This is a genomic window from Streptomyces sp. NPDC003720 (assembly GCF_042875075.1).
Lineage (GTDB): Bacteria > Actinomycetota > Actinomycetes > Streptomycetales > Streptomycetaceae > Streptomyces.
Genome location: NZ_JBIANZ010000010.1, coordinates 226,452 through 281,638, shown reverse-complemented (window position 1 = coordinate 281,638; position 55,187 = coordinate 226,452). Strand labels below are relative to the sequence as shown.

The following is a 55,187-nucleotide window of genomic DNA, read 5'->3' as shown; positions in this document are numbered from 1 at the left end:
GTCGGAGGAGCCGGCGGAGCCCTTGTCGGAGCCGCAGGCGCTGAGCCCGAGGGTGAGGGCTCCGGCGGCGAGGACGGCGGTGGTGAGCTTGGCGGTGTTACGCACGAAAAGTGCCTTTCCTTGGGTGGTGCGACCCCGTGACAGGTGGACGGGGAGTTCTGGGGCGGTGGCGCTCAGGCGACTTCGGTGACGTCGGCGGCCGCCGGCTCCCTGGCCTTGAGCAGGCGCAGCCTGGGCGCGGGGCCGGAGCGGGCGCCGCGGTGGTGCAGGGCGCGGGCCGCGTAGTCGCCGGCGAACTGGATGAGGGAGATGACGACGGCGAGGATCGCCACGATCACCCACATCAGGCCGGTCTCGAAGCGCTGGTAGCCGTAGCGGACGGCGAGGTCGCCGAGACCGCCGGCGCCGACGGTGCCGGCCATGGCGGAGTAGCCGATGAGCGCGACGAGGGTGGTGGTGGCGGAGGCGATCAGCGACGGCAGGGCCTCCGGCACGAGGACCTTGCGGACGATGGTGAAGGTGTTGCCGCCCATCGACTGCACGGCTTCGACGAGCCCGCCGTCCACTTCGCGGACGGCCGTCTCGACGAGGCGCGCGAAGAACGGGATGGCGCCGATGGCCAGCGGCACGATGGCGGCGTCCCGGCCGATGCTGGTCCCGGTGACCCACCGGGTGAAGCTGGTCAGCGCGAGCATGAGGATGATGAACGGCATGGAGCGGGCGATGTTCACGACCTGCCCGAGGACCTTGTTCACCACGACGTTCTGCAGCAGGCCGCCGCGCTCGCTGAGCACGAGCAGGAGGCCGAGCGGCAGACCGCCGGCGACGGCGATGAGCGTGGACCAGCCGACCATGTAGGCGGTGTTCCAGCACTCCGGTTCCAGCAGCGGCCACATCTCGGACCAGGTCACTTCGCGCCCTCCTTGACCAGTACGGGCTCCTGGCCCTCGTGTTCGACGACGTCGATCTGCAGACCCTGCTCGCGCAGGAACCCGACCGGCACCACGTTGTCCTCGTAGCGGCCGGGCAGCTCGATGCGCATGCGGCCGATCTGGAGCCCGCCGACGGTGTCGATGGCGGCGCCGAGGATCGAGATGTCGATGTTGTAGGTGCGCGAGAGCTGGGAGATGACCGGCTGGGTGGCGGCCTCGCCGTGGAAGGTGACGTCCAGGACGGTCCGGTCGGCGCCGGTGGCCTCGCCGCCGACCGGGAAGAGTGCGGAGGCGAGCTCGGAGCCCGGGGTGGCCAGCAGCTCGCTGACCGTGCCGGACTCCACGATCCGCCCCTTGTCCATGAGGGCCGCGGAGTCGCAGATCGACTTCACCACGTCCATCTCGTGGGTGATGAGCAGGACGGTCAGGCCGAGCTGCCGGTTCAGGTCGCGCAGCAACTGCAGGATCGAGCGCGTGGTCTCCGGGTCCAGGGCGCTGGTGGCCTCGTCGGAGAGCAGCACCTTGGGGTCGCCGGCCAGGGCGCGGGCGATGCCGACGCGCTGCTTCTGGCCGCCGGAGAGCTGGGCGGGGTGGGCCTTCGCCTTGTCCGCGAGGCCGACCAGGTCCAGCAGCTCCAGGGCCTTGCGGGAGCGCTCCTTGCCGGACTTGCCGAGGATCTCCAGCGGGAGTTCGACGTTGTCCTGCACGGTCCGGGTGGAGAGCAGGTTGAAGTGCTGGAAGACCATGCCGATCCGGCTGCGCGCCCGGCGCAGTTCCCGGCCGGCCCGGGAGCCGTGGCCGACGAGGGCGGTGAGGTCCTCCCCGGCGACGGTCACCGTGCCGGAGGTGGGCCGCTCCAGCAGGTTGACGCAGCGGATGAGCGACGACTTGCCGGCGCCGGACTGGCCGATGACGCCGTAGACCTCGCCCTCGCGGACGTGGAGATCGACGCCGTCGAGGGCGGTGACCTCGCGGCCGCGGGAGCGGTAGACCTTGGTCAGGCCCGATGTGGTGATCACAGGATTTCCGTCACTGTCGAGTGCGGGGGCGTGGGTGTGCCCGGGCACGGGTGCGTTGCATTCGGTCAGGGACGCGGCACGGTTCTCGCTGTGGCGATGGAACCGGGGAGAACATCGTGTGCGCGGTGGGGGTCACCCCATGCCCATCGGGCAGTGGGGGCGGCGTCCGTCCCGGGTGCCGCTGCGGCGGCGGGGACAGGCCGCGGCTCTCGCTTCGGGGCGCGAGGCTCAGGTGGTGCGGGGGCCCTCTAGAAGGCGCACATTCGACACATACAGCGAGCACCGGGCGGCATGGTCGCCTCGGTCGCAGGGGTGCGGCTGCTCGTCGTGGTCATGCGATCAGTAAACCAGACCGACGGTGCTGACCGGCGCGCACTGTCCGCATAGTGGACAGCGATGGACAGCGGTGGGGGACGCTCAGCCGCGGACGGAGATCTCCACTCCTTCGTCGGTGACCAGTGCGGACAGGGCCGAGAGGTCCCCGACCACCAGGTCGGCCCGCAGTTCCGCGGCCCGGTGGGTTGTGGCCAACGCCACGGTGGTCATGCCGGCCGCGCGTCCGGCCCGGAGCCCCGCGGGGGCGTCCTCGAAGACCACGCAGCGGGCCGGGTCCACGCCGAGCTGCCGGGCCGCCAGCAGGTAGGGCTCGGGGTCGGGCTTGCCCCGCGTGACGTCGTCGGCGGCGACGAACGTCTTGGGCAGGATGCCCACCGCGTTCAGCCGGGCTTCCGCCAGCCGCCTGGTGGCGGAGGTCACGACGGCCCAGCGGTCGGCGGGCAGCGAGTCCAGGAAGTCCCGCGTCCCGGGCAGCAGCCGCACCCCTCCGCGGGGCACGTCCTCCACCTCGAGCTGTTCGACCCGCGCGACCGCCTCCGGGACCAGACGGGCGGGCAGCAGGTCGGCGACTATCTCCGCCGCGGTCCGTCCGTGCAGTTCCACCCGCCCGAACTCCTCGGCCGTGATCCCGTACTCCCGCGCCCAGCGCGTCCAGCATCGCTCGACGGATTCGAGGGAGGAGACCAGGGTGCCGTCGTTGTCGAACAGGAGGGCTTGTGCGTGGATCGTCATGGTCTAGACCCTACGGCGTACGACGGGGTCGGCGGCGGCGGTCCGTTTCCGCCGTAATAGGGTCACGGCATGCTCAATGCCCTGACGCTGGTGACCGGGCTCACCGCGCTGCTGCTCGCCGCCTGGTGCGGCTGGGCCGCCTACCGGGACCAGCCGACCAAGGACTGGCACTTCATCGGCATGGGCGTGGTGTCGCTGCTGGCCGCGGTCCAGCTGGTCGTCGGCATCGTGCAGCTGGCGCGGGGCGAGAAGCCGGAGCAGGGCACGGCGATCTTCCTGGCCTATCTGCTGGGCGCGTTCGCCTGCGTGCCGGCGGCCGGTTTCATGTCGCTGGCCGAGCGGACCCGGTGGGGCTCGGTGACGGTGGCCGCCGGCGGTGTGGTCCTCGCCGTGCTGGAGGTGCGGCTCTATGACATCTGGGGAGCCTGAGATGACGGCGGTGCGGGAGAAGCCGGCCCGGCTGATCAGCGGGCCGGGCATGCTGCTCGTCTGGTTCTACGGCGTGATGGTGGTCGGGGCGGTGTCGCGCTCGGTGTACCAGATCGCGACGGACTTCGGCCGGGCGCCGCTGGCCTACTCGCTGTCGGCGGTGGCCGGCGTGGTGTACGGGTTCATCACGTACTCGCTGGTCCGGGGCGGGGAGAAGGCCCGCAGGGCGGCACTGGTGTGCTGTGCCGCCGAGCTCGCGGGCGTGCTGATCGTGGGTACCTGGACCCTGGTCGATCCGTCCGCCTTCCCGGACGCGACCGTCTGGTCCGACTACGGCATGGGGTACGTCTTCATCCCGGTGCTGCTGCCGCTGTCGGCGATGTACTGGCTGCGCAGGTCGCGCGAGCGCGTCACGCGGTAGCCGCGTACGTGCCCGCCCGCTTCTCCAGGACGATCAGCTCCACGCCGTCGGCGCCCGTGGACCGGCCCACCGTCTCGTAGCCGACCCGGCGGTACAGCCGGAGGTTGCCCTCGCTGCGGTGGCCGGTGTGGAGGCGGAACCGGGTGGCGCCGCGCTGCTCGGACAGCGCCGTCTCGGCCGCGCGCAGCAGCCGCGCGCCGATGCCGTGGCCCTGGAGCCGCGGGTGGACGCAGAGCTTGCCGATGGCGGCCGCGCCGTCCTCGGTCACCTTGCCGCGCACCGAGCCGACCACCTCCTCGCCGAGTCGTGCGACGAACACGCAGTCCTGGGCGACCTCCTGACGGACGGACTCCAGGCTCTGCACGAGCGGATCGATGCGGTAGTTGCCGTACAGCGCCGCCTCGCCCTGGAAGCACAGGTACTGGAGCCTGAAGATCTGCTCCGCGTCCTGCTCGGTCGCCACCGAGATGGTCACGCTCATGCCCATGTGCGCATGCCTCCCGCTCACCTGATCACCGGTCGTCCCCCACTCCTATCCCCGCGCTCCGCGGGCCGCAACCTCCGGCGCGAGTACTCGTCGCAGACATCCGAGACATCTGGAGCGTTCCGGTCCGAGACTGCCCTGTGAGATACCCAACTCCCCGGCGATTTCCCGGTATGTCGGATCCTCGGGCGAGAGGAGCGCCGCCAGCAGCCGGGGGCAGCGCCCGGGCAGCCCGCGGACCGCCTCGCGCAGCGCGCGGTGCCGGGCGGCGGTGAGAGCGAGCTGCTCCGGACCGGGGCGCGCGTCGTCGGCCGGTTCGGCTTCGTACGGCCGCTCGTGCCGGGTGGTACGGCGGCCGCGGCGGGCCTCGGCGCGCACGGCGCCGCGCAGCCAGCCCTGCGGGTCCGCCGGCGGCCCGCCGGCCGCGAGCCGCTCCAGCAGCCGCAGCCAGACGGCCTGTTCCAGGTCGGCCGGCTCGCTCCCGGCCGCCTGCGCCTCGGCCGACGCCTCGGCGGTGAGCAGGGGGCCGAGGGCGGCCACCAGGTCGTGCGTCATGTGCGGAACGACGCGCCGCCCCGGTGCCGGGTTCCGGGACGGCGCGCGTTCACCCCGAAAGGGTGCGTGTCCCGCCGGGCGTTGACGTGGGCCGCGGGTCAGCGGGCCAGGAAGTCGGCCCGGGCGAGCAGACCGGTGTCGGCGTTGTCGGTGAAGACGCCGTCGATGCCGGTGGCGAAGTACGTGGCGAATGCGGCGAAGGCGTCGCCGTAGGCGTCCGCCGCGCTGCCCTTGCGGTACTCGGCCGGGAGGAAGGGGTTCTCGTTGCGCATGGTGTAGGGGTGCAGGATCAGCCCGACCTTGTGCGCGTCGGCGACCAGCGTGCTCGGCTCGGCGAGGGTGCCGTCCGCCTTCTTCGGGATGACCAGGTCCAGGGTCGGGCCGATGCCCTGGGCGTAACCGGCGATCTCCCGCAGGCCCTTGGGCGTGACGAGGTCGGCGACCGTGCGCGGGTCGCCGCTGTCGACGAAGTCGTAGGGGCGGCTGTTCGCCGAGGAGAGCAGCACGACCAGCGGGTTGTCGACGAGCCGGTTCAGCCGCTGGATGCTGGTCGGCTCGAAGGACTGCAGGATCACCGGCGCGTTCCGGCCGTCCTTTCCGTGCTTGCGCAGCAGCTTCGCCACCCGCTCCTCCAGGCCGAGGCCCAGCTTGCGGAAGTAGGTGGGGTGCTTGGTCTCCGGGTAGATCCAGACCTGCCGGCCCCGCTTGCGGGTCTGCTCGTCCTGCCACTTCAGGACCTCTTCGAAGGTGGGGATCTCGAAGCGCCCGTCGTAGAGGGTGTTGTGCGGCCGGTTGGCCGGGATGCGCTCGACGGCGCGCAGCGTCTTCAGCTCGGCGAGGGTGAAGTCCTCGGTGAACCAGCCGGTGGTGGACACGCCGTCCAGCGTCTTGGTGGTTCTGCGGCCGGCGAACTCGGGGTGCGAGGCGACGTCCGTGGTGCCGCCGATCTCGGGCTCGTGCCGGCAGACGAGGTGGCCGTCCCTGGTGGGCACCAGGTCGCCGGCCTCCACGATGTCCGCGCCGAAGTCCAGGGCCAGCTCGTAGGAGCCGAAGGTGTGCTCGGGGCGATAGCCGCTGGCGCCCCGGTGCCCGATGATCGTCGGCACCGGCAGGCTCTTCAGCCCGCGCCCGCCGGGTCCGGCCTTACCGGCGCCGGCCGCCCGGGCGGCGCCGGGCAGCCCGAGGACCGCCCCGCCCGCGCCGAGCACCGCCGCGCCGAGCACGGCCCGCCGTCCGGTGGCCCGCTGTCCCTCGTCCGCCCGGTCGCCGTCCATCCGGTCCATGCGCCCTCCTGCCGTTCGCCGCCTGTCGGTCCCCGGCGTCCCCGTTCCGGGGCGCCGGTGCGCGCCGATCGTAGGGGTGTCCGGGTGACGGACGGGAGACCCCCGTCGGAACAGGCGGGTGACGCCGGATGTCCGCCGGGAGGCGGAATGTGACGGTGCGTCGGGCGTTCCGGGACGCGGAGCGGGTAGCCGGACGGTACGGGGCTCCGCGCGATGTCCGTCACATCGCCCACCCGGACGCCACACCCGGGTTCCGGCGCTTCACCGCAGGTAAACCAGTGTCAACAGTGCGTAAGACCTCGGTGAACCGGGCCTCCCCGATGTGCGCTTCCCCCGGAGCCGCGAGTAATGTCCTCACCTGCACAGACACATATCGTTCACCTCGACATCGGAGGACCCGTTGTCCCGCTTCGCGCTCATCAAGGCCGTGCTCGGACCGATCATGCGTCTGATGTTCCGCCCTCAGGTGGAGGGCGTGGAGCACATCCCGGGGGACGGGCCGGTCATCCTGGCCGGTAATCACCTGACCTTCATCGACTCGATGATCCTGCCCCTGGTCTGCGACCGCCAGGTCGTCTTCATCGGCAAGGACGAGTACGTCACCGGCAAGAGCCTCAAGGGCCGGCTCATGGCGTGGTTCTTCACCGGCGTCGGCATGGTCCCGGTGGACCGCGACGGCGGCCGCGGCGGTGTCGCGGCCCTGATGACCGGACGCCGGGTCCTCGACGAGGGCAGGATCTTCGGCATCTACCCGGAGGGCACCCGCTCCCCCGACGGCCGCCTCTACCGCGGCCGCACCGGCATCGCCCGGCTCACCCTGATGACGGGCGCCCCGGTGGTCCCCTTCGCGATGATCGGCACGGACAAGCTGCAGCCGGGCGGGTCCGGCTTCCCGCGGCCCGGCAGGGTGACCGTCCGCTTCGGCGAGGCGATGGAGTTCTCCCGGTACGAGGGGATGGACCGGGACCGCTACGTGCTGCGGGCGGTGACCGACTCGGTGATGGCCGAGGTCATGCGGCTGTCGGGGCAGGAGTACGTGGACATGTACGCCACCAAGGCGAAGGCGGCGTAAGCCTCCGGCGGTTGGGCGCCTCACCGCCGTGGGGGTGCTGCTTCGTCGCGCCCGCAGGTGCTTCCTGGCTGGTCGCGCAGTTCCCCGCCCCCCCTTTCGGGGCACCTTGCTCACTCCGGGTTCTCCAGGTTCTGGTTCTTCAGGAGGAACCAGGCCGCCGCCGCTGTGGCCAGCAGGACTGCGGCTCCGGCGCCCGAGGCCAGGTGGAGGCCGTGGACGAAGGAGTCGCGGGCGGCGTCCAGCATGTGCTGGGCCGGGAGCGCCGGCATGTCCTTCGCCGCCTCCACCGCGCCGCCCAGTGACTCGTGGGCGCGGGCCGGGGTGCCCGCCGGGCCGGCGAAGCCGCGGTACGCGCCCGTCACGATGGAGCCCAGCAGGGCGATGCCGAGGGCCGCGCCGAGTTCGTACGCCGTCTCCGAGACCGCGGACGCCGCGCCCGCCTCGTCCTTGGGGACGCCGGCGAGGATGACGTCGGCGGTCACCGTGAAGGAGAAGCCGGCGCCCACGCCCACGACGAGCAGCGCGGCGCCGAGCAGCGGGTAGCCCGTGGACCGGCTCAGCGTCGTCAGCACCGCCAGGGCCGCGCCGACCGCCGCCAGGCCGCCGGAGACCACCACCCGCACCGAGAAGCGGCGGGCCGCGCGGCCCGCGACCAGGCCGGCCGCCACCGCGCCGGCGGCCGCGGGCAGTTCGGCCAGGCCCGCCTCGAACGGGCGCCTGCCCTGGACGAGTTGCAGGTACTGGGAGAGGAAGAAGACCAGGCCGGACATGCCCAGCACGGTCAGCAGGTCGGCGAGGACCGCCCCGCTGAAGCCCCGGCGCCGGAACAGGCGCATGTCCAGCAGCGGGACCGGCATGGTGAGCTGGCGGCGCACGAAGCCGTACAGGGCGGCGGCGCCCAGCAGGCCCGCGGCCGCCGCGACCGGGGTCGGGCCGTGCGCGGCCGCCTCCTTGACCGCGTACACGATGCCGATCATGCCGACGAGGGACAGCACCACACTGCTCAGGTCCCAGGGCCCGGGGCGCGGGTTGCGGGACTCGGGCAGCGTGCGGATGCCGACCAGCACCAGCACCGCCATGACCGGCAGGTTGATCAGGAACACCGAGCCCCACCAGAAGTGCTCCAGCAGGAAGCCGCCCGCGATGGGGCCGACGGCCGTGCCGGCGGAGGCGGTGGCGCCCCAGATGCCGATGGCGAGGCTGCGCTCGCGCGGGTCGTGGAAGAGGTTGCGGATCAGGGCGAGGGTGGCGGGCATCAGGGTGGCGCCGGCGACGCCGAGCAGCGCCCGCGCGAGGATCATCATCTCGGGGGTGGCCGCGTAGGCGTTCAGGACGGAGACCGCGCCGAACGCGGTCGCGCCGACGAGCAGGATGCGCTTGCGGCCGATGCGGTCGCCCAGGCTGCCCATGGAGACCAGCAGTCCGGCGATGACGAAGGAGTAGACGTCGCCGATCCACAGCAGCTGGGTGCCGGAGGGGCGCAGGTCCTCGCTGATGTAGGGGGTGGCGAGACCGAGGACGGTGGCGTCGACGGCCACCAGCAGCACGGCCAGGACGAGGACGGAGAGCGCGAGCCAGCGGCCCGGGCGCCTCACCGCCCCGGTCGTGCCGGCCGGCTGCAGGGTGCTGGTCATGATTCCTCTCTTTGCGGTGCGTTCGCACGTCGTGCGCCGCCGAGCAGCAGCTCGACGACCATGTGGCTGAAGTCCTTGCCGGCGACCCGGCCCTCGGCGACCGCCCAGGCGCCGGAGGCCAGCAGGCCGTACAGGGCCTCGGTGAGCCAGGCCGGGGTCAGGTCGATGCGGAACTCGCCGCTCTCCTGGCCGCGCCGGAACAGGCCGGTGAGGCGTTCGTCGAGGCGGGTCCAGCCCTCGTTCTGCTCCTCGCCCTCGAAGAGCTGGTTCTCGGTGTAGAGGAAGGCGAGCAGGCCGGCCGCGGGCTCGATGACGCGGACCAGGCGGCGGACCGCCTCGCCCGCCGGGCCGTCGTCCAGGCGGGCGGCGTCCAGGGCGGCCTCGCACTCCGCGATGCCGAGCGCCTCCAGGGCCCGGACGAGGGCGTCGCGGCCCGCGAAGTGGCGGTGCAGGGTGGCCCGGCTGATGCCGGCGGCCCTGGCCACCTCGTCCATGGTCGCGGTGGACTTGCGGGTCAGCAGGGCGGCCGCGCTGCGCAGCACCTGGTCACGATCGAGCGCCATGAGACAAGGATAGCCCAAGTGAGACATTGATGTCTCACTATGGGCATGCGTGACTCATGACCGCTGGTCGGAGCCGGTTCGAGCGGGTGACGGTCAGTGCCAGGGGAGCTGTCCGCGCCGCTCCCAGTAGGCGCGCGGGTCCTCCACCAGCGTGGCGAGCCGGGTGAGCTGGTCCACGTCGAGGTCCACGACGGCCGCGTGCAGGTTGGAGGCGAGCTGGTCGAGCGTCGCGGCGCCCGAGAGGACGACACCGGCCCATGGCTGCCGCAGAACCAGGGCGAGGGCCACGGCGTCGCAGCCGAGCCCGGTCTCCTCGGCCACCGACCTCAGCGTGTCCGGGGCGTGCGGCGCGGCGAGCCGGCCGTTGGCCATGCCCTCCTTGACGATCACGGTCAGCCCGGCGTCGTGCGCCTCGGCCAGCGCGGGTCCGGCCGACGTCTCCAGGGCGTTGTACGTCGACTGGACGGTGCGGAAGAGCGGCTCGCCCTCGACCGTCACCGCGAGCGCGGCGCGGATGGCGTCGGCCTGGGCGGGTCCGCTGGTGGAGAAGCCGACGGTGAGTCCGCCGGCGGCCGCCTCGGCGAGTCGGGCGTGGAGTTCCTTGTCGGTGAGGGCCGGGCTGTCCGGGGTCACCGAGTGGATCTGGTAGAGGTCGAGCCGGTCGCCGAGCAGTTCCCCGGTCTCCGCGCGCTGCCGCTCGTACGTCGCCAGGCCGTGGTCCTTCACCTCGTGCCGTTCGGCGTCGGTGGACCAGCCGGCGGTGTAGGTGTAGCCCCACTTGCTGCCGACGACCACGTCGTCGACGTCCGGACGGGCGGCCAGCCAGTCGGCGAGGAACTCCTCGGAGCGGCCGTAGGAGCGGGCCACGTCGAAGTAGCGCACGCCCTGCGCGTAGGCGGCGTCGAGGAGTTCGTGAGTACGCGCGCGCAGGGCCTCGATGCTCCGGTCCTCGCCGAGGTCCTGCTCGCGGCCGAGGTTGATGTAGCCGGGGCGGCCCACCGCGGCCAGGCCGAGGCCGATGTGGCTCGTCGGCGTGGTCGCTGTCGCGAGGCGGGCGAAAGGCATCGCAGGCTCCGTTCGGTCGGCTCCGGTACGGCTTCGACGACCAACGTAACCCGCGACGCCTTCGGGATCCGCCCGACGACTCGGCCGGACCGCCGCATCGGCGAGGGCGGGCGCCCTACGCGTCGCCGCGCGGACCCGCGTACGCCTTGCGGGGCGCGGTGGCCCACGCGTGCTGGGCCGCCACGTCCGCCTTGACCTCGGCGAGCTGGACGGCGACCGCGCTCGGCGCCGTGCCGCCGCGGCCGCTGCGGGAGGCGAGCGCGCCGGGCACGTCGAGGACCGAGCGGACCTCCGGGGTGAGGTGGGCGGAGATCTTCGCGAACTGCTCGTCCGTGAGCTCGTCCAGCTCCTTGCCCTCGGCCTCGGCGACCTTCACGCACTCCCCCGCGACCTCGTGGGCCACGCGGAACGGCACGCCCTGCTTCACCAGCCACTCGGCGATGTCGGTGGCGAGCGAGAAACCGGCCGGGGCCAGCTCCTCCATGCGCTCGCGGTTGACCGTGAGGGTGGCCATCATGCCGGTGAAGGCCGGGAGCAGGACCTCGAGCTGGTCGCAGGAGTCGAAGACCGGCTCCTTGTCCTCCTGGAGGTCTCGGTTGTACGCGAGGGGCAGGGCCTTCAGCGTCGCCATGAGACCGGTCAGGTTGCCGATCAGCCGGCCCGACTTGCCGCGCGCCAGCTCGGCGATGTCCGGGTTCTTCTTCTGCGGCATGATCGACGAGCCGGTGGAGAACGCGTCGTGCAGGGTCACGAAGGAGAACTCCTTCGTGTTCCAGATGATGATCTCCTCGGCGATCCGGGACAGGTTGACCCCGATCATCGCGGTGACGAAGGCGAACTCCGCCACGAAGTCGCGGGACGCCGTGCCGTCGATGGAGTTGCCGGCGCTGCCGTGCTCGAAGCCGAGGTCCTTCGCCACCGCCTCCGGGTCCAGGCCCAGCGAGGAGCCGGCCAGGGCGCCGGAGCCGTACGGCGAGACGGCCGTGCGCGCGTCCCACTGGCGCAGCCGCTCGGCGTCCCGGGACAGGGACTGCACGTGCGCGAGCACGTGGTGGGCGAAGAGCACCGGCTGGGCGTGCTGCAGGTGGGTGCGGCCGGGCATCGCCACGTCGGGGTGGGCCTCGGCGAGGCCGATCAGGGCGTCCTGGAGTTCCGCGATCAGACCGCCGATGATCCGGGCGTGGTCCCGCAGGTACATCCGGAAGAGCGTCGCGACCTGGTCGTTCCTGGAGCGGCCGGCACGCAGCTTGCCGCCGAGGTCGGGGCCGAGGCGCTCCAGCAGGCCGCGCTCCAGGGCGGTGTGGACGTCCTCGTCGGCGATGGTGCCGACGAAGGAGCCGTCCGCCACGTCCGCCTCCAGCCGGTCGAGCCCGGCGATCATGCGCGTCAGCTCGTCCTCGGTGAGGAGCCCCGCCTTGTGCAGGACGCGGGCGTGGGCGCGGGAGCCCGCGATGTCGTAGGGCGCGAGCCGCCAGTCGAAGTGGACGGACGCGGACAGCTTCGCCAGGGCCTCGGCGGGACCGTCGGCGAAACGGCCGCCCCAGAGCCGTACGTCACCGCTGTTGCTGCTCACTTGCGTTGCTCCTCGAGAAGTCGTCTCTGTGCGGCCGCCTCCCCACCCTTGCAGGCGGGGAGGCGGCTGTCAGGCGATGCGTGCGAGGTGACCCGTACGGGGTCGCCCCGGCTCAGCCCAGGTCGCGCTTGGCGGCAATCTTCGACGACAGGCTGTAGATGTCGATGAAGCCCTTGGCCGCGGCCTGGTCGAAGGTGTCGCCGGTGTCGTAGGTGGCGAGGTTGAAGTCGTACAGCGACGACTCCGAGCGCCGGCCGGTGACGACGGCGCGGCCGCCGTGCAGGGTCATCCGGATGTCGCCGGAGACGTGCTGGTTGGCCTCGTTGACGAAGCCGTCCAGGGCGCGCTTGAGCGGGGAGAACCACTGGCCGTCGTAGACCAGCTCGCCCCAGCGCTGCTCGACCTGCCGCTTGTAGCGGGCCAGCTCGCGCTCGACGGTGACGTTCTCCAGCTCCTGGTGGGCGGTGATCAGGGCGATCGCGCCGGGGGCCTCGTACACCTCGCGGGACTTGATGCCGACCAGGCGGTCCTCGACCATGTCGATCCGGCCGATGCCCTGGGCGCCGGCCCGCTCGTTGAGCTGCTGGATGGCCTGCAGCACGCTGACGGGCTTGCCGTCGATCGCGACCGGGACGCCCTCCTTGAAGGTGATGACCACCTCGTCGGCCTCACGCTGGACGGCCGGGTTGGAGGTGTACTCGTAGATGTCCTCGATCGGCGCGTTCCAGATGTCCTCCAGGAAGCCCGTCTCGACGGCGCGCCCGAAGACGTTCTGGTCGATGGAGTACGGGGACTTCTTGGTGGTGGCGATCGGGAGCTGCTTGGCCTCGCAGAAGGCGATCGCCTTGTCCCGGGTCATCGCGTAGTCGCGGACCGGGGCGATGCACTTCAGGTCCGGGGCGAGGGCGACGATGCCGGCCTCGAAGCGGACCTGGTCGTTGCCCTTGCCGGTGCAGCCGTGGGCGACCGTGGTGGCGCCGTGCTTCTGGGCGGCGGCGACCAGGTGCTTGACGATCGTCGGCCGGGACAGGGCGGAGACCAGCGGGTAGCGGTCCATGTAGAGGGCGTTGGCCTTGATCGCCGGGAGGCAGTACTCCTCGGCGAACTCGTCCTTGGCGTCGGCGACCTCGGCCTCGACGGCGCCGCACGCGAGGGCGCGCTTGCGGATGACGTCCAGGTCCTCGCCGCCCTGGCCGACGTCGACCGCAACGGCGATGACCTCGGCGCCCGTCTCCTCGGCGATCCAGCCGATGGCGACGGAGGTGTCCAGACCGCCTGAATAGGCGAGTACGACGCGCTCGGTCACGGGTTTCTCCTCACAGTGCATTCGCTGACATGCATGAGTATGCAGAACTCCGCATGATTCGTCAATCGCCGCTCCGGTGAGCCGGGGTCTCCGGGGAGTTCCGGCGTCCGGTTGAACGGATGAAATCGCTTTCCCGTAATCACCTCCGAACGCAGGCGCCGCGTTGCCCGACCCGAACCGCTTCCGTATCCCCGACCCGAGTGAGGCTTCCGCATGTCCAGGGCTCTTCCGAAGTACGACAGGCGTCGCGTGGCGGTCATCGGCGGCGCCGCCGCCGTGGTGCTGTCCGGCGCGGTGGTCGCCGGTTCCGCGCTCGCCGGGACGCCCGGCGGGAACGGCGGCGCGGCGAACGCCCGCACGCTCGCCGCCCCCGGCACCATCAGCTGCCCCGACGTCGCCTCCCGGCTGCCCGCCGTACCGGCGTCCGCCAAGGCCGAGGTCGACCGCAACCTCACCCTGCTCCAGACCCAGATCCAGGAAGCGAACACGCGGCTCGCCAGAACCGTCGGCCAGGGCGGACCCGACTTCGTGAACAACGCCATCCTCGGCCCCCTCAAGGACAAGCGCGCCTCCACCATCGACCGCATCGCCATCGCCATCGGCCGCACCTCCACCAAGCCCACCGGCCTCGACACCCTCGCCGCCTGCACGCTGAACACCGGCGGAGCCGCGGACAACGGCTCGGGCGCCGGCAACGGCAACGGCAACGGCAACAACGGTCAGGCGGGCGGCGCCACCGCGGCGGGCACCATCAGCTGCCCCGACGTCGCCTCCCGGCTGCCCGCCGTACCGGCGTCCGCCAAGGCCGAGGTCGACCGCAACCTCACCCTGCTCCAGACCCAGATCCAGGAAGCGAACACGCGGCTCGCCAGAACCGTCGGCCAGGGCGGACCCGACTTCGTGAACAACGCCATCCTCGGCCCCCTCAAGGACAAGCGCGCCTCCACCATCGACCGCATCGCCATCGCCATCGGCCGCACCTCCACCAGGCCCACCGGCCTCGACACCCTCGCCGCCTGCACGCTCACGAAGTGAGGTGACAGGAGGGCGCGGCCACCCCGCAGACGCCGGCCGGGGTGGCCGCGACCGAACGAATGCCCGTACAGCGCACGGCAATTACTTAGACAGGCGAAGGAATCCGGTCGATAATCGCCGGACATGGGAAAGACTCACGCACGCTTGGACGGCAGGCTCCGGACGTTCATCGAGGAGCAGCCCCTCTTCTTCACGGCCACCGCTCCCCTCTCCGGCGACGGCACGGTCAACCTCTCCCCCAAGGGACTGCGCGGCTCGTTCGCGGTGCTGGACGAACTCACCGTGGCCTACCTGGACTTCGCCGGTTCCGGCGCGGAGACGATCGCGCACCTGCGGGAGAACGGCCGCATCACCCTCATGTGGTGCGCCTTCCAGGGGCCGCCGAACATCGTCCGGGTGCACGGCCGGGGTGAGCCGGTCTTCCGCGACGACCCGCGCTTCGCCGGTCTGCTCGCCCGCTTCCCGGACATCGACCCGAGCCTCCACGGGCTGCGCGCCGTCGTCGTCGTGCACGCCGAGCTGATCCGCGACAGCTGCGGTTACGCCGTCCCCCTCATGGCGTACGAGGAGGACCGCGACCTGCACGGGAGGCGGTTCGCGCGGGAGGACGACGCCTCGCTGAGCGCCTACTTCGCCAAGAAGGAGCACGTGGCGACGAGCCTGGACGGACTACCCGGGCTGCCGTTGCCGCTCCCCCCGTCTAGCGTCTGAGCCATGCGCCAAGGTGTCGTCCTCGCCCTCGTGTCCGCGTCCGTCTGCGTGCTCGGTCTCTCCCCCGGGCACGACGCGGAGCCGCTGCCCGCGCGTATGGCGGACACCGGGGGCGGCACCCAGCTGATCACCGCGTCGGCGCCGGGCGCCGGCTCGACGTCGGGGACGGTGACCTGGTGGGACCTGCGGGACGGGAAGTGGACCGAGACGGGCTCCGCGCCCGCCCGGTTCGGGGCGAACGGGCTGGTGGAAGGCGGTGCGCGCGTGCAGGGCACGAACACGACGCCGACCGGCCTGTACGACATCCCGTTCGGCTTCGGCATCAGGGCCGCCCCGGCCGAGACCCGCGTCGAGTACCGGCCGGTGACGACCGCCTCCTGGTGGTGCCAGGACAACGACTCCACGTCGTACAACCGCTGGACCGAGCCGCTGCCCGCCGACTGCCGGGCCGCGCAGTCCGAGAAGCTGAGCTCCTACGACCCCCAGTACGGGTACGCGCTCGTCATCGGCTTCAACTACGACCGGCCCGTGCGCGGGCGCGGCGCCGGGATCTTCCTGCACGTGAACGGCGAGGGCGCGACGGCCGGCTGCGTGTCCGTGCCCGAGGACGCCATGCGGAAGATCATGAGCTGGGCGGATCCGGCCCGCGGGCCGCACGTCGCGATCGGTACCGCGGACGGCGCCACGGCGGTCACGCGGTACTGAGCCGCACCGTGAAGGTCGTCGATCCCGGCTTGCTCTCCAGCTCGACGCCGCCGTCGTGCGCCTCCACCACGGCCGCCACGATCGACAGGCCGAGTCCCGCGCCGCCGCCGGAGGCGTCCGCGCGGCGGCGGTGCTCGGCGCGGGTGAACCGTTCGAAGACGCCCGGCCGCACGTCCTCGGGGACGCCGGGGCCGTCGTCGTGGACCGAGAGGCGGGCCGTGCCGTCCCCGGCCGCCAGGGTCACCGTCACCTCGGTGCCGTCGGGGGTGTGCAGCCGGGCGTTGGCCAGCAGGTTGGCCAGCACCTGGTGAAGCCGGTGGGCGTCGCCCGTCACCGTCACCGGCTCCTCCGGCAGGTCCAGCGTCCAGCGGTGGCCGGGGCCCGCGGCCCGCGCGTCCGTCACCGCGTCCAGCACCAGCCGGGTCAGGTCGACCGGGCGGCGCTCCAGGGGACGGCCGGCGTCCAGGCGGGCCAGCAGGAGGAGGTCGTCGACCATCTCGCCCATGCGGGAGGACTCGGCGGCGATGCGCTCCAGGGCGCGGTGCACCTCCGGCGGCACCGGGCCGGGGTGCAGGAGGGCGAGTTCGGCGTGGCCGCGGACCGAGGCGACGGGGGTGCGCAGCTCGTGGCTGGCGTCGGCGGCGAAGCGGCGCAGCCGCTCCTCGCTGGCGTGCCGTTTGGTCAGGGCGCCCTCGACATGGCCGAGCATGCGGTCGAAGGCGGCCGCCACCTGGCCCACCTCGCTGCGCGGCTCGGACACCGGGGCGCGGGGCGGCAGGGCGATCTCGCCGCTGGCGAGCGGCAGCTCGCTGACCCGGGTGGCGGTGGCGGCGACCCGGCTCAGCGGGCGCAGCGACCAGCGGACCCAGAGCGCCCCGGCCACGCCGGTGACCACGAGCGCGAGGCCGAAGACGACGCCGGCCACCCGTTCCAGGCGGTGCACGGTGGCCTCGACCGGCTCCAGCGGAAGGCCGACGATCAGGACGTCCCCGTCCCGGCCCGGGGAGGCGATGACCCGGTAGTCGTGCAGGGCGGACAGCTCGATGGTGTGGGGGCGGCCGTCAGCCGGGAGCCGGGCGAGCCGCCGCTGGTCCCCGGCCGTCAGGTCGACGTTCAGGTCGGCGGAGGGGTCGCCGGAGCGGATGAGGCCCTTGTGGGTGACCCGGCCGTCCAGCAGGCGCGCGCCGAAGGTGCCGGTGGCCTGGCGGCGGGTGTCGAGGGGCTCGTCGCCGTCGTGGTCCGTGCGCGGCGCGGCGTGCTCCATGCTCTCCGGGAACCGGGTGCCGACCTGGACGAGCTGTTCGTCCAGGCGCTGGGTCAGGAAGCCGTTCAGCTCGACGACCGCGGCGAGTCCCACGGCCGCGCAGCTCACCGCGAGCAGGACCACGAGGCCGACGGTGAGCCGGGCGCGCAGGGTGCGGGGGCGGGGCAGCCGGGGTGCGCTCCTCACCGCGTCACCGGCTTCAGTACGTAGCCCGCCCCGCGCACCGTGTGGATCATGGGCTCGCGGCCCGCGTCCACCTTCTTGCGCAGATAGGAGATGTACAGCTCGACCACATGGGCCCGGCCGCCGAAGTCGTAGGACCAGACCCGGTCGAGGATCTGGGCCTTGCTGAGCACCCGGCGCGGGTTGCGCATAAGAAAGCGCAGCAGCTCGAACTCGGTCGGTGACAGTTCGATCAGCTCACCGGACCGGGTCACCTCGCGGGCCTCCTCGTCCATGACCAGGTCCCCCACGACCAGCCGGGGCCCGTCCTCCTGCTGGCGGGCCATGCCGGCCCGGCGCAGCAGGCCGCGCAGCCGGGCGACGACCTCCTCAAGGCTGAAGGGCTTGGTGACGTAGTCGTCGCCGCCCGCGGTGATGCCGGCGATGCGGTCCTCGACCGCGTCCCGGGCGGTGAGGAACAGCACGCAGACCTCGGGCTTGACCTCGTGCAGCCGCCGCAGCACGGCGAAGCCGTCGGTGTCGGGCAGCATCACGTCGAGGACGACGGCGTCGGGCAGCAGCTCGCGCGCGGCGCTGACCGCGGCGGCGCCGTCGCCGGCCGCGCGCACCTCCCAGCCCTCGTAGCGCAGGGCGCCGGTCAGCACCTCCGCGAGGTCGGGGTCGTCGTCGACGACCAGGACGCGCAGCGGGGTGCCGTCGGGTCGGGTGAGGGCCGGGCGGCCGGAGCGAGTGGTGTTCATGGCGCCTACCAGCATCGCCCCTGACGGGGCCGGCCGTCCGCCCGCCCCCCTCTGAGTTTCCTCTGAGCGTGCGGGCGGCTGTCTGAGATGTCTCTGAGAAAGCCCCCCGGGACCCCGCCCAAGCCGGTTTTTCAGAGGTGCCTCAGAACTTGCGCCCGCACAGTGGCATGGCTGACGGACGAAGGGAACGGCACTGATGACCACCGTGTATACGAGGCGGGCGGCCCCGCCCCTGCCTGGGGCGGCGCGGCGTGCCCCGGCGGGCTGGGTGCTGGCCGCGCTGTGGGCGGGGGCGGCGGCCGTGGTCGCGCTCTGGTGGACGGACACCGGGTCCGTGGTCGGCACGGCCGGCTGGCTGACCGGGGCCGGGCGGATCGCCGGCCTGCTGTGCGGGTACGCCTGCGCGGTGCTGGTCGGGCTCATGGCCCGGGTGCCGCTGCTGGAGGTGCGGATCGGCTCGGACCGGGTGGCGCGCTGGCACGCGATGGCCGGCCGCTACACGATCTGCCTGCTGCTCGCGCACGTGGTGCTCATCCTCGCCGGGTACGCGGCGCAGGACGGGGCCTCGCTGTGGCACGAGGCGGTGACGGTGGTCCTGGACTACCCGGACATGCTGAAGGCGACCGCCGGCACGGTGATCCTGTTCGCGGTCGGCATCACCTCGGCCCGGGCCGCGCGGCGCCGCACCAGCTACGAGTTCTGGTACTACGTCCACCTGCTGACGTACGCGGCCGTGTTCCTGGCCTTCTTCCACCAGCTCACGCTGGGCGACCAGTTCAACGGCAGGCCGGTGGCCACCGCCCTCTGGTACGCGCTGTACCTCGGGGTGGCGGCCCTGGCGGTGTGGTTCCGGATCCTCGCGCCCGTGCGGCTCAACCGGCGGCACCGGCTGCGGGTGGACTCGGTGCACAAGGAGGCGCCGGGCGTGTACTCGGTCGTCGTGCGCGGCCGGCACCTGGACGAGCTGGGGGCGCGGCCGGGGCAGTTCTTCCGCTGGCGGTTCCTGGGCGAGGGCATGGGCTGGACGTCCACGCCGTACTCGCTGTCGGCGCCGCCGCGCCCGGACCTGCTGCGGATCACGGTGAAGGCGCTCGGCGACCACAGCGCGGCGGTGCCGCTGCTGCGGCCGGGCACCCGGGTGTGGGCGGAGGGCCCGTACGGCTCCCTGACCGCGGACCGGGCCACCTCGCACCGCTCCCTGCTGATCGCGGCCGGCGTCGGGATCACCCCGCTGCGGGCGCTGTTCGAGACGCTGCCCGGCGAGGTCACCCTGCTGTACCGGGCCCGCAACGCCGAGGACCTGGCGCTGGGCGGCGAGCTGGAGGCGATCGCCCGCCGGCGCGGCGGCCGGGTGCTGTACGCGCTCAACGGGCCGCACGGGCAGCGGCCGGACTTCAGCGCCGAGTCGCTCCGGGCGAACTTCCCGGACCTGGCCGGGCACGACGTCTACCTATGCGGCCCGCACGGTTTCGCGCAGGACGTGTACCAGGCGCTGCGGGCGGCCCGGGTGCCGGACCGCCGTATCCACCACGAGTCCTTCGAGCTGTGAGGTCGCCTTCCGTGCACGCGCTGAACAAGAACCGCCCCTTCCGCCGCATCGTGCTGGCGAGCGCGGCCACCGTCTCCGGGATGGTGCTGCTGCTGTCGCTCAAGCCGCACACCGGTCCCGGGCTCGCCGCCGGCACCCCCGCGCCCGCGCCCACGAGCAGCGGCGCCGGCGCCACCCCGGGTACCACCAAGGCGCCCGCCACCGGGACCCGGACGGCCACCGGCGACACCGTCCAGACCCGCTGGGGCCCGGTCCAGGTGCGGGTGACGATCAAGAGCGGCAGGCTCACCGACGTCACGGCGGTCACCTACCCGACGGAGAACCCGCGCGACCAGGAGATCAACAGCTACGCCATCCCGCAGTTGCGGCGCGAGGCGCTGGACGCGCAGAGCGCGCAGATCGACTCGGTCTCGGGAGCCACGTACACCAGCGACGGCTACCGCCGGTCGCTCCAGTCCGCGCTGGACTCGGCGGGCCTCTGAACACTCCGCGCGCACGGCGCGTATCTCAGGGCCAAGGGTCAAGTCCCCACGGAGGAACCGTGACCACCACGCTCGCAGGCGGACGTGCCGCCCGCCGCCAGACGATGCGCCGCATCCGCCCGCGCCGCTCCCCGGCCGTTCCGCTGCTGATCGCGGTCTGGGCGGGCGCGGCGGCCGTGCTGTGGCTCTGGTGGCACAACACCCCGGCCATCGCGGACAACAACGGCAGGATCCTGAACGCGGGCCGGATCACCGGTCTGCTGGCGGGCTATCTGATGGCGCTGGTCGTGCTGCAGATGGCGCGGGTACCGGCGCTGGAGCGGCGGGTCGGCTCCGACCGGGTGGCCCGCTGGCACGCGATGAGCGGCCGTTACACGCTCTGCCTGATCGTCGCGCACGTCTTCCTCACCATGTGGGGCTACGCGCTGCAGGCGGGCAGGTCGCTCGGTGACGTGGTCCAGCAGACCGTCGACTCCGTCGAACAGCTTCCGGACATGGGCAAGGCCGCCATCGGCACGGGTCTGTTCGTGCTGATCGGGGTCAGCTCGGTGGGCGGGATCCGCCGCCGGCTGCCGTACGACGCCTGGTACCACGTGCACCTGCTGACGTACGCGGCGGTGTTCCTGACGTTCTGGCACCAGATCACCACCGGCAACGACTTCGCGGTCGAGCCGGTGGCCAAGACCTTCTGGTACGGGCTGTACGGCGCCGTCACGGCGCTGGTGCTCTGGTACCGGATCATCACCCCGGTCCGGCTGAACGTCCGTCACCGGATGCGCGTCGAGGCGGTGATCGAGGAGACGCCGGGCATCGTGTCGGTGCTGATCGGCGGGCGGCGGCTGCACCGGATGGGCGCGGAGGCGGGGCAGTTCTTCCGCTGGCGGTTCCTCGCCCCCGGGATGCGGTTCAGCTCGCACCCGTACTCGCTGTCCGCGGCGCCCCGGCCGGACATGCTGCGGATCACGGTGAAGGCGATCGGCGACCACAGCTCCCGGCTGCGCGAACTGGAGCCCGGCACCCGGGTGTGGGCGGAGGGCCCGTACGGGGCGCTCACCGCGCAGCGGCGCAGCCGGGGCAAGGTGCTGCTGGTGGCGGGCGGCGTCGGCATCACGCCGATGCGGGCGCTGTTCGAGACGCTGCCCGGGGCGGCCGGTGACATCACCCTGCTCTACCGGGCCAACACCACCCAGGACCTGGCACTGTGGGACGAGCTGGCCGCGATCGCCGAGGAACGCGGCGCCCGCCTGATGTACGCGGTCAACAGCCCGGACGGCGAGCGGCCGGACATCTCCGCGGAGAACCTCCAGCGGAAGATCCCGGACGTCGACCGCCACGACGTGTTCATGTGCGGGCCGCCCGGATTCGCGCAGTCCGTGTACGAGGCACTGCGCGGCGCGGGGGTCCCCGCGCGCCGTATCCACCACGAGTCGTTCGAGATGTGAGCGGGAGCTGCTGAGCGATGAGGAAGAGCCACCCCATTCGGCGCGTCGTGCTGGCCACCGCGGCCACCGTGTCCGGAGTCGTGCTGCTGCTGTCGCTGAAGCCCGCGTCGGACCCGGCGGCGGCGCCGGCGGCCGGCGCCGCGCCGCAGCCGGGCGCGGCCGCGCAGCAGGCGCCGCAGGGCGGGAAGCAGGGCGGTGGCGCGGCGGCGGGCACCGTCACCGGTGACGCGGCGCAGACCCAGTACGGGGCCGTGCAGGTGCGGCTGACCGTCGCGGACGGGAAGATCACAAAGGCCGAGGCGGTGCAGGCGCCCAAGGGCGGGGTCAGCGACCAGAAGACCGCGCTCGCCGTGCCGAAGCTCAACCAGGAGGCCGTGGCCGCGGGGAACGCCGACATCGACGCGGTGTCCGGGGCGACGTACACCAGCGTGGGGTACAAGAAGTCGCTGCAGTCGGCGCTGGACAAGGTGAAGGCGTCCTCCGGGTCCGGCGCCGGTTCCGGATCGGGCGCCGGTTCCGGTTCCGGCGGCTCCGGATCGGGCGCCGGTGCCTCGGGGGCCGCTCGGACCCGGACCGTGACCGGCCGGGTCGCGCAGACGCAGTACGGCCCGGTGCAGGTCAGGATCACGGTCAGCGGGGGCAGGATCACCCAGGCGGCGGCCGTGCAGGCGCCGAAGGGCGGGGTCAGCGGCCAGAAGACCGCGCTCGCCGTGCCGAAGCTGAACCAGGAGGCCGTGGCCGCGGGGAACGCCGGCATCGATGCGGTGTCCGGGGCGACGTACACCAGCACCGGCTACCAGCAGTCGCTGCAGTCCGCGCTCGACCAGGCCGGTGGGTGATCCGATGACCGGACCGGCCGGCGCCCCAGCGGCGGTGCGGCACGCGGAGGAGGTCATGGGGACCGTCTTCTCCTTCGACGTGCGCGGCGGGCGGCCCGACGCGGTGCGTGAGGCGCTGGCCGGGGCGGTCGCCGGACTCCACCGGGCCGACGCGCTGTTCTCCACCTACCGCGAGGACAGCGAGCTGTCCCGGCTGGCCCGGGGCGAGCTGACCGAGGAGCGGTGCGCGCCCGAGGTGGCCGAGGTGCTGGAGCTGGCGGCCGAGGCGGAGCGGGTCAGCGACGGCTGGTTCAGCCCCCGGTACCTGGGCTCTCTCGACCCGACGGGAATCGTGAAGGGCTGGGCGGCGGAACGGGCCGCCCGGCTGCTGGCGGCGGTGGACGGGGTGTGCGGGGTCAGCGTGAACGGCGGCGGCGACGTCCAGATGCTGGGCGCGCCGGAGCCGCAGCGGCCGTGGCGGGTGGGGGTGGCCGACCCCGTTCGGCCGGGCGGGCTGGCCGCGGTGATCTCGGCGGCGGGCGCGGACGAGCTGTCCGTGGCCACGTCCGGCACGGCGGAGCGGGGCACGCACATCGTGGATCCGCGCACCGGCCGCCCGGCGGTCACCGACCTGGTCTCGGTGACGGTGGTCGGACCGCGGCTGACATGGGTGGACTGCTGGGCCACGGCCGCGTTCGCGATGGGCTCGCGGGCCGGTCTCGCCTGGCTGGAGTCGCTGCCCGGCGTGGAGGGTCTGCTGATCACGGCCGGGGACGAGGTGCGGTGCACCGGGGGGCTGGCAGCGCGGCTGGGCTGAGCAGACTGGAGGAAGTTCGGACTTTTCGCCCGAATCGCCATCTATCTTCCGCCTCGGGACGTATCCAAAGTGGAGCAAGTTTCAGGAGGAACGAACATGGCCATCTTCAGCAGCCTGATGCCTGCCAACCGCCGGGACCATGGCGGCGGCTCCGGACACGGCGACGGGTCGGGATTCGGGCACAACAACAGCGGTCGCGGTAACAACAGCTTCGGAGGCTTCAACCACGGTGACCGCCACGGGCACGGCGGGCACGGCGGCCACGGCGGCCATGGCGGACACGGCGGCCACGGCGGTTACTGATCATCACCCGCAGCAGAGCGGACCGGATCCGGACGGACCCGGTCCGCTCTGCGGGTAGCTGAGGACTGCGTGACATGGCAAAGGTCTGGCGGCGTCTGATGGCGCTCGGTGAGTCCTCGGACGCCGTCGTCGAGGCCGCGCCCCCGGTGCCCCCGCGCGAGGTCTTCCGGAGATTCTGGCCCTACACCCGGGGCGGCCGGCGCTGGCTGATCCCCATCGTCGTCTTCAGCCTGGTCGGTCCCGCCGTCGACGCGGCGGAGATCTGGCTCTTCAAGATCGTCATCGACGACGTGCTGGTCCCCCGCGACCTGGGGCCGTTCCTGTGGATCGCCCCGACCTACCTGGGCCTCATCCTCTTCTCCGGCATCCTCGCGTTCGCCGACGACGTGACCTCGACCTGGGTCGGGGAGCGCTTCCTGCTCTCGCTGCGCTCCGACGTCTTCCGGCACGTCCAGGGGCTGTCGCTCGGCTTCTTCGAGCGCCGGCGGCTCGGGGACGTGCTGTCCCGGGTGACCGGCGACGTGGACGCGGTCGAGACGTTCCTGCTGTCCGGTGTGGCGGACGCCCTGTACTACGTGGTCCGCCTCGGTGTCTTCCTCGGCCTGCTGTTCTCCCTCGCCTGGGACCTGACCCTGCTGGCCCTGGTCATCGTGCCGGTGTTCTGGGCCGCCGCCCGGCACTTCTCCCGGCTCAGCAAGGAGGCGGCCCGGGAGCGCAGGCGGCGCAGCGGCTCGCTGAGCGCGATCGCCGAGGAGTCGCTGGGCAACGTCGCGCTGGTGCAGGCGTACAACCGCCAGGGCTGGGAGGAACACCGCTTCCACCGGGAGAACCTCGGCAGGTTCCGGGCGGTGATGGCCTCGACGCGGATCCGCGCCGTCTACCGTCCCATCGTGGAACTCATCGAGGTGTCCGGCGGCCTGGCGGTCATGGGCCTCGGCACCTGGAAGCTCGCCCAGGGGCAGCTCACGCTGGGCGGTCTCATGGTCTTCCTCGCCCTGATCAGCAAGCTCTACAGCCCGGTGCGCGGCCTGTCCCAGCTCGGGACCACGTTCTACGCGGCCTCCGCCTCCGCCGAGCGGATCATCGAACTGCTGGACCAGCGGCCGCAGGTGGCCGAGGCTCCGCAGGCCAGGCGGACCGGGCGGGCCCGCGGGGACGTGCGGTTCGACGGCGTCTGGTTCCGCTACCCCGGCGCCCCGGCCTGGGCGCTGTCGGGGGTGTCCTTCCACGCGGCGCCCGGGGAGACGCTGGCACTGGTGGGAGCCAGCGGGGCCGGCAAGTCGACGGTCGCGAAACTGCAGCTGCGCTTCTACGACCCCGAGCGGGGTGCCGTACTCCTGGACGGGACCGACCTGCGGGAGCTGCGGCTGGCCGACGTGCGCGAGAGCGTGTCCGTGGTGCTGCAGGAGACCCTCGTCTTCCACGGCACCGTGCGGGAGAACATCGCCTACGGCCGGCCGGACGCCTCGGAGGCGGACATCGTGGCCGCGGCGCGCGCCGCGCAGGCGCACGAGTTCGTCGAACGGCTCCCGGAGGGCTACGACACGCTGGTCGGCCAGCGCGGCCGGACCCTGTCCGGCGGGCAGTGCCAGCGGCTCGCGATCGCCCGCGCCATGATCAGGGACGCCCCGGTACTGCTGCTGGACGAGCCGACCACCGGGCTCGACGCCCGGTCGGGGCGGCGGATCATGGACCCGTTGCGCCGGCTCATGACGGGACGGACGACCATCGTCATCTCCCACAACCTGCTGACCGTCCGCGACGCCACCCGCATCGTGGTGCTCGACCACGGCCGGGTCGTGGAGGACGGCTCCCACGACGAACTGATCGGGCGCGACGGGGCGTACGCCCGCCAGTACCGGCTCAACGCGGCGTCCGGGCTCCCGGCCGAAGGGAAGGTGCTGTCGTGACCGTCTCCACCGCCGAGGCGCCGCCCCTCGCGCCGGGCGCGGCGCCGGCCCCGGGCTACGAGGTGCTGGCGCACCTGGCGCGCACCGGCTGGCTCGACGTCTACGACGCCTGGAGCGAGGAACGGGCCTGCCGCTGCGTGGTCAAGGCGCTGCGTCCGGACCAGCGGGGCGAGGAGGGGCTGGCGGAGCGGCTGCTGCGGGAGGGCAGGTGGCTGAGCCGCTTCACCCACCCGCACCTGGTGCGCGGCTACGAGACCCTGGAGGCGCCCGAACCGCTGGTCGTCCTGGAGACCCTGACCGGCGAGACGCTGGACCACCTCGTGCACCGTCTGCGGCGCCGGCCGGCCGCCACCGACGTGGCGCTGCTCGGCACCCAGTTGTGCTCCGCGGTGCACTATCTGCACCGGCAGGGTCTGCTGCACCTGGACATCAAGCCGTCCAACGTGGTGGTCGAGCGCGGGCACACGAAGGTGCTGGACCTGAGCCTCGCGCGGCCGCCCGGTCCGGCGCCCACCGGGATCGGCACCTGCTGCTACCTCGCGCCGGAACAGGCCCGCGGCGAGCCGCTCACGGCCGCCGCCGACGTGTGGGGCATCGGCATCACCCTGTTCGAGGCCGCCTGCGGCGAACTTCCCTCCGGCGAGCACGAGCCGGGCGGCGCCTCGGACGACCGGTACCCCCGGGCGCAGGAGAGCGTCCCGCCGGTCGCCTCCCGCCGGCGTCTGCCGGCGGCCCTCGCCGCCGCCGTCGACGCCTGTCTGCGTCCCGCGCCGGAAGCCCGGCTCACGCTCCCCGAACTGGCCGCCGCGCTCGGTTCGGTCCTGCCGGGCCCGCAGGGCCCGCGCGACTGAGGCGGGACGGGGGCCCGGCTTCAGGCCGCTTCGGCGCGGACCTGCCCGGCCTGCAGCGGGGCCGTGGCGAGGACGGTGCCGTCCGGGGCGGTCAGGCGGGCGCCCGACACCGCGCCGGCGTCGACGGGAGCCGCCACGCCCCAGGCGCCGCGGCCGTCGTGCATCGCGAACTCGCCGAGCCGGACCGTCGTGCCGTCGGAACGCTCCAGGAGACAGGTGACCTTGCCCTCGTACGCGCTGCCGGAGCCCGTCAGGTCGACCGACATGAACACCCACCCCGGGCTGCCGGGGTGGGCGTAGACCTCTCCCGCGGGGCGGGCCCCGTCCCCGGCCGAGGTCAGATCACCGACCAGCATGGTCTCGGTCCCGGCGGGCGCCGCGGGCGCGGCCGTGACATCCTGGATGGCGGTGCCGATCCCCCAGCCGGCGAAGCCGAAGGCGACGGCGAACGCGACCGCCACCGAGGCGAGCCGCAGGCGGACCCGCCGGGCGCGGCCGCGCAGTCCCGCACGCAGCGGCTCACGTGCCCGCGGGCGCCGTTCGTCCGTGGCGTCCTCGGTCAGTGCGCGCGCCACCCGGGTCTCGAAGCCCAGCGGCGGTTCCCGGCAGGGCAGCAGGCCGATCAGCCGGTCGCCGACGAGGGTCAGGTGCTCGACGTACTCGCGGCACTCCGCGCAGCGGTCCAGATGCTCGACGGCCGCGGCGCGCTCGCGGCCGTCGAGGACGCCCAGCGCCAACTCGGCGCCGAGCTCCCGCAGTCGCCCACAGGTCACCTCACTGGACATTGTTGCCTCGCTTCGGAGCCGCGAGGGTGGTCCGCAGTTTGCCCATGGCCGCCCTGATCCGCGTCTTGGCGGTGCCCAGCGGGATCTTCTCCCATTCCGCTATCTGCTGGGCCGTCATTCCGTAGACACCCGCCATCACCAGGGCACGCGCCTGTTCCCGCGGCAGCCTCGCCAGGGCGGCCCGGAGCTGGGACGAGGCCTCGTCGGCCAGCGCCCACCGCTCGGGGGTCTCGGTGACGACGCCCAGGAGAGCCTCGAGGTCCTCGGGCGCCACCGCCTGCGTCCGCCGGGCGCGGACGGCGTCGATCGCGAGGTTGTGCGCGATGGTCGTCAGCCAGGTCGTGACCGACCCGCGGCGCGAGTCGTAGATCTGCGCGTGACGCCACGCGCGCTCGAACGTCTGCTGGGCGATGTCCTCGGCGAGCTGCGGATCACCGGTGACGGCCATGGCCACACCGAAGACCCTGTGCTGGAACCTCCGTACGAAGGCGACGGCGAGTTCCTGGTCACCGGTGGAGAGCCCGGACAAAAGCGCCTCGTCCGGAAGGCGGTCCACCGGCGTCCCGTAACCCGACACACCTCTGTATACGGTCGGCCGACGCCTGGGGATTGCGCCCCGGCTCCGGAAGATCACACAGCCATTGTCCGCCGGTCGGCCGGGCCCCGCACGCGGGTCACTGTCCGTTCTGGGCCAGCCGCAGCAGGTGATCCGCGAGCGCCTGCCCGCCGTCGGGATCGCGGCTGATCAGCAGCAGCGTGTCGTCGCCGGCGATGGTGCCGAGGATGTCGTGCAGTTCGGCCTGGTCGATCGCGGAGGCGAGGAACTGGGCCGCGCCCGGCGGGGTGCGCAGCACCACGAGGTTGGCGGAGGCCTCGGCGGCGATCAGCAGCTCCTGGGAGAGCCGGCGCATCCGCTCCTCCTTCGCCGACTCCCCGAGCGGGGCGCGCGGGGTGCGGAAACCGCCCTCACTGGGTACCGCGTAGATCAGGTCGCCGTCGTTGTTGCGGATCTTCACCGCGTTCAGCTCGTCCAGGTCCCTGGAGAGCGTCGCCTGGGTGACGGTCAGCCCGTCGTCGGCGAGCAGCTTCGCGAGCTGGCTCTGGGACCGCACCGGCTGCCGGTTGAGGATGTCCACGATCCGGCGGTGGCGGGCGGTGCGGGTCTGCGGGACGGCGGGTCCGGCACCCGCCGCCTGCTCGTGGTCCTGCGCCTGGCTCATCGTCGTCTCATTCCCCGGATCGTCCGTCCCCGTCGGCTGCGTCGAGGATGCCGGGCAGTGCCCGCAGCAAGGCGCCTGTCTCGTCGTCGCGCAGGTTCAGCGGCGGCATGAGCCGTACGACGTCGGGAGCGGGCGCGTTCACCAGGAACCCGGCCTCCTGGGCCGCCTGCTGCACCCGCGGTGCGTGCGGCCCGGTGAGCACGATACCCAGGAGCAGGCCCGCGCCCCGGACATGGGCGATCATCGGGTGGCCGAGCGCCTCGATTCCGTCGCGCAGCCGCTCGCTCTGCCGCTTGACGTTCTCCAGCAGCCCCTCGTCCGCGATGGTGTCCAGGACGGCGAGTCCGGCGGCGCAGGCGACCGGGTTGCCGCCGAAGGTGGTGCCGTGCTGGCCGGGCCGGAGCAGCTCGGCGGCGCGCCCGAAGGCGACGGTGGCGCCGAGCGGCAGCCCGCCGCCGAGCCCCTTGGCGAGCGTGACGACGTCCGGCAGGACGCCTTCGTGGGCCTGGTACTCGAACCAGTTGCCGGTCCGCCCGACGCCGGTCTGCACCTCGTCCAGCACCAGCAGGGCGCCGGTGGCGGCGGTGATGGCGCGGGCCGCCTTGAGATAGCCCGCCGGGGGCACCACGACGCCGTTCTCGCCCTGGATCGGCTCGATGATCACGAGGGCCGTCTCCTGCGTCACCGCGGCGGCCAGCGCCTGCGCGTCGCCGTACGGGACGTGGGTGACGTCGCCGGGCAGCGGCAGGAAGGGCTGCTGCTTCGCGGGCTGGCCGGTGAGCGCCAGGGCGCCCATCGTCCGGCCGTGGAAGCCGCCCTGGGTGGCCACCATGTGGGTCCGCCCGGTCAGCCGGCCGATCTTGAAGGCGCCCTCGTTGGCCTCGGCCCCCGAGTTGCAGAAGTAGACCTTGCCGTCCCGCCCGAAGAGCTGCAGCAGCCGCTCGGCGAGGGCCACGGGCGGCTCGGCGACGAACAGGTTGGAGACATGGCCGAGGGAGCCGATCTGCCGGCTGACGGCCTCCACGACGGCCGGATGGGCGTGGCCGAGCGCGTTGACCGCGATGCCGCCGACGAAGTCGAGGTACTCCTTGCCGTCGGCGTCCCACAGCCGGGCGCCCGCGCCGCGGACGAGGGGCAGCCGGGGGGTGCCGTAGTTGTTCATGAGCGCGCCCTGCCAGCGCGCGGTCAGCTCCTGGTTGCCCGTCACGACTGCTCCCCCTCGGTCTCGTCGGGCACGACCATCGTGCCGATGCCCTCGTCGGTGAAGATCTCCAGCAGGATCGAGTGCTGCACCCGGCCGTCGATGACGCGGGCGGTGCGCACGCCACCGCGCACGGCGTGCAGGCAGCCCTCCATCTTCGGGACCATGCCGGCGGACAGCTCCGGCAGCAGTTTCTCCAGCTGGGAGGCGGTGAGGCGGCTGATCACCTCGTCGGAGTGCGGCCAGTCCTCGTAGAGGCCCTCGACGTCGGTGAGGACCATGAGGGTTTCGGCGCCCAGTGCCGCAGCGAGTGCCGCAGCCGCCGTATCAGCATTGACGTTGTAGACATGTCCGTCGTCCTGTGACCTGGCGATCGAGGACACGACCGGGATGCGGCCGTCGGCGAGCAGTGCCTCGATGGCGCCGGTGTCGATCTCGGTGATCTCGCCGACCCGCCCGATGTCGACCAGCTCGCCGTCGATCTCGGGCTGGTGTCGCGTGGCGGTGATGGTGTGGGCGTCCTCGCCGGTCAGACCGACGGCGAGGGGGCCGTGCTGGTTGAGCAGGCCGACCAGCTCGCGCTGCACCTGCCCGGCGAGCACCATCCGTACGACGTCCATGGCCTCCTCGGTGGTGACCCGGAGGCCGGCCTTGAACTCGCTGACGATGCCGTGCCGGTCGAGGGCGGCGCTGATCTGCGGGCCGCCGCCGTGCACCACGACCGGCTTGAGACCGGCGTGCCGCAGGAAGACGACGTCCTGGGCGAAGGCGGCCTTCAGGTCCTCGTCGACCATGGCGTTGCCGCCGAACTTGATGACGACCGTCTTGCCGTGGTGCCGGGTCAGCCAGGGCAGGGCCTCGATGAGGATCTGGGCCTTGGGCAGTGCCGTGTGTTTCCGCGTCGTGGTCATGAGGAGTAGGCGCTGTTCTCGTGGACGTAGTCGGCGGTCAGGTCGTTGGTCCAGATGGTGGCGCTCTCGCCGCCCGCGGCGAGGTCGGCGACGATGTGCACCTCGCGGTAGCGCATGTCGACCAGCTCGCGGTCCTCGCCCACGGAGCCGTCCTTGCATACCCAGACGCCGTTGATGGCGACGTTCAGCCGGTCCGGTTCGAAGGCGGCCTTCGTGGTGCCGATGGCGGACAGGACGCGGCCCCAGTTGGGGTCCTCGCCGTGGATCGCGCACTTGAGCAGGTTGTTGCGGGCGATGGAGCGGCCGACCTCGACGGCGTCGTCCTCCGTCTCGGCGTTGATCACCTCGACCTTGATGTCCTTGGCCGCGCCCTCGGCGTCGCCGATGAGCTGCCGGCCGAGGTCGTCGCAGACCTGCCGGACGGCCTCGGCGAACTCGTCGTACCCGGGGGTGACGCCGGAGGCGCCGGAGGAGAGCAGCAGCACGGTGTCGTTGGTGGACATGCAGCCGTCGGAGTCGACGCGGTCGAAGGTGACCCGGGTCGCGGCGCGCAGGGCCTTGTCCAGCACCTCGCCGTCGACGTCGGCGTCGGTGGTGAGGACGACCAGCATGGTGGCGAGGCCCGGCGCGAGCATGCCGGCGCCCTTGGCCATGCCGCCGACGGTCCACCCGTCCTTGCCGACCACGGACGTCTTGTGCACGGTGTCGGTGGTCTTGATGGCGATGGCGGCCTTCTCGCCGCCGTGCTCGCTGAGGGCGCCGGCGGCCGTCTCCACACCCTTCAGGAGCTTGTCCATCGGGAGCAGCACGCCGATGAGCCCGGTGGAGCAGACGGCGACCTCGATGGCGCCCCGGCCCAGCACCTCGGCCGCCTTCTCGGCGGTGGCGTGGGCGTCCTGGAAGCCCTTGGGGCCCGTGCACGCGTTGGCGCCGCCGGAGTTCAGCACCACGGCCGACACCTGGCCGCTCCTGAGGACCTGCTCGGACCACAGCACCGGGGCGGCCTTCACACGGTTGGAGGTGAAGACGCCGGCGGCGGCACGGCGGGGCCCGTCGTTGACCACGAGGGCCAGGTCCGGGTTGCCGTTCTCCTTGATCCCGGCGGCGATGCCCGCCGCCGTGAATCCCTTGGCTGCCGTGACGCTCACGGTGCGACTCCGATCGTGGAAAGTCCCGTGGTCTCGGGGAGACCCAGGGCGATGTTCATGCTCTGCAGGGCACCGCCCGCGGTGCCCTTGGTCAGGTTGTCGATGGCGCTGATCGCGATGACGCGGCCCGCGGCGGCGTCGTACGCGACCTGCACCTGCGCGGCGTTGGAGCCGTACACGGACGCCGTCGCCGGCCACTGCCCCTCGGGGAGCAGGTGGACGAAGGGCTCGTCGGCGTAGGCCTTCTCGTAGGCGGCGCGGACGGACTCCGCCGTCACCCCGGGAGCGGCCTTCGCGCTGCACGTGGCCAGGATGCCGCGCGGCATCGGCGCGAGGGTGGGAGTGAAGGAGACCGAGACCGGCTCCCCCGCCACCGTGCTGAGGTTCTGGATCATCTCGGGGGTGTGCCGGTGGCCGCCGCCGACGCCGTACGGCGTCATGGAGCCCATCACCTCGCTGCCGAGCAGGTGCGGCTTGGGCGCCTTACCCGCGCCGGACGTCCCGGACGCGGCGACGACGACCGCCTCGGGCCCGGCGAGGTGGGCCGCGTAGGCCGGGTAGAGGGCGAGGGAGACGGCGGTCGGGTAGCAACCGGGTACCGCGATGCGCCTGGACCCCTCCAGCGCGGCGCGGGCACCCGGCAGTTCGGGGAGGCCGTAGGGCCAGGTGCCGGCGTGCGGGGAGCCGTAGAACCGCTCCCAGTCGGCCGGGTCCTTCAGCCGGAAGTCGGCGCCCATGTCGACCACCAGGACGTCCGGGCCGAGCCGCTCGGCGACGGCGGCGGACTGCCCGTGGGGCAGCGCCAGGAAGACGACGTCGTGCCCGGCGAGGTTCTCCGGCGTGGTCTCGGCCAGCACCCGGTCGGCCAGCGGCAGCAGGTGCGGCTGGAGCGCGCCGAGCCGCCGGCCGGCGTTGGAGCTCGCCGTCAGGGCGCCGATCTCGATCTCGGGGTGCGCGAGGAGCAGCCGCAGGACCTCACCGCCCGCGTATCCGCTCGCTCCGGCCACCGCCGCACGTACCGCCATGTCCACCCTCCTCTGGATGGCATGACTATACGTATCGCTGCACGTTTATGCAATCGTCCCCGATCTGCCGACGCTTTTTGGCTTGCCGAAGCGCCGTGGGGACCCGGCCCCCGGGAGTAGCGTTGACCGCAGGGATCTTCGGGGCACGGGGGAGTCGTCATGGGATCTGAAGCGGCGCCGTCCGGGTGCGGCAGCGTCCGGGTGCGCGATGTGGTGCGCGACGTGGTGGCTGAGACCGCCCCCGAGGAACTGCCGGTCGTCGCGGGGCTGGCCCAACTCGACGACGCGGCCGTCCTGCGGCGCCTGGAGCGCGGGGGCCGCGGACGCCCGGATCCGCTCGGTTTCGGCCTGGGCGAGATCACCGTGCTGGTGGCACCGGTGGTGTGGCTGGTGGTGGACCAGGCGGCCCGGCAGCTCGGGAGCGCCGCCGCGGAGAGCACGACGGCCGGCCTGAAGTCGCTGCTGCGCGGGAGGTTCCGGCGCGGGAGTTCCGCGGTGACGGTCCCGCCGCTGACACCCGGCCAGCTCGCCGAGGTGCACCGCCGGATCACGGAGACGGCCGGGCGGCGCGGGCTGGCGCAGGAGCGCGCGGAATCGCTCGCGGACGCGGTGGTCGCGAGACTGGCGCTGATCGCGCCGGAGGAGCGGACGGACCCGCCCGCGCCCCCGGCCGCGCCGCGAGAGCCGGCGGACGCGCGCAGAACCCTGACCGCTCCGGCCGGGGACGCCGACCAGCCTCAGGGCTAGCCGGCGGTGGCAGCGAGCCCTGAGACGGCTTCCGGGGACACGCGGCCGGTCGGTGACGGCACGACCGTGCGGTTCGCCGTTCTGGTGATCCTGATCATGGCGACCAGCGGCCTGATGCTGATGTACGTCGCCATCTGGTGGGTCTCGCACGCCGACTCCTCGGGCTGCGGCCTCGCCGCGGGGCTCGACCCCAGCCACCCCTCCGATCTGCAGGCCGCCGTCAGCCAGATCAACCAGGGTATGGCGTACGCGAACTGCCAGCGCCGTTTCGCCCAGCCGCCGCCATGGTGGGTGCCCGTCTCCTGGCTGGCCCTGCTGGCCGCCGCCGCCGTCGCGCTGTTCGGCTGGCTGCCGGTGTGGAAGGCCCGGCGGAGCCGGGTCGTCCCGCTGGCCGCGGTCGACGGGGACGGGGAGATCCGGCGCGTCCTGGAGGAGGCCGCCTCAGTGGCCGGGGTGGCCCGGATGCCGCGTGTCGTGGTGGACCCGGCGGCCGCCTCCGTCGGGGCGCTGGTGTTCGGCCGCACCGGGAAGCCGGTCCTGAGCCTGCACGGCGGCCTGCTCGCCCGCCGGGTCCGCGATCCCGAGGGCTTCCGCGCGGTCCTGCTGCACGAGTTCGCCCACATACGCAACGGGGACATCACCCTCACCTACGCGACGGTCGCCCTTTGGCGGGTCTTCCTGGTCCTGGTCGCTCCGCCGTACCTGGCGGGTCTGGCCGTGATCCTCTTCGACGGGCTGCGGTCCGGCAGCCGGTTGCTGGCGGCCCCCTCGCGCAGTGTCCTGCTGATGGCCTTCCTCACCGCCCTGGTGTACCTCGCGCGGTCGGACGTCCTGCGCAGCCGGGAGTTCCACGCCGATCGCGCCGCGGCACGCTGGGGCGCCGACCCCCGCGGCTGGCACGGCACGGCGCCGGCCAAGAGGGGCGGCGTGCTGACGCGCGAACTGGCCACCTTCGCGGGTCTGTGGCGCCCCCATCCCCGGTGGGACCTGCGCCATGACGCCCTGACGGACGCCGGTCCGGTGTACGGCGTCTTCGCCCTGCCGATGTTCCTGACCGGCGCCGGCGCCGTTCTGATCAACACCCAGCTCCTGGCCGCCCCGATGCCGTACGTCCAGTACACGGTCGGCCAGCTCGTCGGGCAGGCGGCGGCGCTGGTGGCGGCGGGCACGGTCGCGGGTGTCGTCGGGACCGCCCTGTGGCGGGCGGTGATCCACGCGGTGCTGACCGGGCGCCGCCCTCCCTCCGGCATCCGGGCGGGGCTGTGGCTCGGGGCCGGCATGACCGTGGGCAACCTGATCAGCGGTCAGGGCACGATCGCGCAGTTCTTCCCGAGCCGGAGCACGCTGCTGCTGCAGTTCCTGCTCGGCGGCCCCGCCTTCACCTGGTGGACCGCGCAGTGCGCCCAGCTGTGGGTGAGGACGTGGCGGGGGCGCACGCTCCGGCCGGCCCTGGTCGTGAGCCTGGTGGCGGGCGGACTGGCACTGGCGCAGTGGTTCACCTGGTGGCACGGCTACGGGGTGCGGCTCGCGACCGGATGGTGGTACGACCCCGCGGGGTTCCGGCAGTGGCTGGAGCAGGTGTACCCCGGCCCGGCCGCGGACCACCGGACGATGCTGTCGGCGATCGCCCTCGTCTCCCCGTTCATGCTGAATCTGGCGCAGGGGGTGCCGCTCGTCGGCCTCGCGCTCGCGGCCCTGTGGGTCGTGCCGCTGGCGGCCTGGGCGCTCCGCCCGCTTCCCGGCGTGCCGCCCTGGACGCGCGGCGCCGCACGCGACATCGAGGGCGCCGCGGAGCCGCCCGCCGAGGCGCTGCCCGGGATGCGCCGGGTGATGCTGCCGAGCCTGCTGTGCGGGGTCGGGTGCTGGGCCGTCGTGGTGGCGGTGCTGTTGATCCCGCAGGCCGGTGTCTTCGGAGCCGATCCGCGGCGGGCCGGCATCCCGGGGCTGCTCTTCCTCGCCTGGACCTTCGTCGCGCTGACCGCGGCGGCCCTGACGGCCGCCGTGGTCGCCGCCGTGCGGGCGGACCGCTACCGGCTGCTCGTCACCCTCGCCGCCGCCCAGACCACCGTGCTGGTGGGCCTGGCCGCCCCGGTGGCGCTGCTGTCCTTCGACGGCTGCTTCGACCGGCTGAGCCTCTTCGAGTCGTCCTGCGGATGGCGGCCCGCCAGGCTCGCCGGCTGGACGGACTCCCACACCGTCCTGGACTTCGCGGTGATGACCGTGACCGTCGCGGCCTTCGTGGTGGCCGCGGCGGTGTCGGCCGTCCGCAGGGCGCCCGGGTCCCGGCGGCGGCCTGCCACCCCGGCGCCGCAGGGGAGGGAGGGTCCGCGCGTGCGGCGCGTCCTGCCGGCGGCGTTGTGCGTCCTGGCGCTGACGGTCTCCGCGGCCCGGGCGGCGCACCAGGAGGAGGTGGTCGCGGTCAACTCCGACGTCCGCCACTGGCAGGAGTTCACCCTGCGCGACTGGCAGGAGCAGGCCCGGAAGGTGCAGCCCAGGATCAGGACCGGGCCGGTCTCCCCGCGGATCAGGGCGATGCAGGTGAACGCCTGGAGCCGGCTCGGCGGGGAGGAACTCCTGCACCGTGTCCGCCGCGAGCGGGACGGCATCGCTGCGATCGGGCGGGTGTTCGTCGCGGGGAAGAAGCCGCCTGCCTACCTCAATCGCATACGCCCCCACTGTGAGCGCATCGGCCTGACGGCCGTCGACGCGGCCTCGTACTTCGACGTGCCCGACCCCCAGGCGCAGAAGCTCTGGCAGCGGTTCATGCTCAACGCCGCCTACTCCACCATGAACTGCCGGAAGGCCCTCGCCCACCTGAACGCCAACCGCTCGAAGGAAGCGCACGACGCCCTCGGCACGTCGTTCCGCGAGATCCGCGCGGCCTGCCTCCTCAGCGAGGCGATCGACTCCCGGATCGAAGCGGTCGAACGCGCCGGCGGCATGTAGTCCGGGCCGGCACGCTGTCCGGGCCCGGACAGGGGCCCGGTGGCCGCGGGGCCGTAGCCCGCCGGCTTGGCAGCTCTGCCGGCCGGGCGGGTTGGGCCCGCCGACTCGGGCGCGGCCGTCAGGTCACCCGCCACCCGGGGCCGCCCGGGGCGGGACGCAGCGCCAGGCGAGGGCCGCCGCGGTCAGGTAGGCGAGGGCGCCGGCGGTCATGGCGGTGCGCAGCCCGGTGCCGTAGTCGGTGCTGGTGGCCAGCAGGCTGCCGCCCAGGGCGACGCCGGTGGCGCTGCCGATCTGGCGGGTGGTGTTGAACAGGGCGGAGGCGGCGCCCGCGTACGCCGGGGGCGCGGCGCCCATCACGGTGGCCGTCGAGCCGGTGAGCGCGAAGGACGTGCCGAAGCCGGTGGCCATCATCGGGGCCACCAGCAGCGGGTACGCGGGGTCGGGTCCCGCCGCGGCCCAGCCGGCCAGTCCCAGGGCGCCCAGGAGCATGCCGGTGACCACCAGCGGGCGGTCACCGGTGCGGCGGCTCAGCCTGCCGGACAGCACGGAGGCGAACATCGTCATCGCCACCGCCGGGAAGAGGGCCAGTCCGGTCCTGAGGGCGCTGAAGCCGCGCTGGTGCTGGAAGTACAGGCTGGCGGTGAAGACCATGCCGTAGAAGCCGAAGTTGAACAGCAGCCCGATGACGGCGCCGCCGCTCATCGCGCGGGAGCGCAGCAGTCCCAGCGGCAGGGCGGGAGACCGGGCGAACCGCTCCCGCAGGACGAACGCGGCGACGGCGAGCACGGCCAGGGCCAGGCCGGCGAGCACGGCGGGGTCGGTCCAGCCGCGCCGTCCCGCCTCGTTCAGCGCGGCGGTGAGCAGGGCCACCGCCGCCACCACGGCGCACTGGGCGGGCCAGTCGAGGGCCCGGTCCCGGTGCCGAGGCGAGGGCGCGACGAACCGCGACGTCAGCGCCAGGCAGACCGCGCCGACCGGCAGGTTGATCAGGAAGACCCAGCGCCAGCCCACCGTGGACACCAGCAGTCCGCCGAGCAGCGGCCCGGCGGAGGCCGCGATGCCGGCCATCGACCCCCAGAGCCCGAAGGCGCGCGAGCGGGCCGCGGGCGCCGGGTAGGCCTCCTGGAGCAGGGCGAGGGAGCCGGGCACGATCAGGGCCGCGCCGAGGCCTTCCACCAGCCGGGCGGCGACCAGGAACGGCGCGCTCGGCGCGAACGCGCACGCCGCCGAGGCCGCCGTGAACACCCCGACGCCCGCGCGGAAGACGCGCCGGTTGCCCAGCCGGTCGCCCAGCGCGCCGCCGGTCATCAGGAACCCGGCGAAGACCAGGGTGTACCCGTCCGTGATCCACTGGACGCCGGTGAGCGAGGCGTGCAGGTCCCGGCCCACCACGGGCACGGCCACGTTGATGATCGTGACGTCCAGGATGACCATGAAGTACCCGGCGCACACGGCCAGCAGCGGCGCCGTGGAGCGTGGCGCGGCCGCCCGGACCGGGGCGCCGGCCCCGCCGCCGCGGGCGGACTGAGCGAAGGGCATGGCGCCGACCCCGTCCTGTCCGGAACGCCTGAGCGGTGAGCATGCTAGGCGGCGGCCGCCGCCGGTTACGCGAGCCCGGGCCGCCGGGCGGCCGGCGTGCACCGAACGGGTCAACCGGCCAACCGGACGCGGCTGGACGCGGACCCGGCCGGCAGCGGAGCCGCCGCGGGCCCTGCCACGTGTTCCGGGCAGGGGGTCCCGCTGCGCCCGCCCTCCCCGGGTCCTGGCCGCCGGTCCCTCAGCGACGCCCGACGCCCGATCCTGGCCGCCCGGTCCCGCAGCGCCCCCCGATCCTGGCCGCCGGTCCCTCAGCGACGCCCGACGCCCGATCCTGGCCGCCCGGTCCCGCAGCGCCCCCCGATCCTGGCCGCCGGTCCCTCAGCGACGCCCGCCGAACTCCCAGTCGTGGACCTCGACGGCGGCGTACTCGACCGGCGCCAGGACGGCCCGGGCGGCGTCCGGGCCGGGGGCCCGGACCAGTGCCGCCGTGCCCAGCCAGGTGGCGCCGTCGTCGGACAGCAGCGGCCCGAACGCGATCAGGTCGTCCTGGGCCGGCGGCACCTTCGGCTCGGCGGTCCGCCCGACGCCGAGCCCGAGCACCAGGTACCGGTTGCCGCCGGTCGCGCCACCGGGGAAGTCCCACATGGTGCGCCCCAGCAGGTTGCGCCACCGGCGCAGCAGCACGTCCCGGTACACGCCCGCCTGGTGGTTCGGCTCGTCGAAGGCGAACGCGCGGGCGGCCGCGGGACCGGGCAGGTCGACGATGTGCACGCTGCCGGTGGGCGTCTCGCCGTCGGCGGCGAAGGTCGGGCCGCGCGCGATCAGCTCCTCGGCGTACCGGTCCATGTAGGACCAGTGCCGCTCCAGCATCTCGTCGCGCAGCGCCCCGGAGCCGGGCCGGTCGCGGTGGTGGCAGAAGAACTCCATGCCGCGGACCCTGGCGCACCGGGCTCCGGCGGTTCAACCGGATTACGTCACGCGGGCATCCGCGGCCGGTCCCGGACGTCCCTGCCGCCGGGCAGCATGATGCGGCGGGACACGACGAACGTCACCGGGATCGACGCGGCGGAGGCGAGCAGGGGGGCGAAGCGGTTCCCGGCGTGGAGGACGTCCACGATCACGTACACACCCGCGGTGGTGACGAGGAAATTGGTGGCGTTCGTCAGCGGGAACAGCAGGAATTTCCGCCAGGTGGGCCGCGTCCGGTAGGTGAAACGCGCGTTGAGGAAAAAGGATCCGACCATGCTGAGCGCGAATGCGAGGACGTGCGCGCCGAGATAGGGAAGCCAGTGCAGGAACAGCAGGTAGAGGCCGTAGTACACGGCCGTGTTGACGGCGCCGACCACGGCGAAGGTGACCATCTGCCTGGGTATCGCGGTCTGTCTCGGCATCAAGGGATGAGGTCTTTCGTTCGTTCCACGTTGGTCGCCTTCACCAGGAAGTGCGGACGCCCCTTCACCTCGTAGTAGATGCGGCCGGTGTACTCCCCGATGACTCCCAGCATGACCATCTGCACGCCGGCGAGAGCCGTGACCGCGGTGATGATGGTGACATACCCGGGCGCGTCGACGCCGTGCACGAGTGCGGCGCCCACGATCCAGGCGGTGTACAGGCCCGCGCACAGCAGCAGGCCGGTGCCGAGCCAGAGGGCGGCGCGCAGCGGCCGGTTGTTGAAGGACAGCAGGCCGTCGAGGCCGTAGTTGAGCAGGCTGCGCAGGTTCCAGGAACTGCGGCCCGCCTCGCGCGCGGCGTTCTCGTACTCGAAGGTGGTGCTCGGGAAGCCGACCCAGGCGAACAGGCCCTTGGAGAAGCGGTTGTACTCGGTGAGGGCCAGCACGGCGTCCACCACCCGGCGCGACATCAGGCGGAAGTCGCCCACGCCGTCCACCAGTTCGACGTCGACCAGGCGGTTGACGAGCCGGTAGTACAGGCGGGCGGTGAGGGTGCGGGTGAGGCGGTCGCCGGTGCGGGTGCGCCGGGCGATGACCTGGTCGTAGCCCTGCTCGCGCAGCCGGACCATGCGCTCGATCAGCTCGGGCGGGTGCTGGAGGTCGGCGTCCATCACGACGACCGAGTCGCCGGAGGCGTGCCGCAGACCGGCGAGCAGGGCCGCCTCCTTGCCGAAGTTGCGGCTGAAGGAGACGTACCGCACCCGGGAGTCGCACGCGGCGAGTCGCTCCAGCACGGCGAGGGTGCGGTCGCGGCTGCCGTCGTCGACGTAGACGAACTCCATGTCGTGCCCGCGCGGCAGCAGTTCGTCGGCGATCCGCCGGGCCTCCTCGTGGAAGCGCTCGAGGACGAACTCCTCGTTGTAGCAGGGCGCGACGATCGATATCAGCATGACGGATCTCCCCCGGTGCGCGTTCGGAGTGCGCTGGTCACGCGCTCGCGTGGTGGTGTGGTCGGGTGCGGTGCCGGCACACGCCGGCGGCGCACGGCCCGGAGCGTGCCGAGCAGGGCGAGCGTCAGGAGCGAGGCGGCTCCGACGGCCGCCCCCAAGCGCAGCCCGGGCGGACGGAAGACACAGGTCAGTGAGGTGGCGGTGCCGTCCAGGGGGACGGCGATCAGCCCGTGGTAGGACCCGGCCGGACGGAGCGGGCCGCCGCCGGCGGCGCACCGCCAGCCGGCGATCCGGGGGGCGGCCACGACGGCGATCCCCCCGCTGCCGGCGGGCAGTTCGGCGCGCAGCGTGCCGTCGGAGACGGTGACCCGGGTGGCGCCGGTGGCCGTCAGCCGGGCGGCCGCGGCGCGCAGGCGCCCGGTGTCCAGGCAGCCGACGGCGCCGCGCGGGACGCGGCCGGGCCGGTCCGGGGTCAGTCTGACGCGCAGCGGCCCGGAGGCCGGGGCAGGTCCGAGCGGCTCCATGGCGGCGCGGTTGCGCGGGTAGGCGAACCGGAAGCGCGCGTCGGCGCGGGCGCCGTCCAGGCGTGCCGTGCCGGAGAAGCGGGGTGCCCACAGGTACACCTGGCTGCCGGCCGGGCAGACGGCCGTCACCGTCGGACGGGCCAGGGCGTTCCCGGCACCGATCCGGCCGCTGCGGACGGGCCGCCCGGCGTCGTCGCGCACGGTGGTGCGGGGGACGGTGTAGACGCGGCTGCCGAGCAGCAGTTCCTGGTTGCGGTACGGCGACGGCCCGAAGCCGGTCCGTGCGGGGGCGCCGCGCACGGTCACCAGGGGCGGCACGTCCCGGCGGGTCACGGTCGCCGGGCCGCCGTCACCGTCGCGCGGCGGCTTCGACTGGTGCGGGTCCGGCGGGGAGTGCACCCGGGCGCCGACGGAGAAGACGACGTCGGTGACGGGGTTGTCCAGGCTCTGCACGCTCCGGCCGCGCGAGGTCCAGCCGCCGCCGAGCGCGGTGAGGGTGCGGCTGAGGACGTCGGAGGTCAGGCTGCTGTAGTACTGGGCGCCCTGGCCGCCGACCAGCATCGGGTCGTTGGCGACGGTCTGCTCGCGGCCGGGGTCGGTGCGGTACCGGGGCCAGCCGTCGGCCCGGGCGACCGCCGCCTCCTGCCGCTGCTGCCGCTGTCCCCAGGGCGCGTAGTCGTCCAGGTGGGCGAGGCGCATCCGGGTGGCGACCGCCGAGGTGGCGGCGCTCTCGCCGGCTTGTGCGCCCAGCAGGATTACGGCGGCGAGGCCGGCCAGGACCCGAGCGCGCCGTCCGGTGTCGGCGCGGCGCAGCAGGGCGAGGCCGGCGAGGGCGCCCGCGGTGGCGAGCAGCAGAACCGGCCAGGTGTGCGGGCGCACCAGGTCGCTGCGGCTCGCCAGACCCGTGATCAGGGCGAGCAGGGCGGCGGCAGCGGCCAGGACGCGCGGGGGCGGCGGGCCGTACGACAGGGTGTGCCAGGCGGCGATGACCAGCAGCCCGCACAGCACGAAGGCCTGCCGGTAGGGGCTGCCCTGCGGGGTGGCGAAGGCGTGCCAGAGGAGATGGGTGGGCGCCCACTGCAGGGAGAGGGCCACCGCGGCCACGAGCAGGGTCCAGCCGGTGCGCACCCGGGCCGGGACCGCGCGGTGGAACGGCAGGGCGAGGGCGAGCAGCAGGGCGGTCAGGCCGACGTAGAGGGCCGGGGAGCCGAAGCCGTAGGTGGCCGGCAGCAGCCGGGCCAGCAGGTCCTCGCCGGGCACCGGGGCGAAGTCGCGGATCCGGCCCGGGTAGGCGTGCTCGGTGCCGAAGTAGACGACCGTGACCAGCGGGGCGGCGAGGCCCATGCCGAGGGCGGCCGTGAGCGCGGCACGGCCGGCGGCCGCGAGCGCCTGCCGGCGGGGCGGGTGCGCGAGCAGCAGGCGCAGCAGCAGGACCAGGCCGGCGCCGAGGGTGGCCATGTAGGCGGTGTAGAAGTTGGCGGTCCAGGCGAGGGCCACGACGAGGACGCCGAGCACCCGGCGCCGGCCGGCCAGGGCCCATTCGCCGGCCAGGCAGAGCAGGGGAAGGGCGACGAGTCCGTCCAGCCACATGGGGTTGTACGAGGCGTCGGCCAGGCTCCAGCCGCACAGGGCGTAGGAGGCGCCGAGCAGGCCGGCCGCCCACCAGCGCCCGGGCCGCAGGGCCAGGAGCAGGCAGGCCATGGCGGCGCCGGCCGACGCGGTCTTCAGCGCGGTGACCACGTACACCGCGAGGTCGATCTCGTCCCGCGGGAAGAGGGCGACCAGCGGGGCGAACGGGCTGCTCAGATAGGTGCCGAGGTCGGGCAGGAAGCTGGAGCCGTAGCCGGACCGCCAGTCGACGAGGAGCCCGCCGTCGGCGCGGCCGTGCAGCAGGTCCCACAGGTGGGCGTGGAACGGCACGTACTGGTTGCCCAGGTCGTTGACGCTCCGGGTGCGGGGGCCGAACGGGTAGCTGCCCGCGAGGAGGTCGGCGGCGCAGAAGGCGGTGAGGGCGACGGCCGCGGCCAGCAGCGCGGCACGTGCGGTGGCGCGGGGCCCTGAAGGCCGGGTCGAGCGGTCCATTGATCGGCAGGCCCCCAGCGAATTCATTTCCTCGATTTCGCCGGATTAGACGGAACGCATTTCCGGATGGTTGTGCGCTCACCGAAAAGTGGGGCGTCACACTCCGAATACTTCAAACACGTCGTGAATTTATCGGCCGCCAGGGAAACACTGGATTTCGGAAAGGTGTTTTCAAGGTGAATCGATCTCGTGGAAGGCGCGGGCGGCGCGCACTGCGGTCCGGCCTCGCCCCGGAGTGCGCCGCTTGACCTGGAGTGCGCTCCAACTCCTAGCGTTCCGGCAACGGCGGACGGCGGCCGCGTCGAGCGGCGGCCCGGAAGGGATGTACGACATGAGCGAGAGCACCACCCGTGACGAGCGTTTCGCCCGCGGCCTGGAGGTCCTGCGGAAGGTCGACGGCGAGGCCGGGCAGCGGGTCGTCGACTCGCTCGCGGACGTCAGCCCCGAGCTGGGCCACCAGGTCGTCGCCTGGGCCTTCGGGGAGATCTACGACCGGCCCGGACTGGCGCCGCGCGACCGCCAGCTGGTCACGCTGGGCGTGCTCGCGGCGCTCGGCGGCTGCGAGGCCCAGCTCGACGTGCACGTGGGCGCGGCGCTGAACGTGGGCCTCACTCCGGAGGAGATCACCGAGGCGCTGCTGCACTCCGCCGTCTACTGCGGGATGCCGAGGGCGCTGAACGCCACGTTCGCCGCGAAGAAGGTGTTCGCCGAACGCGGGCTGCTGCCGGTGGGACGGCCCGGGGCCGGCTCGTAGACTCGGGGCATGCATGCGCTGACGCCGTATCCGGTCGCGGCGCCGGCCGCGTACGAGGAGGGGGCGGCGATGAGCGGGTTCCGGCCCGTGCCCGACGTGCTGGCCCATCTGGCCGGACGCTGGCGGGTGGAGCGGAGCGTGCGGGACCTGGCGGGCGGGGACGAGGGGCACTTCACCGGGGTCACCGTCTTCGGCCCGCTCGACGGCGGCGGGCTGCTGCACGAGGAGTCCGGGGAGTTCACCTGGCGGGGCGTGACACGGCCGGCCACGCGGACCCTGCGGTTCCTGCCGGGGCGGCGGCCGGGCACGGCGGACGTGCGGTTCGCGGACGGCCGGCCCTTCCACGAGCTGGACCTGACCTCGGGGCGGTACGTTGCCGGCCATCCCTGCGCGGCTGACTTCTACCGGGGCGAGTTCACCGTGACCGACGACGATCGCTGGCGCACGGTGTGGCTGGTGGGCGGGCCGGCCAAGGACCTGTTGCTCACCACGGACTACGTGCGCGAGGGCTGAGCGAGGACGCCGTCCAGACGGAGGTTCCAGCGGCCGGAGCGGCCCGTCACGGTGGTCACCGACAGCGGCCGGACGTCGATGTTCCAGTACGCGGCGGGCGGCGCCTTCAGGGCGTACACCAGGGCCGCGCGGATCACGGAGGGCTCCGCGACCGCGACGATCCGGCCGCCGTCGTCGGCGGGCCGCGTGTCGAGCCAGCCGCCGACCCGGGAGATGAAGGCGAGCAGCGACTCGCCGCCGTGCGGGGTGGAGCGCGGGTCGGCGAGCCAGGCGTCCACCGCCTCCGGCTCACGGGCCATCGCCTCGCCCAGCGTCAGTCCGCGCCAGCGGCCCATGTCGCAGTCGCGCAGGGCGAGCTGGACCAGCGGCGCGTAGCCGAGGGCGTCGCCGGTGGCACGGCTGCGCGGGGTCGGTGAGCAGTAGCGCAGTTCGGCCGCCGACAGCGGCAGCAGGTCCCCGGCGGCGCGCTGCACCTCGTCCCAGCCGGCCTGGTCCAGCGGCCGGTCGTCCTCGAAGCGCTCCGCGAGCAGCGGGGAACTGCGCGCGGCGGCGACGAACGTCACCCGAAGTGGCATGCGGTGATGGTGGGCCTCGGGGGTACGGAGGTCAAGAGGCGCCGTCCGGCTGTTACCGACGGTAAGATCACGCTCACTCGAAGGTGTGCACCATCCACCGCTCAGGGCGGTCGACCGTCCGGAAGCCGAGCCTGGCGTAGACCTCCTGCGCGTCCTCGGTGGCCAGCAGGACGCGGCGCAGCCCGTAGGGCCGCAGGTACTCGCGGATCCGGCCGACGAACGCCGTGCCCACCCCCTTGCCACGCACGGCGGGGTCGACGTACACGTCGGCGAGCCAGGCGAACAGCGCCCGGTCGGTCACCACGCGCGCGTACGCCACCTGCTCCCCCGAGGCCGCGTCGTACACCCCGAAGTTGACCGACTCCGCCATCGCGCGCTCGTGCTTCTCGCGGGGCCGGCCGATCGCCCAGTAGGCGTCGGACGACAGCCAGCCGTGCACGCGGTCCACGTCCACACGGCCGGTGTCGGCGGAGAACTCGAAGCCTTCGGGGAGTTCGGGTGCGTCGCTCATGCCGGCATCCTCACAGTCCGCCGAGGCGGGCGTCGACTCCGTTTCACCGGCCGGACGGCGCGTCGCGGGCCTCGGCGGGCCGGTCAGCGCCTCCGCCGCGGAACACCTCGTCGCAGGCGGCCCGGAGCCGGCGCACCCCCTCCGTGATCTCCCCCGTGCCCGCGACCGCCGCGAAGGTCAGGCGGAGGTGGCCGCCGGGGGGTTCGGCGCTGAAGTAGGGGCGGCCGGGGGCGACGGCCACGCCCGCGCGCAGGGCGGCGGCGGTGAGAGCGGACTCCGCCCCGGGGCCCGGGCCGCCGGCGGCCGCCGTGCCGTCGGGGAGGCGGACCCAGAGGTGATAGCCGCCGGACGGGATGTGGGGCAGGGCGAGTTCGGGCAGACGGCGGGCGAGCTCGGCGGTCATGGCGTCGCGGCGGGCCTTCAGCTCGGCCGACAGGGTCCGCAGATGGCGGGGCCAGGCCGGGGAGCCGACGAGTTCCAGGGCGGCCTCCTGCAGCGGCCGGGGCACGAAGAAGCTGTCCACCACCTGGATGGCGCGCAGGCGTTCCAGCACCGACCCCCGGGCGGCCAGCGCGCTCACCCGGAAGCTGGGCGAGGTCGCCTTGGTCAGCGAGCCGACGTGGACGACGACGCCGTCGGGGTCGTCGGCGGCCAGCGGACGGGGCAGCGGTCCGGCGTCCGCGTGCACCAGGCGGCGCACGAAGTCGTCCTCGACCACGAACGCGCCCGCCGCCCGGGCGATGCCCAGCACCTCGGCGCGGCGGCCCGGGGCGAGGACGGCGCCGGTGGGGTTCTGGAAGAGCGGCTGGCAGACGAAGACCCGGGCGCCGGTGGCCCGGAAGGCGTCGGCGAGCAGGCCCGGGCGGACCCCGTCGGGGTCGACCGGCACCGGGACCGGGCGCAGTCCGGCGGCGCGGGCCAGGGCGAGCATGCCCGGGTAGGTCGGGGACTCGACGAGCACCGGGGCGCCGGGCGGGGCGAGCGCCCGCAGGGCGGTGGCGAGCGCGGACTGGCCGCCGGCGGCGACGAGCACCTCGGCGGCGGTGACGGCGCCGCCGATGCCGCGCGCGAACCACTCCCGCAGCTCCGGCAGCCCCTCGAGCGGCGGCCTGCCCCAGGCGCCCGGGCGCCGCCCGGCCCGGGCCAGGGCGGCGGCCATCGCCCGCTCGGGCTGCAGGGAGGGGTGCGGATAGCCGCCGTTGAACTCCAGGACGCCCGGCGGCGGCGCGGCGAGCGAGACGGTGACGCCGGAGGCGTCCACGGTGCGCGGGACCAGCTCGGCGCCGTCGGCGCTGAGCGCGACCTCCTGCCAGGAGGTGTCCCCGGCGGGCGCGGCCGCGGCGCGCGGCGGTCCGGCCCGGAACGCGCCGGCGCCGGGCCGGGTCACCACCAGGCCCTCGGCGGCGAGCTGCGCGAGGGCCCGGGAGACGGTCACCGGGCTCACCCGGAACCGCTCGACCAGGGCCCGACTGGACGGCAGCTTCCCACCGTACGAGTAGCGGTCCAGCTCGCGGCGCAACCGTTCCGCCAGTTCAGCCACACTGCTACTCTGATCCATGAGAGCACAGAGTAGCGCTACTGCCGCCACCCCGATAGCAGTCACCGCCCCCGCCGCCGAGCGCCGGGCCTTCGGCACCGCGCAGGCCGCGCTCGGCGTCCTCGCCTTCTCCCTCACCTTCCCGGCCACCGCCTGGGGCCTTGAGGGCTTCGGGCCGTGGTCGCTGGTGGCCGTGCGCAGCGTGCTCGCGGCGGTCGTGGCCGGCGGCTGCCTGCTGGTCCTGCGCGTACCGCTGCCCGAGCGCCGGCACCTGGCGGGTCTCGCGGTCGTCGCCGCCGGGGTGGTGTTCGGCTTCCCGCTGCTGACCACGCTGGCCCTGCAGACCTCCACCACCGCGCACGCCGCCGTGGTCGTCGGCCTGCTGCCGCTGACCACCGCCGTCTGCTCGGCACTGCGCACGGGCCACCGCCCGGCACGGCGGTTCTGGGCCGCGGCGCTCGCGGGCGCGGCGGCCGTGGTCGCCTTCACCGTCGGCCAGAGCGGCGGCGCGCTCACGCTCGCCGACGGCTATCTGTTCGGGGCGCTGCTGGTGTGCGCGGCCGGGTACACCGAGGGCGGCAGGCTGGCCCGGGTGATGCCCGGCTGGCAGGTCATCGGCTGGGCGCTGGTGCTGTGCCTGCCGCTCAGCGTCCCGGCCACCGCGCTGGCCCTGTCGTACGAGCCGGTGCGGCTGACCGCGCACGGGGTGGCGGGTCTGCTGTGGGTGGCGCTGGGCTCGCAGTTCCTCGGGCTGGTGGTCTGGTACCGGGGCATGGCGGCCATCGGCATCCCGAAGGCCAGCCAGTTGCAGTTGGCCCAGCCGCTGCTCACACTGGTGTGGTCGGCGCTGCTGCTGGGCGAGAACCTCACGGCGGCCGCTCCCCTGACCGCCGTCGCCGTGCTCGTGTGCATCGCCGTCACCCAGCGGTCGTGACGTGAGGAGGGCCTGCCGATGCATGCATCCGTGGGAGACCAGCTTGTCCAGCACGGCCGGGTTGTCGGCCAGCACGACCACGTGTCGGTAGTCGTCGAGGTGATGGGCTCGGAGGGCAGCCCGCCCTACCGCGTCCGCTTCCCGGACGGACACGAGGCCGTGATGTCCCCCGGCCCGGACTGCCAGATCAAGCACAAGGAGAAGGAACAGCAGATCTGATTCAGCGCGGGGTTCTCGCCGGCTGCCGGTAGTGGTCGGCGACCACCCGTGCCATCGCGCCGATCGGGTCCGCCGCCACCTCCTTGGCCGCGAAGAAGACGTGCCCGCGCACCTGCGGGTAGCGGGCGGCGAGCGTGAGGTGCCGGGACAGCTCGACGGGGTCCTGCCACTGCGAGGGCTGCCCCGCCGCCCCCGCTTTGTAGAGCGCCTCCCCGACGTACAGCCGGGTGCCGGTGCCGCGGGCCACCTCCGCCCACCAGTCCACCAGGGTCGCGTAGTCGGCGGCGGCGAAGCCGATGTTCCAGTAGAGCTGCGGGACGATGTAGTCGATCCAGTGGTTCCGCACCCAGGCGCGGGTGTCCGCGTGCAGGTCGTCGTACGTCTGCACGCCCGCCCGGGTGTCCGAGCCGAGCGGGTCGGTCGTGGCGTTGCGCCACACCCCGAAGGGGCTGATCCCGAACCGGGTGCCGGGCCGCACCCGCCGGATGCCGGCCGCCGTCTCCCGCACCAGCCGGTCGATGTTGTCCCGGCGCCAGTCCGCCCGGGCGGCGAAGTCGCCGCCGTACCGGTCGTAGGAGGCGTCGTCGTCGAAAGTCTGGCCGGCGACCGGGTAGGGATAGAAGTAGTCGTCGAAGTGGACGGCGTCGACCGGGTACCTGGCCACCGCGTCCAGCATGGCCCGCTGCACGAAGGCGCGGACCTCGGGCAGGCCCGGGTCGTAGTAGAGCTTGCCGCCGTACGGCACCACCCAGTCCGGGTGCAGCCGGGCCGGGTGCGACGCGGCCAGCCGGCCGAGGTCGGTGTGGTTGGCGACACGGTACGGGTTGAACCAGGCGTGCAGTTCCAGGCCGCGGGCGTGGGCCTCGCGCACGGCGGTGCCCAGCGGGTCCCAGCCGGGGTCCTGGCCCTGGGTGCCGGTGAGGTACTGGGCCCACGGCTCGTACGGCGAGGGCCACAGGGCGTCCGCCGTCGGGCGGACCTGGAGGATCACCGTGTTGAGCCGGTCCCGGACCGCCCGGTCCAGATGGGCGATCAGCTCCGCGCGCTGCTCGGCGGCGGTGAGGCCCGGCTTCGAGGGCCAGTCGCGGTTCGCCACCGTGGCGATCCACACGCCCCGCATCTCGGCGGCCGCGCCGTGTCCGCCCGCCGCGCCGCGCCCGGCGTCCGCGCCCGGCCGACCGGGCGCCGCCGACGCGCCCTGGGCCCCGGCCGTCTGGGCCGCCGCAAGCGTCGTCAGCGCCGCCGCGGCGAACGCCCGGCGTGAGATCCGCCCCATGTCCCGCACCCCCACACGCTACGGATCCGCGCCTTCACGGATCGTTCCGCGCCCCAGGATGCCCCCACCCGCGCGATCGATCATCGATACTTGACGGTAACGTGCACGATCGGAGCAGGCCGCCGACCCGGAGTCCTGCCACACCCGGACAAAGCCGGAGAACCAGCGAAGGGGACGATGTGACCGACATCGAGCGCGTCGGAGTCGTGGGCTGCGGCCAGATGGGCGCGGGCATCGCCGAGGTGTGCGCCCGCGCGGGACTGGACGTGAAGGTCGCCGAGACCACCGGCGAGGCCCTGGAGATCGGCCGTACCCGGCTGCTCAACTCTCTGGCCAAGGCCGCCGAGCGCGGCAAGATCTCCGAGGAGGAGCGGGACGCCACGCAGGCGCGGCTGAGCTTCACCACGGACCTCGGCGAGTTCGCCGACCGCGACCTGGTGATCGAGGCCGTGGTGGAGAACGAGCAGGTGAAGACCGAGATCTTCCAGGTGCTCGACCAGGTGGTGACCCGCCCGGACGCGATCCTCGCCTCCAACACCTCCTCCATCCCGCTGGTGAAGCTGGCGGTGTCCACCTCGCGGCCCGACCACGTCGTCGGCGTCCACTTCTTCAACCCGGCCCCGGTGCAGAAGCTGGTGGAGCTGATCCCGGCGCTCACCACCTCCGAGGGCACCCTCAGCCGGGCCCAGGCCTTCGCCGAGAAGCTGCTCGGCAAGCACGCGATCCGCGCCCAGGACCGCTCGGGCTTCGTGGTCAACGCGCTGCTGGTGCCCTACCTGCTGTCCGCGATCCGGATGTTCGAGTCCGGCATCGCCAGCCGCGAGGACATCGACAACGGCATGGAGATGGGCTGCGCCCACCCGATGGGCCCGCTGAAGCTGTCGGACCTGATCGGCCTGGACACCATCGTCTCCATCGCCAACTCCATGTACGCCGAGTACAAGGAGCCGCTGTACGCCGCTCCCCCGCTGCTCCAGCGCATGGTCGAGGCGGGCCGGCTCGGCCGGAAGACGGGATCGGGCTTCTACAGCTACTGATTACCCTCCGCGACGCACGTGGGCCCGGCACCGGTCATCGGTGCCGGGCCCGTCTGTTTCACACGCCGTGTGCGCGCCGGGCCCGCATATGCCCTTCGCACACGCTCCCCACGCGCTCACCAGCCGAGTTGACTCTGCATGCGCATGCAAGAGGTGCGGAACCACCTCGTCCGACTACGGAAAGGAGTGGACCCGTGAGCGCCGAACCGGAGCATCCCGTGGTCCATGGTGAACTCGCAGAGTTACGGCGCCGCCTCGACGTGGCGTACGCCCGCGTCGAGGGAGGCCTGGCCCTGCTCAGCCATCGCGCCGAGGAGACCGCCAAGGAGGTGGACGACCTGCACACGCGCATGACCTCGCTGGAGCACGCGCGCTGGCCCCTGCCGTCGCTGGCCGTCCTCACCGCCCTCGGGGCGCTCGTCGTGACGGTCTGGCAGGCGCTGGCCCGTTAGCCGGCCCGGTCGTCGGCGAGCCTCATGTGGTGCAGCAGGAGTAACGCGGCCGCCATGTTGGCGGCCGGGACCTCCCCCCGGGCGATGAGGTCGGGGACGACCTTGAGCGGGACCCACTCCCGGCGGTCCGACTCGAAGTCGTCGACGGGGTGTCCGACGTACTCGCCTCGGTCGGACCAGTAGATGTGGTGCCGGGCGTCGGTGAGGCCGTTGGACGGCTCCACGCTCATCAGGTGGTGCAGCGGTCCCGGCCGCCAGCCGGTCTCCTCCTCCAGTTCCCTGGCGGCCGCGCTCGCGATGTCCTCGCCGTCCTCCACCACCCCGGCGGCCAGTTCCCAGCCCCAGCTGTCGGTGATGAAGCGGTGCCGCCACAGCAGCAGGACCTCGTTGGCCTCGTTGACGACCGTGGCGACGGCGACCGGCCGCAGCCGGATCAGGAAGTGGTCGAGATGCCGGCCGTCCGGCAGCTCCACATCTGCGAGGTTGACGCTGAACCAGCGGTTCTCATACACAGTTTGTTCGTTCTGTTTCGTCCACTGCACGGTTCTGCCACCTTCCACCGAGTAAGGGGCAATATCGCAGCAGGGGCTGTGCAACTGCAGTGCGCCTACAGCGGTACGCGCAGTGCTCCGTCGATGAGTTCGGCTGCCTCGGCGGTCCCGGCCGAGCCGCAGCGAGCCAGGTGCTCGCGCACCGCGCGGAGTCTGTCGCGCAGTCGCTGGGACTCCATTCCGCGCGCCTGCTCGGCCATCTGCACCGCCGTGGCCACCGCCTTGTCGGCGTTGCCCTGGCGCAGCTCGATGGTGCTGAGCATGGCGAGCCGGTGCACCCGGCCGCGGTCGTGCGCGGGGTTGTCCACCGCGGCCGCCGCGTGCTCCCGGGCGGCGGCCAGTTCACCGAGGCTCAACAGCGCCTCGGCCACCTGGACGTTGACCAGGCCGGGCTGCACGTAACCGGTCTCGTCGGGCTCGTACCCGCGCCGGATGCGGTCGGCGGCCGTCTCGGCCCGGCGGATGCAGGACAGGGCGCTGCCGGAGTCGCCGAGGTGGGCGTAGGCCTTGGCCTGCATCGCGTACAGGTCGGAGGCGAGCGCCGGGGTGATGTGCTTGCCGGCAGCGCGCAGGGCGGCCTCGGCGAACGCCACCGCCTGCCGGTACTCCCGCATGAACAGCGCCTGGTTGACCAGCAGCGCGATCACGTAGGCGCCGAGTCCGCGGTCCCCGCTGGCCTTCGCGAGGCGCAGCGCCTGGTGGAAGTAGCGCTGGGCCAGGCCGTGCGCGTCGGAGTCGTAGGCGCAGATGCCGGCGATCGCCACCAACCCGCCGGTGGCCCGGTGCAGTTGGCGTCCGGTGGCGTCCGTGTAGCCGCCGCGCAGCAGCGGGGCCGCCTCGGCGTTGAGGAAGCCGACGATCCGCGCCCGGGTCGCGACGCCGCCCGCCTTCCGGTACATCTGCTCGTAGTGGGTGCGGGCCGCGCGCAGCAGTTCGAGGTCGGCCGCGGTGACCCGGTGGCGGCCGCCCCGCGAGACGTCCACGTCCTCGGGCGGGTTCTCCCACTCCCACACCGGCATGACGGCGGGGGTGCCGGTGACGGCGGGCGCGCCGAGCACGTGCGGGCGCTGCTGTTCGTCCGAGCGCCACAGCGCGGTGGCCCGCTCCACGAAGCCGGACAGCGAGCCGGTGTGCGGGGTGCTGGGCTCGCCGGGCACGCCCAGGCCGATGTCGTCCAGGGTGACCGGCCGGTGCAGCCGGCCGGCGAGCACCTCGCAGATCAGGTCGGGCACCTGGCCGCGCGGCCGCTGGCCCTTCAACCACCGTGCCACGGCGGTGTGTTCGTAACGCAGCGCGAGGCCCCGTCCACGGCCGGCCTGGTTCACATGGGCGGCGAGACCGGCGTGCGAGATCCCCGCCTCGTCCAGGATCGCGTCGAGCAGAGTGTTGGGCTGCATGGGTGCCCCCCGAATGGCCTGTGTCCGTCAGCGTAGTGGTCCGGACTTCACACGGGGTGTGAACCGAGTGCGCGCACCCGGGCTGTGCGCGCACTGTCGCGGAGCGTGGTGCTGCCGGTTGACTGGACGTCCGGCCAAGCCGCCGGCTCCCCCTCAAAAAGCGGTGGCTTGGCCGGGTCGCCCTCCGGCGGTTCGGGGCGGTGGGCGAAGCGAACGGACCGGCCCCCCGAGGGGGCCGGTCCGTTGCCCGCCGGCCGGCGGACGAACCGGGTCGGCGGGCCGAGTCGAGGCGGATCAGCCGCGCAGCACGGCTCCGGTCCGCTCGCCCGCGAGGGCGACCGCCGCGTCGCGGGCCGCGGACGCCTCGTCCACGGTCAGCGTCCGGTCACCCGCGCGGAAACGCAGCGCGTAGGCCAGGGACTTGCGGCCCTCGCCGAGCTGGTCCTCGTTCTCGTACACGTCGAACAGCCGGATGGACTCGAGCAGTTCGCCCGCGCCCTCGCGCAGCGCGGCCTCCACCTCGGCGGCGGGGACCGGCCTGTCGACCACGAGGGCGACGTCCTGCGTGGCCACCGGGAACGTGGAGATGCTCGGCGCCTGCGGGACGCCGTCGCCGACCGCCTCCAGGGCGTCCAGGTCCAGCTCCATGGCGCAGGTGCGCTCGGGCAGGCCGAGCGCCTTGAGGACCCGCGGGTGCAGTTCGCCCGCGTGGCCCACGACCCGCTCCGTGCCGTCGGCGACGACGGCCAGCTCGGCGCAGCGGCCCGGGTGCCAGGGGCCGTACTGCCCCTTGCGCACGATCAGGTCCGCACCGGCCTCCCGGGCGACGGCGCGGCCGGCCTCGATCGCGTCGGCCCAGTCGGCCGGGCGGCCCTTGCCCCACCAGCCGGCCTGCTCGCGGGCGCCCGCGAGCACCACGGCGACGTGCCGGGGCTGCTCGGGCAGCGCGCCGTCGAGCGACGCGATCTCCTCGTCCGTCGGGCGGCGGTCCACGGACAGGTGCACGCCGGCGTGCTGCTCCTCGCGCGGCTGGAACACCAGCCCCGTCTCGAACAGGGCCAGGTCGTGCGAGCCGCGGCCGTCGTTGCGCCGCAGGGCGCCCAGCAGGCCGGGCAGGAGCGTCGTACGGAGCGCGGGCTCCTCGTCGTTGAGCGGGTTGGCCAGCTTCACCACGCGGCGGGCCGGGTCACCGGAGTCCAGGCCGAGCTGGTCGAAGACCTGCTCACCGACGAACGGGTAGTTCGGCGCCTCGACGTAGCCGGCGCCGGCCAGCGCGCGGCCGACCCGGCGGTGCAGCCGCTGGCGGTGGGTCAGGCCGCGGCCCGAGGGCGGCTTCGGCAGCGTGGAGGGCAGGTTCTCGTAGCCCTCGAGGCGGATGACCTCCTCGGCCAGGTCGTTGGCCTCGGTGAGGTCGGGCCGCCAGGACGGGACCGTGACGACCAGCTCGTCCTGGCCCTCGACGGCGCAGCCGATCTCCTGCAGCCGGCGCACCACGGTCTCGCGGCCGTAGTCCACGCCCGCGACCCGGTCCGGGTGGCCGGCGGGCATCGTGACGGTCCGCGGGGCGGTGGGCGCGACGACCTCGGTGACGCCGGCCTCGGCCGTGCCGCCCGCGAGCAGCACCAGCAGGTCCACGGTGCGCTGCGCGGCGGCCGCGGCGGCCTGCGGGTCGACGCCCCGCTCGAAGCGGCGGGAGGCCTCGGAGGACAGCTTGTGGCGGCGGGCCGTACGGGCGATCGAGACGGCGTCGAAGTGGGCGGCCTCGATGACCACGTCGGTCGAGGCGTTCACCCCGTTCTCGGTGTCCTCGTGGTCGGCGATCTCCGTGTTGGCGCCGCCCATGACGCCGGCCAGGCCGATCGGGCCGCGCTCGTCGGTGATGACCAGGTCCTCGGAGTGAAGCGTGCGCTCGACGCCGTCGAGGGTGACGAGCTTCTCGCCCTCCTCGGCCCGGCGCACGCCGATCGTGCCCTGGACCAGGCTGCGGTCGTAGGCGTGCAGCGGCTGGCCCAGCTCCATCATCACGTAGTTCGTGACGTCGACGGCGAGCGAGATCGGGCGCATGCCGACCTTCTGCAGCCGGCGCCGCAGCCAGATCGGGGAGCGCGCCTCCGGGCTCAGGCCGGTGACGGTGCGGGCGGTGAAGCGGTCGCAGCCGACCGGCTCCGCGACCTGCACCGGGTAGCCGAAGGCGTTCGGGGCGGGCACGTCGAGCAGGGCCGGGTCGCTGAGCGGCAGGCCGTAGGCGATGGCGGTCTCGCGGGCGACGCCGCGGATGGACAGGCAGTCGCCGCGGTTGGCGGTGACGGCGATGTCCAGCACCTCGTCGACGAGCTGGAGCAGCTCGATGGCGTCCTTGCCGACCTCGGTCTCCGGCGGCAGCACGATGATGCCGTGGGTGCCGTCGTCGCCCATGCCCAGCTCGTCGCTGGAGCAGATCATGCCGTGGGACGTCTTGCCGTACGTCTTGCGGGCGGCGATGGAGAAGCCGCCGGGCAGCGTCGCGCCGGGCAGGACCACGACGACCTTGTCGCCGACGGCGAAGTTCCGGGCGCCGCAGACGATCTCCTGGGGCTCGCCGGTGCCGTTGGCGGTGCCGACGTCGACGGTGCAGAAGCGGATCGGCTTCTTGAAGCCCTCCAGCTCCTCGATGGTCAGCACCTGGCCGACGACGAGCGGCCCCTTGAGGTCGGCGCCGAGCTGCTCGACGGTCTCCACCTCGAGGCCGGCCGAAATGAGCTTGGCCTG

At 73.4% G+C, this 55,187-nt stretch carries 55 protein-coding genes (2 of these 55 cut by a window edge); 22 read left to right on the top strand and 33 right to left on the bottom strand.

The window, feature by feature from the left end; translation table 11 throughout:
* The 4 genes from ACFYU0_RS27535 to ACFYU0_RS27520 all read right to left on the bottom strand — a co-directional run.
* On the bottom strand, positions 1-105 hold the 5' portion of the coding sequence (locus ACFYU0_RS27535; RefSeq protein WP_389304761.1) for a MetQ/NlpA family ABC transporter substrate-binding protein. It extends 729 nt beyond the left edge of the window; only the first 105 of its 834 coding nucleotides appear in the window; its start codon is at positions 103-105; the stop codon falls past the left edge of the window.
* A 68-nt stretch (positions 106-173) separates the two neighbouring features.
* Positions 174-911, bottom strand: a complete 738-nt coding sequence (locus tag ACFYU0_RS27530; RefSeq protein ID WP_351663952.1) for a methionine ABC transporter permease — start codon at positions 909-911, stop codon at positions 174-176.
* Positions 908-1,951, bottom strand: a complete 1,044-nt coding sequence (locus ACFYU0_RS27525; protein ID WP_389304760.1) for a methionine ABC transporter ATP-binding protein — start codon at positions 1,949-1,951, stop codon at positions 908-910. The genes ACFYU0_RS27530 and ACFYU0_RS27525 overlap by 4 nt, the downstream gene beginning before the upstream one ends.
* 417 nt (positions 1,952-2,368) lie before the next feature.
* Positions 2,369-3,019, bottom strand: a complete 651-nt coding sequence (locus ACFYU0_RS27520) for an HAD family hydrolase (RefSeq protein ID WP_351663957.1) — start codon at positions 3,017-3,019, stop codon at positions 2,369-2,371.
* A gap of 69 nt (positions 3,020-3,088) precedes the next feature.
* On the opposite strand from ACFYU0_RS27520, the gene ACFYU0_RS27515 reads away from it, so the two are divergent.
* Together ACFYU0_RS27515 and ACFYU0_RS27510 are read left to right on the top strand one after the other, a co-directional pair.
* Complete coding sequence (locus tag ACFYU0_RS27515) at positions 3,089-3,448, top strand: hypothetical protein (protein WP_351663959.1); 360 nt, start codon at positions 3,089-3,091, stop codon at positions 3,446-3,448.
* 1 nt (position 3,449) lies between these two features.
* Positions 3,450-3,869 (top strand): hypothetical protein, encoded by a 420-nt coding sequence (locus tag ACFYU0_RS27510; protein ID WP_351664177.1) that lies wholly within the window; start codon positions 3,450-3,452, stop codon positions 3,867-3,869.
* Here the strand turns inward: ACFYU0_RS27510 and ACFYU0_RS27505 are convergent.
* The 3 genes from ACFYU0_RS27505 to ACFYU0_RS27495 all read right to left on the bottom strand — a co-directional run bounded on the left by ACFYU0_RS27505 (position 3,859) and on the right by ACFYU0_RS27495 (position 6,191).
* Positions 3,859-4,356: a GNAT family N-acetyltransferase gene (locus ACFYU0_RS27505; protein WP_351663961.1), complete on the bottom strand. Its 498-nt coding sequence runs from the start codon at positions 4,354-4,356 to the stop codon at positions 3,859-3,861. The genes ACFYU0_RS27510 and ACFYU0_RS27505 overlap by 11 nt on opposite strands.
* Before the next feature lie 45 nt (positions 4,357-4,401).
* Entirely contained in the window at positions 4,402-4,908 is a 507-nt protein-coding gene (locus ACFYU0_RS27500; protein WP_351663963.1) for a sigma-70 family RNA polymerase sigma factor, read from the bottom strand.
* 98 nt (positions 4,909-5,006) lie between these two features.
* Positions 5,007-6,191 carry a glycerophosphodiester phosphodiesterase gene (locus ACFYU0_RS27495; protein WP_351663965.1) on the bottom strand — a complete coding sequence of 395 codons (1,185 nt, stop codon included), beginning with the start codon at positions 6,189-6,191 and terminating at the stop codon, positions 5,007-5,009.
* A gap of 400 nt (positions 6,192-6,591) precedes the next feature.
* Here ACFYU0_RS27495 and ACFYU0_RS27490 point away from each other — a divergent pair, with 400 nt between their 5' ends.
* Positions 6,592-7,263, top strand: coding sequence for a lysophospholipid acyltransferase family protein (locus ACFYU0_RS27490; protein ID WP_351663967.1), 672 nt, complete (start codon positions 6,592-6,594; stop codon positions 7,261-7,263).
* A gap of 110 nt (positions 7,264-7,373) precedes the next feature.
* Here ACFYU0_RS27490 and ACFYU0_RS27485 read toward each other — a convergent pair whose 3' ends face one another.
* From ACFYU0_RS27485 to ACFYU0_RS27465, 5 genes are all read right to left on the bottom strand, one after another.
* The gene (locus ACFYU0_RS27485; protein WP_389304759.1) at positions 7,374-8,897 is read right to left on the bottom strand and encodes an MFS transporter; all 1,524 of its coding nucleotides are present in this window, start codon (positions 8,895-8,897) and stop codon (positions 7,374-7,376) included.
* Positions 8,894-9,460: a TetR/AcrR family transcriptional regulator gene (locus ACFYU0_RS27480; RefSeq protein ID WP_389304758.1), complete on the bottom strand. Its 567-nt coding sequence runs from the start codon at positions 9,458-9,460 to the stop codon at positions 8,894-8,896. Before ACFYU0_RS27480 ends, ACFYU0_RS27485 begins: the two co-directional genes overlap by 4 nt.
* A 93-nt stretch (positions 9,461-9,553) precedes the next feature.
* Entirely contained in the window at positions 9,554-10,525 is a 972-nt protein-coding gene (locus ACFYU0_RS27475) for an aldo/keto reductase (RefSeq protein ID WP_389304757.1), read from the bottom strand.
* A gap of 115 nt (positions 10,526-10,640) precedes the next feature.
* Positions 10,641-12,098, bottom strand: a complete 1,458-nt coding sequence (gene argH, locus ACFYU0_RS27470; protein WP_389304756.1) for an argininosuccinate lyase — start codon at positions 12,096-12,098, stop codon at positions 10,641-10,643.
* 112 nt (positions 12,099-12,210) lie between these two features.
* Positions 12,211-13,404: an argininosuccinate synthase gene (locus tag ACFYU0_RS27465; RefSeq protein ID WP_351663977.1), complete on the bottom strand. Its 1,194-nt coding sequence runs from the start codon at positions 13,402-13,404 to the stop codon at positions 12,211-12,213.
* A 213-nt stretch (positions 13,405-13,617) separates the two neighbouring features.
* On the opposite strand from ACFYU0_RS27465, the gene ACFYU0_RS27460 reads away from it, so the two are divergent.
* The 3 genes from ACFYU0_RS27460 (at position 13,618) to ACFYU0_RS27450 (ending at position 15,855) form a co-directional block, all read left to right on the top strand.
* Positions 13,618-14,439 (top strand): hypothetical protein, encoded by an 822-nt coding sequence (locus ACFYU0_RS27460; protein ID WP_389304755.1) that lies wholly within the window; start codon positions 13,618-13,620, stop codon positions 14,437-14,439.
* 123 nt (positions 14,440-14,562) lie between these two features.
* Complete coding sequence (locus ACFYU0_RS27455; protein ID WP_389304754.1) at positions 14,563-15,150, top strand: pyridoxamine 5'-phosphate oxidase family protein; 588 nt, start codon at positions 14,563-14,565, stop codon at positions 15,148-15,150.
* A gap of 3 nt (positions 15,151-15,153) precedes the next feature.
* Positions 15,154-15,855 carry a L,D-transpeptidase gene (locus tag ACFYU0_RS27450; protein ID WP_389304753.1) on the top strand — a complete coding sequence of 234 codons (702 nt, stop codon included), beginning with the start codon at positions 15,154-15,156 and terminating at the stop codon, positions 15,853-15,855.
* Here ACFYU0_RS27450 and ACFYU0_RS27445 read toward each other — a convergent pair.
* Positions 15,842-17,305, bottom strand: a complete 1,464-nt coding sequence (locus ACFYU0_RS27445; protein WP_389304752.1) for a sensor histidine kinase — start codon at positions 17,303-17,305, stop codon at positions 15,842-15,844. The genes ACFYU0_RS27450 and ACFYU0_RS27445 overlap by 14 nt on opposite strands.
* Complete coding sequence (locus ACFYU0_RS27440; protein WP_351663985.1) at positions 17,302-18,042, bottom strand: response regulator transcription factor; 741 nt, start codon at positions 18,040-18,042, stop codon at positions 17,302-17,304. Before ACFYU0_RS27440 ends, ACFYU0_RS27445 begins: the two co-directional genes overlap by 4 nt.
* A 196-nt stretch (positions 18,043-18,238) precedes the next feature.
* Between ACFYU0_RS27440 and ACFYU0_RS27435 the strand changes: the two genes are divergently transcribed.
* The 8 genes from ACFYU0_RS27435 (at position 18,239) to ACFYU0_RS27400 (ending at position 26,214) form a co-directional block, all read left to right on the top strand.
* Positions 18,239-19,591 carry a ferredoxin reductase family protein gene (locus ACFYU0_RS27435; protein ID WP_351663987.1) on the top strand — a complete coding sequence of 451 codons (1,353 nt, stop codon included), beginning with the start codon at positions 18,239-18,241 and terminating at the stop codon, positions 19,589-19,591.
* Between the two features lie 11 nt (positions 19,592-19,602).
* A complete protein-coding gene (locus ACFYU0_RS27430) occupies positions 19,603-20,073 on the top strand; it encodes an FMN-binding protein (protein WP_389304751.1) in 471 nt (156 codons plus the stop codon).
* Positions 20,074-20,132: 59 nt separating this feature from the next.
* On the top strand, positions 20,133-21,515 hold the full coding sequence (locus ACFYU0_RS27425) for a ferric reductase-like transmembrane domain-containing protein (protein ID WP_389304750.1): 1,383 nt from the start codon (positions 20,133-20,135) through the stop codon (positions 21,513-21,515).
* A 17-nt stretch (positions 21,516-21,532) separates the two neighbouring features.
* A complete protein-coding gene (locus ACFYU0_RS27420) occupies positions 21,533-22,354 on the top strand; it encodes an FMN-binding protein (protein ID WP_389304749.1) in 822 nt (273 codons plus the stop codon).
* Positions 22,355-22,358: 4 nt separating this feature from the next.
* Positions 22,359-23,150 (top strand): FAD:protein FMN transferase, encoded by a 792-nt coding sequence (locus ACFYU0_RS27415; protein WP_389304748.1) that lies wholly within the window; start codon positions 22,359-22,361, stop codon positions 23,148-23,150.
* Between the two features lie 96 nt (positions 23,151-23,246).
* A complete protein-coding gene (locus tag ACFYU0_RS27410) occupies positions 23,247-23,453 on the top strand; it encodes a hypothetical protein (protein ID WP_389304747.1) in 207 nt (68 codons plus the stop codon).
* A gap of 74 nt (positions 23,454-23,527) precedes the next feature.
* On the top strand, positions 23,528-25,363 hold the full coding sequence (locus tag ACFYU0_RS27405) for an ABC transporter ATP-binding protein (protein WP_389304746.1): 1,836 nt from the start codon (positions 23,528-23,530) through the stop codon (positions 25,361-25,363).
* The gene (locus ACFYU0_RS27400; protein WP_389304745.1) at positions 25,360-26,214 is read left to right on the top strand and encodes a serine/threonine-protein kinase; all 855 of its coding nucleotides are present in this window, start codon (positions 25,360-25,362) and stop codon (positions 26,212-26,214) included. Before ACFYU0_RS27405 ends, ACFYU0_RS27400 begins: the two co-directional genes overlap by 4 nt.
* Positions 26,215-26,234: 20 nt before the next feature.
* Here ACFYU0_RS27400 and ACFYU0_RS27395 read toward each other — a convergent pair whose 3' ends face one another.
* The 7 genes from ACFYU0_RS27395 to argC all read right to left on the bottom strand — a co-directional run bounded on the left by ACFYU0_RS27395 (position 26,235) and on the right by argC (position 32,504).
* Entirely contained in the window at positions 26,235-26,987 is a 753-nt protein-coding gene (locus tag ACFYU0_RS27395) for a hypothetical protein (protein ID WP_389304744.1), read from the bottom strand.
* Position 26,988: 1 nt separating this feature from the next.
* Positions 26,989-27,576, bottom strand: coding sequence for an RNA polymerase sigma factor (locus tag ACFYU0_RS27390; RefSeq protein WP_351664005.1), 588 nt, complete (start codon positions 27,574-27,576; stop codon positions 26,989-26,991).
* Positions 27,577-27,673: 97 nt separating this feature from the next.
* Entirely contained in the window at positions 27,674-28,219 is a 546-nt protein-coding gene (locus ACFYU0_RS27385; protein ID WP_351664007.1) for an arginine repressor, read from the bottom strand.
* 7 nt (positions 28,220-28,226) lie between these two features.
* Entirely contained in the window at positions 28,227-29,381 is a 1,155-nt protein-coding gene (locus ACFYU0_RS27380; RefSeq protein ID WP_389304821.1) for an acetylornithine transaminase, read from the bottom strand.
* Positions 29,382-29,422: 41 nt separating this feature from the next.
* Complete coding sequence (gene argB, locus ACFYU0_RS27375; protein WP_351664012.1) at positions 29,423-30,331, bottom strand: acetylglutamate kinase; 909 nt, start codon at positions 30,329-30,331, stop codon at positions 29,423-29,425.
* Positions 30,328-31,479 (bottom strand): bifunctional glutamate N-acetyltransferase/amino-acid acetyltransferase ArgJ, encoded by a 1,152-nt coding sequence (gene argJ, locus ACFYU0_RS27370; RefSeq protein ID WP_351664014.1) that lies wholly within the window; start codon positions 31,477-31,479, stop codon positions 30,328-30,330. Before argJ ends, argB begins: the two co-directional genes overlap by 4 nt.
* Positions 31,476-32,504: an N-acetyl-gamma-glutamyl-phosphate reductase gene (gene argC / locus ACFYU0_RS27365; RefSeq protein WP_389304743.1), complete on the bottom strand. Its 1,029-nt coding sequence runs from the start codon at positions 32,502-32,504 to the stop codon at positions 31,476-31,478. Before argC ends, argJ begins: the two co-directional genes overlap by 4 nt.
* A gap of 159 nt (positions 32,505-32,663) precedes the next feature.
* Here argC and ACFYU0_RS27360 point away from each other — a divergent pair, with 159 nt between their 5' ends.
* Together ACFYU0_RS27360 and ACFYU0_RS27355 are read left to right on the top strand one after the other, a co-directional pair.
* Positions 32,664-33,251 carry a hypothetical protein gene (locus tag ACFYU0_RS27360; protein ID WP_389304742.1) on the top strand — a complete coding sequence of 196 codons (588 nt, stop codon included), beginning with the start codon at positions 32,664-32,666 and terminating at the stop codon, positions 33,249-33,251.
* 6 nt (positions 33,252-33,257) lie between these two features.
* Positions 33,258-36,197 carry a M48 family metallopeptidase gene (locus ACFYU0_RS27355; protein WP_389304741.1) on the top strand — a complete coding sequence of 980 codons (2,940 nt, stop codon included), beginning with the start codon at positions 33,258-33,260 and terminating at the stop codon, positions 36,195-36,197.
* Between the two features lie 123 nt (positions 36,198-36,320).
* On the opposite strand, the gene ACFYU0_RS27350 is transcribed toward ACFYU0_RS27355, so the two are convergent.
* The 5 genes from ACFYU0_RS27350 to ACFYU0_RS27330 form a co-directional block, all read right to left on the bottom strand.
* Positions 36,321-37,736, bottom strand: a complete 1,416-nt coding sequence (locus tag ACFYU0_RS27350) for an MFS transporter (protein WP_389304740.1) — start codon at positions 37,734-37,736, stop codon at positions 36,321-36,323.
* 378 nt (positions 37,737-38,114) lie between these two features.
* Entirely contained in the window at positions 38,115-38,663 is a 549-nt protein-coding gene (locus tag ACFYU0_RS27345) for a YciI family protein (RefSeq protein ID WP_389304739.1), read from the bottom strand.
* A gap of 47 nt (positions 38,664-38,710) precedes the next feature.
* Positions 38,711-39,127, bottom strand: a complete 417-nt coding sequence (locus ACFYU0_RS27340) for a GtrA family protein (protein WP_351664022.1) — start codon at positions 39,125-39,127, stop codon at positions 38,711-38,713.
* Positions 39,127-40,077, bottom strand: coding sequence for a glycosyltransferase family 2 protein (locus tag ACFYU0_RS27335; protein ID WP_389304738.1), 951 nt, complete (start codon positions 40,075-40,077; stop codon positions 39,127-39,129). Before ACFYU0_RS27335 ends, ACFYU0_RS27340 begins: the two co-directional genes overlap by 1 nt.
* On the bottom strand, positions 40,071-42,683 hold the full coding sequence (locus tag ACFYU0_RS27330) for a YfhO family protein (RefSeq protein ID WP_389304737.1): 2,613 nt from the start codon (positions 42,681-42,683) through the stop codon (positions 40,071-40,073). The genes ACFYU0_RS27335 and ACFYU0_RS27330 overlap by 7 nt, the downstream gene beginning before the upstream one ends.
* Positions 42,684-43,014: 331 nt before the next feature.
* Between ACFYU0_RS27330 and ACFYU0_RS27325 the strand changes: the two genes are divergently transcribed.
* Both ACFYU0_RS27325 and ACFYU0_RS27320 read left to right on the top strand, forming a co-directional pair.
* A complete protein-coding gene (locus ACFYU0_RS27325) occupies positions 43,015-43,437 on the top strand; it encodes a carboxymuconolactone decarboxylase family protein (RefSeq protein WP_389304736.1) in 423 nt (140 codons plus the stop codon).
* Between the two features lie 69 nt (positions 43,438-43,506).
* Positions 43,507-43,950 (top strand): DUF6314 family protein, encoded by a 444-nt coding sequence (locus ACFYU0_RS27320; protein WP_389304820.1) that lies wholly within the window; start codon positions 43,507-43,509, stop codon positions 43,948-43,950.
* Here the strand turns inward: ACFYU0_RS27320 and ACFYU0_RS27315 are convergent.
* The 3 genes from ACFYU0_RS27315 to ACFYU0_RS27305 form a co-directional block, all read right to left on the bottom strand.
* On the bottom strand, positions 43,932-44,525 hold the full coding sequence (locus ACFYU0_RS27315; RefSeq protein ID WP_389304735.1) for a histidine phosphatase family protein: 594 nt from the start codon (positions 44,523-44,525) through the stop codon (positions 43,932-43,934). The two genes, ACFYU0_RS27320 and ACFYU0_RS27315, sit on opposite strands and share 19 nt — an antisense overlap.
* 73 nt (positions 44,526-44,598) lie before the next feature.
* Positions 44,599-45,036: a GNAT family N-acetyltransferase gene (locus ACFYU0_RS27310; RefSeq protein ID WP_389304734.1), complete on the bottom strand. Its 438-nt coding sequence runs from the start codon at positions 45,034-45,036 to the stop codon at positions 44,599-44,601.
* Between the two features lie 43 nt (positions 45,037-45,079).
* Positions 45,080-46,594 (bottom strand): PLP-dependent aminotransferase family protein, encoded by a 1,515-nt coding sequence (locus ACFYU0_RS27305; protein WP_389304733.1) that lies wholly within the window; start codon positions 46,592-46,594, stop codon positions 45,080-45,082.
* On the opposite strand from ACFYU0_RS27305, the gene ACFYU0_RS27300 reads away from it, so the two are divergent.
* Positions 46,593-47,507, top strand: coding sequence for a DMT family transporter (locus ACFYU0_RS27300; RefSeq protein WP_389304732.1), 915 nt, complete (start codon positions 46,593-46,595; stop codon positions 47,505-47,507). The two genes, ACFYU0_RS27305 and ACFYU0_RS27300, sit on opposite strands and share 2 nt — an antisense overlap.
* A gap of 18 nt (positions 47,508-47,525) precedes the next feature.
* Positions 47,526-47,726, top strand: coding sequence for a DUF1918 domain-containing protein (locus ACFYU0_RS27295; protein WP_351664031.1), 201 nt, complete (start codon positions 47,526-47,528; stop codon positions 47,724-47,726).
* 1 nt (position 47,727) lies between these two features.
* Here ACFYU0_RS27295 and ACFYU0_RS27290 read toward each other — a convergent pair whose 3' ends face one another.
* A complete protein-coding gene (locus ACFYU0_RS27290) occupies positions 47,728-49,002 on the bottom strand; it encodes a family 10 glycosylhydrolase (protein ID WP_351664032.1) in 1,275 nt (424 codons plus the stop codon).
* Positions 49,003-49,181: 179 nt separating this feature from the next.
* Between ACFYU0_RS27290 and ACFYU0_RS27285 the strand changes: the two genes are divergently transcribed.
* Both ACFYU0_RS27285 and ACFYU0_RS27280 read left to right on the top strand, forming a co-directional pair.
* Entirely contained in the window at positions 49,182-50,039 is an 858-nt protein-coding gene (locus tag ACFYU0_RS27285) for a 3-hydroxybutyryl-CoA dehydrogenase (RefSeq protein ID WP_351664033.1), read from the top strand.
* 194 nt (positions 50,040-50,233) lie between these two features.
* Positions 50,234-50,491, top strand: coding sequence for a hypothetical protein (locus tag ACFYU0_RS27280; RefSeq protein ID WP_351664034.1), 258 nt, complete (start codon positions 50,234-50,236; stop codon positions 50,489-50,491).
* Here ACFYU0_RS27280 and ACFYU0_RS27275 read toward each other — a convergent pair.
* From ACFYU0_RS27275 to pheT, 3 genes are all read right to left on the bottom strand, one after another.
* Positions 50,488-51,033, bottom strand: coding sequence for an NUDIX hydrolase (locus ACFYU0_RS27275; protein WP_351664035.1), 546 nt, complete (start codon positions 51,031-51,033; stop codon positions 50,488-50,490). The genes ACFYU0_RS27280 and ACFYU0_RS27275 overlap by 4 nt on opposite strands.
* 65 nt (positions 51,034-51,098) lie before the next feature.
* Positions 51,099-52,439, bottom strand: coding sequence for a transcriptional regulator (locus tag ACFYU0_RS27270; protein ID WP_351664036.1), 1,341 nt, complete (start codon positions 52,437-52,439; stop codon positions 51,099-51,101).
* Positions 52,440-52,733: 294 nt separating this feature from the next.
* Positions 52,734-55,187: the 3' portion of a phenylalanine--tRNA ligase subunit beta gene (gene pheT / locus ACFYU0_RS27265; RefSeq protein ID WP_351664037.1), read on the bottom strand. It continues 69 nt past the right edge of the window; the window shows 2,454 of its 2,523 coding nt (coding positions 70-2,523); its start codon lies off the right edge, out of view; its stop codon occupies positions 52,734-52,736.

Excerpts from the sequence above, each read along its gene's own strand:
- ACFYU0_RS27290 (WP_351664032.1), bottom strand. The coding sequence starts at position 49,002 with ATGGGGCGGATCTCACGCCGGGCGTTCGCCGCGGCGGCGCTGACGACG.
- ACFYU0_RS27340 (WP_351664022.1), bottom strand. The coding sequence starts at position 39,127 with ATGCCGAGACAGACCGCGATACCCAGGCAGATGGTCACCTTCGCCGTG.
- ACFYU0_RS27440 (WP_351663985.1), bottom strand. The coding sequence starts at position 18,042 with ATGAACACCACTCGCTCCGGCCGCCCGGCCCTCACCCGACCCGACGGC.
- ACFYU0_RS27495 (WP_351663965.1), bottom strand. The coding sequence starts at position 6,191 with ATGGACCGGATGGACGGCGACCGGGCGGACGAGGGACAGCGGGCCACC.
- ACFYU0_RS27510 (WP_351664177.1), top strand. The coding sequence starts at position 3,450 with ATGACGGCGGTGCGGGAGAAGCCGGCCCGGCTGATCAGCGGGCCGGGC.
- ACFYU0_RS27315 (WP_389304735.1), bottom strand. The coding sequence starts at position 44,525 with ATGCCACTTCGGGTGACGTTCGTCGCCGCCGCGCGCAGTTCCCCGCTG.
- ACFYU0_RS27300 (WP_389304732.1), top strand. The coding sequence starts at position 46,593 with ATGAGAGCACAGAGTAGCGCTACTGCCGCCACCCCGATAGCAGTCACC.
- ACFYU0_RS27435 (WP_351663987.1), top strand. The coding sequence starts at position 18,239 with ATGACCACCGTGTATACGAGGCGGGCGGCCCCGCCCCTGCCTGGGGCG.
- ACFYU0_RS27385 (WP_351664007.1), bottom strand. The coding sequence starts at position 28,219 with ATGAGCCAGGCGCAGGACCACGAGCAGGCGGCGGGTGCCGGACCCGCC.
- ACFYU0_RS27305 (WP_389304733.1), bottom strand. The coding sequence starts at position 46,594 with ATGGATCAGAGTAGCAGTGTGGCTGAACTGGCGGAACGGTTGCGCCGC.
- ACFYU0_RS27410 (WP_389304747.1), top strand. The coding sequence starts at position 23,247 with ATGGCCATCTTCAGCAGCCTGATGCCTGCCAACCGCCGGGACCATGGC.
- ACFYU0_RS27500 (WP_351663963.1), bottom strand. The coding sequence starts at position 4,908 with ATGACGCACGACCTGGTGGCCGCCCTCGGCCCCCTGCTCACCGCCGAG.
- ACFYU0_RS27345 (WP_389304739.1), bottom strand. The coding sequence starts at position 38,663 with ATGGAGTTCTTCTGCCACCACCGCGACCGGCCCGGCTCCGGGGCGCTG.
- argB (WP_351664012.1), bottom strand. The coding sequence starts at position 30,331 with ATGACCACGACGCGGAAACACACGGCACTGCCCAAGGCCCAGATCCTC.
- ACFYU0_RS27455 (WP_389304754.1), top strand. The coding sequence starts at position 14,563 with ATGGGAAAGACTCACGCACGCTTGGACGGCAGGCTCCGGACGTTCATC.
- ACFYU0_RS27325 (WP_389304736.1), top strand. The coding sequence starts at position 43,015 with ATGAGCGAGAGCACCACCCGTGACGAGCGTTTCGCCCGCGGCCTGGAG.
- ACFYU0_RS27515 (WP_351663959.1), top strand. The coding sequence starts at position 3,089 with ATGCTCAATGCCCTGACGCTGGTGACCGGGCTCACCGCGCTGCTGCTC.
- ACFYU0_RS27520 (WP_351663957.1), bottom strand. The coding sequence starts at position 3,019 with ATGACGATCCACGCACAAGCCCTCCTGTTCGACAACGACGGCACCCTG.
- ACFYU0_RS27360 (WP_389304742.1), top strand. The coding sequence starts at position 32,664 with ATGGGATCTGAAGCGGCGCCGTCCGGGTGCGGCAGCGTCCGGGTGCGC.
- ACFYU0_RS27485 (WP_389304759.1), bottom strand. The coding sequence starts at position 8,897 with ATGACCAGCACCCTGCAGCCGGCCGGCACGACCGGGGCGGTGAGGCGC.
- ACFYU0_RS27415 (WP_389304748.1), top strand. The coding sequence starts at position 22,359 with ATGACCGGACCGGCCGGCGCCCCAGCGGCGGTGCGGCACGCGGAGGAG.
- ACFYU0_RS27505 (WP_351663961.1), bottom strand. The coding sequence starts at position 4,356 with ATGGGCATGAGCGTGACCATCTCGGTGGCGACCGAGCAGGACGCGGAG.
- ACFYU0_RS27270 (WP_351664036.1), bottom strand. The coding sequence starts at position 52,439 with ATGCAGCCCAACACTCTGCTCGACGCGATCCTGGACGAGGCGGGGATC.
- ACFYU0_RS27330 (WP_389304737.1), bottom strand. The coding sequence starts at position 42,683 with ATGGACCGCTCGACCCGGCCTTCAGGGCCCCGCGCCACCGCACGTGCC.
- ACFYU0_RS27450 (WP_389304753.1), top strand. The coding sequence starts at position 15,154 with ATGCGCCAAGGTGTCGTCCTCGCCCTCGTGTCCGCGTCCGTCTGCGTG.
- ACFYU0_RS27460 (WP_389304755.1), top strand. The coding sequence starts at position 13,618 with ATGTCCAGGGCTCTTCCGAAGTACGACAGGCGTCGCGTGGCGGTCATC.
- ACFYU0_RS27380 (WP_389304821.1), bottom strand. The coding sequence starts at position 29,381 with ATGAACAACTACGGCACCCCCCGGCTGCCCCTCGTCCGCGGCGCGGGC.
- ACFYU0_RS27420 (WP_389304749.1), top strand. The coding sequence starts at position 21,533 with ATGAGGAAGAGCCACCCCATTCGGCGCGTCGTGCTGGCCACCGCGGCC.
- ACFYU0_RS27335 (WP_389304738.1), bottom strand. The coding sequence starts at position 40,077 with ATGCTGATATCGATCGTCGCGCCCTGCTACAACGAGGAGTTCGTCCTC.
- ACFYU0_RS27350 (WP_389304740.1), bottom strand. The coding sequence starts at position 37,736 with ATGCCCTTCGCTCAGTCCGCCCGCGGCGGCGGGGCCGGCGCCCCGGTC.
- ACFYU0_RS27295 (WP_351664031.1), top strand. The coding sequence starts at position 47,526 with ATGCATGCATCCGTGGGAGACCAGCTTGTCCAGCACGGCCGGGTTGTC.
- ACFYU0_RS27480 (WP_389304758.1), bottom strand. The coding sequence starts at position 9,460 with ATGGCGCTCGATCGTGACCAGGTGCTGCGCAGCGCGGCCGCCCTGCTG.
- argC (WP_389304743.1), bottom strand. The coding sequence starts at position 32,504 with ATGGCGGTACGTGCGGCGGTGGCCGGAGCGAGCGGATACGCGGGCGGT.
- ACFYU0_RS27405 (WP_389304746.1), top strand. The coding sequence starts at position 23,528 with ATGGCAAAGGTCTGGCGGCGTCTGATGGCGCTCGGTGAGTCCTCGGAC.
- ACFYU0_RS27320 (WP_389304820.1), top strand. The coding sequence starts at position 43,507 with ATGAGCGGGTTCCGGCCCGTGCCCGACGTGCTGGCCCATCTGGCCGGA.
- ACFYU0_RS27310 (WP_389304734.1), bottom strand. The coding sequence starts at position 45,036 with ATGAGCGACGCACCCGAACTCCCCGAAGGCTTCGAGTTCTCCGCCGAC.
- ACFYU0_RS27475 (WP_389304757.1), bottom strand. The coding sequence starts at position 10,525 with ATGCCTTTCGCCCGCCTCGCGACAGCGACCACGCCGACGAGCCACATC.